The 57,671-nt window shown below is 72.0% G+C and carries 47 protein-coding genes and 1 pseudogene (1 of these 48 running past the window's edge); 25 read left to right on the forward strand and 23 right to left on the reverse strand.

What is annotated here, in order from left to right:
• Positions 1 to 40: 40 nt before the first annotated feature.
• A complete protein-coding gene (locus ACWDGI_RS32305; protein ID WP_450765103.1) occupies positions 41 to 673 on the reverse strand; it encodes a VOC family protein in 633 nt (210 codons plus the stop codon).
• Positions 674 to 771: 98 nt separating this feature from the next.
• Between ACWDGI_RS32305 and ACWDGI_RS32310 the strand changes: the two genes are divergently transcribed.
• The 4 genes from ACWDGI_RS32310 to ACWDGI_RS32325 all read left to right on the forward strand — a co-directional run bounded on the left by ACWDGI_RS32310 (position 772) and on the right by ACWDGI_RS32325 (position 3,267).
• Entirely contained in the window at positions 772 to 1,314 is a 543-nt protein-coding gene (locus ACWDGI_RS32310) for a membrane lipoprotein (protein ID WP_450765105.1), read from the forward strand.
• Between the two features lie 31 nt (positions 1,315 to 1,345).
• A complete protein-coding gene (locus tag ACWDGI_RS32315) occupies positions 1,346 to 1,996 on the forward strand; it encodes a ThuA domain-containing protein (RefSeq protein ID WP_450765107.1) in 651 nt (216 codons plus the stop codon).
• A gap of 159 nt (positions 1,997 to 2,155) precedes the next feature.
• Complete coding sequence (locus ACWDGI_RS32320) at positions 2,156 to 3,028, forward strand: isocitrate lyase/PEP mutase family protein (RefSeq protein WP_360475732.1); 873 nt, start codon at positions 2,156 to 2,158, stop codon at positions 3,026 to 3,028.
• On the forward strand, positions 3,025 to 3,267 hold the full coding sequence (locus ACWDGI_RS32325) for a hypothetical protein (RefSeq protein WP_450765109.1): 243 nt from the start codon (positions 3,025 to 3,027) through the stop codon (positions 3,265 to 3,267). Before ACWDGI_RS32320 ends, ACWDGI_RS32325 begins: the two co-directional genes overlap by 4 nt.
• A 106-nt stretch (positions 3,268 to 3,373) precedes the next feature.
• Here ACWDGI_RS32325 and ACWDGI_RS32330 read toward each other — a convergent pair whose 3' ends face one another.
• Positions 3,374 to 3,577, reverse strand: a complete 204-nt coding sequence (locus ACWDGI_RS32330) for a hypothetical protein (RefSeq protein WP_450765111.1) — start codon at positions 3,575 to 3,577, stop codon at positions 3,374 to 3,376.
• Between the two features lie 114 nt (positions 3,578 to 3,691).
• On the reverse strand, positions 3,692 to 4,237 hold the full coding sequence (locus tag ACWDGI_RS32335) for a beta-xylosidase family glycoside hydrolase (RefSeq protein WP_450765113.1): 546 nt from the start codon (positions 4,235 to 4,237) through the stop codon (positions 3,692 to 3,694).
• Between ACWDGI_RS32335 and ACWDGI_RS32340 the strand changes: the two are divergent.
• Both ACWDGI_RS32340 and ACWDGI_RS32345 read left to right on the forward strand, forming a co-directional pair.
• A pseudogene (locus ACWDGI_RS32340) lies at positions 4,151 to 4,717 on the forward strand (alginate lyase family protein); the annotation flags it as partial. The gene ACWDGI_RS32335 and the pseudogene ACWDGI_RS32340 sit on opposite strands and share 87 nt — an antisense overlap.
• A gap of 107 nt (positions 4,718 to 4,824) precedes the next feature.
• Positions 4,825 to 6,381: a carboxylesterase/lipase family protein gene (locus ACWDGI_RS32345; protein WP_450765115.1), complete on the forward strand. Its 1,557-nt coding sequence runs from the start codon at positions 4,825 to 4,827 to the stop codon at positions 6,379 to 6,381.
• Here the strand turns inward: ACWDGI_RS32345 and ACWDGI_RS32350 are convergent.
• The 4 genes from ACWDGI_RS32350 to ACWDGI_RS32365 form a co-directional block, all read right to left on the reverse strand.
• The gene (locus ACWDGI_RS32350; protein ID WP_450765117.1) at positions 6,355 to 7,413 is read right to left on the reverse strand and encodes a LacI family DNA-binding transcriptional regulator; all 1,059 of its coding nucleotides are present in this window, start codon (positions 7,411 to 7,413) and stop codon (positions 6,355 to 6,357) included. The two genes, ACWDGI_RS32345 and ACWDGI_RS32350, sit on opposite strands and share 27 nt — an antisense overlap.
• Before the next feature lie 162 nt (positions 7,414 to 7,575).
• Positions 7,576 to 8,493, reverse strand: coding sequence for a homocysteine S-methyltransferase (mmuM, locus tag ACWDGI_RS32355; protein WP_450765118.1), 918 nt, complete (start codon positions 8,491 to 8,493; stop codon positions 7,576 to 7,578).
• Positions 8,494 to 8,664: 171 nt separating this feature from the next.
• A complete protein-coding gene (locus ACWDGI_RS32360) occupies positions 8,665 to 11,403 on the reverse strand; it encodes a SpoIIE family protein phosphatase (protein WP_450765120.1) in 2,739 nt (912 codons plus the stop codon).
• Positions 11,404 to 11,726: 323 nt separating this feature from the next.
• Positions 11,727 to 13,823, reverse strand: coding sequence for an autotransporter (locus tag ACWDGI_RS32365; RefSeq protein ID WP_450765122.1), 2,097 nt, complete (start codon positions 13,821 to 13,823; stop codon positions 11,727 to 11,729).
• A 195-nt stretch (positions 13,824 to 14,018) separates the two neighbouring features.
• Between ACWDGI_RS32365 and ACWDGI_RS32370 the strand changes: the two genes are divergently transcribed.
• A complete protein-coding gene (locus tag ACWDGI_RS32370; RefSeq protein ID WP_450765124.1) occupies positions 14,019 to 15,428 on the forward strand; it encodes an RICIN domain-containing protein in 1,410 nt (469 codons plus the stop codon).
• A gap of 12 nt (positions 15,429 to 15,440) precedes the next feature.
• Here ACWDGI_RS32370 and ACWDGI_RS32375 read toward each other — a convergent pair whose 3' ends face one another.
• Positions 15,441 to 17,120: a rhamnogalacturonan lyase B N-terminal domain-containing protein gene (locus ACWDGI_RS32375; RefSeq protein WP_450765126.1), complete on the reverse strand. Its 1,680-nt coding sequence runs from the start codon at positions 17,118 to 17,120 to the stop codon at positions 15,441 to 15,443.
• A 187-nt stretch (positions 17,121 to 17,307) separates the two neighbouring features.
• Between ACWDGI_RS32375 and ACWDGI_RS32380 the strand changes: the two genes are divergently transcribed.
• The 3 genes from ACWDGI_RS32380 (at position 17,308) to ACWDGI_RS32390 (ending at position 22,193) form a co-directional block, all read left to right on the forward strand.
• Entirely contained in the window at positions 17,308 to 18,363 is a 1,056-nt protein-coding gene (locus ACWDGI_RS32380) for a rhamnogalacturonan acetylesterase (protein WP_450765128.1), read from the forward strand.
• A gap of 128 nt (positions 18,364 to 18,491) precedes the next feature.
• Positions 18,492 to 20,189 carry a DUF2264 domain-containing protein gene (locus ACWDGI_RS32385; RefSeq protein ID WP_450765130.1) on the forward strand — a complete coding sequence of 566 codons (1,698 nt, stop codon included), beginning with the start codon at positions 18,492 to 18,494 and terminating at the stop codon, positions 20,187 to 20,189.
• 24 nt (positions 20,190 to 20,213) lie between these two features.
• Positions 20,214 to 22,193, forward strand: coding sequence for a PE-PGRS family protein (locus ACWDGI_RS32390; protein WP_450765132.1), 1,980 nt, complete (start codon positions 20,214 to 20,216; stop codon positions 22,191 to 22,193).
• Here the strand turns inward: ACWDGI_RS32390 and ACWDGI_RS32395 are convergent.
• The 7 genes from ACWDGI_RS32395 to ACWDGI_RS32425 all read right to left on the reverse strand — a co-directional run bounded on the left by ACWDGI_RS32395 (position 22,183) and on the right by ACWDGI_RS32425 (position 29,233).
• On the reverse strand, positions 22,183 to 22,476 hold the full coding sequence (locus ACWDGI_RS32395) for a hypothetical protein (protein WP_450765134.1): 294 nt from the start codon (positions 22,474 to 22,476) through the stop codon (positions 22,183 to 22,185). The genes ACWDGI_RS32390 and ACWDGI_RS32395 overlap by 11 nt on opposite strands.
• A 37-nt stretch (positions 22,477 to 22,513) precedes the next feature.
• Positions 22,514 to 23,827: an MFS transporter gene (locus tag ACWDGI_RS32400; protein WP_450765136.1), complete on the reverse strand. Its 1,314-nt coding sequence runs from the start codon at positions 23,825 to 23,827 to the stop codon at positions 22,514 to 22,516.
• Between the two features lie 80 nt (positions 23,828 to 23,907).
• A complete protein-coding gene (locus tag ACWDGI_RS32405) occupies positions 23,908 to 24,708 on the reverse strand; it encodes an ABC transporter permease (protein WP_450765138.1) in 801 nt (266 codons plus the stop codon).
• A gap of 5 nt (positions 24,709 to 24,713) precedes the next feature.
• The gene (locus ACWDGI_RS32410) at positions 24,714 to 25,517 is read right to left on the reverse strand and encodes an ABC transporter permease (RefSeq protein ID WP_450765140.1); all 804 of its coding nucleotides are present in this window, start codon (positions 25,515 to 25,517) and stop codon (positions 24,714 to 24,716) included.
• A 1-nt stretch (position 25,518) separates the two neighbouring features.
• A complete protein-coding gene (locus ACWDGI_RS32415; protein WP_450765142.1) occupies positions 25,519 to 26,514 on the reverse strand; it encodes an ABC transporter ATP-binding protein in 996 nt (331 codons plus the stop codon).
• A gap of 140 nt (positions 26,515 to 26,654) precedes the next feature.
• Complete coding sequence (locus ACWDGI_RS32420; RefSeq protein ID WP_450765144.1) at positions 26,655 to 27,890, reverse strand: ROK family transcriptional regulator; 1,236 nt, start codon at positions 27,888 to 27,890, stop codon at positions 26,655 to 26,657.
• Positions 27,891 to 27,979: 89 nt separating this feature from the next.
• Complete coding sequence (locus ACWDGI_RS32425; RefSeq protein ID WP_450765146.1) at positions 27,980 to 29,233, reverse strand: FAD-binding protein; 1,254 nt, start codon at positions 29,231 to 29,233, stop codon at positions 27,980 to 27,982.
• A gap of 357 nt (positions 29,234 to 29,590) precedes the next feature.
• On the opposite strand from ACWDGI_RS32425, the gene ACWDGI_RS32430 reads away from it, so the two are divergent.
• The 4 genes from ACWDGI_RS32430 to ACWDGI_RS32445 all read left to right on the forward strand — a co-directional run bounded on the left by ACWDGI_RS32430 (position 29,591) and on the right by ACWDGI_RS32445 (position 35,254).
• Entirely contained in the window at positions 29,591 to 30,598 is a 1,008-nt protein-coding gene (locus ACWDGI_RS32430; protein ID WP_450765148.1) for a hydroxyacid dehydrogenase, read from the forward strand.
• 48 nt (positions 30,599 to 30,646) lie between these two features.
• Positions 30,647 to 31,714: a LacI family DNA-binding transcriptional regulator gene (locus ACWDGI_RS32435; protein ID WP_450765150.1), complete on the forward strand. Its 1,068-nt coding sequence runs from the start codon at positions 30,647 to 30,649 to the stop codon at positions 31,712 to 31,714.
• Between the two features lie 123 nt (positions 31,715 to 31,837).
• The gene (locus tag ACWDGI_RS32440) at positions 31,838 to 33,157 is read left to right on the forward strand and encodes a radical SAM protein (RefSeq protein ID WP_450765152.1); all 1,320 of its coding nucleotides are present in this window, start codon (positions 31,838 to 31,840) and stop codon (positions 33,155 to 33,157) included.
• Positions 33,158 to 33,736: 579 nt separating this feature from the next.
• A complete protein-coding gene (locus ACWDGI_RS32445) occupies positions 33,737 to 35,254 on the forward strand; it encodes a cellulose binding domain-containing protein (protein ID WP_450765154.1) in 1,518 nt (505 codons plus the stop codon).
• 97 nt (positions 35,255 to 35,351) lie between these two features.
• On the opposite strand, the gene ACWDGI_RS32450 is transcribed toward ACWDGI_RS32445, so the two are convergent.
• From ACWDGI_RS32450 to ACWDGI_RS32460, 3 genes are all read right to left on the reverse strand, one after another.
• A complete protein-coding gene (locus ACWDGI_RS32450; protein WP_450765156.1) occupies positions 35,352 to 36,353 on the reverse strand; it encodes an ABC transporter substrate-binding protein in 1,002 nt (333 codons plus the stop codon).
• A gap of 79 nt (positions 36,354 to 36,432) precedes the next feature.
• The gene (locus ACWDGI_RS32455) at positions 36,433 to 37,467 is read right to left on the reverse strand and encodes an ABC transporter permease (protein ID WP_362566015.1); all 1,035 of its coding nucleotides are present in this window, start codon (positions 37,465 to 37,467) and stop codon (positions 36,433 to 36,435) included.
• Entirely contained in the window at positions 37,464 to 38,258 is a 795-nt protein-coding gene (locus tag ACWDGI_RS32460) for an ATP-binding cassette domain-containing protein (RefSeq protein ID WP_450765159.1), read from the reverse strand. The genes ACWDGI_RS32455 and ACWDGI_RS32460 overlap by 4 nt, the downstream gene beginning before the upstream one ends.
• A gap of 222 nt (positions 38,259 to 38,480) precedes the next feature.
• Between ACWDGI_RS32460 and ACWDGI_RS32465 the strand changes: the two genes are divergently transcribed.
• Complete coding sequence (locus tag ACWDGI_RS32465) at positions 38,481 to 39,470, forward strand: LacI family DNA-binding transcriptional regulator (protein ID WP_450765341.1); 990 nt, start codon at positions 38,481 to 38,483, stop codon at positions 39,468 to 39,470.
• A 64-nt stretch (positions 39,471 to 39,534) separates the two neighbouring features.
• Here ACWDGI_RS32465 and ACWDGI_RS32470 read toward each other — a convergent pair whose 3' ends face one another.
• The 3 genes from ACWDGI_RS32470 to ACWDGI_RS32480 all read right to left on the reverse strand — a co-directional run bounded on the left by ACWDGI_RS32470 (position 39,535) and on the right by ACWDGI_RS32480 (position 42,889).
• On the reverse strand, positions 39,535 to 40,854 hold the full coding sequence (locus tag ACWDGI_RS32470) for an acyltransferase family protein (RefSeq protein WP_450765161.1): 1,320 nt from the start codon (positions 40,852 to 40,854) through the stop codon (positions 39,535 to 39,537).
• 223 nt (positions 40,855 to 41,077) lie between these two features.
• Positions 41,078 to 41,461, reverse strand: a complete 384-nt coding sequence (locus ACWDGI_RS32475) for a hypothetical protein (RefSeq protein WP_450765163.1) — start codon at positions 41,459 to 41,461, stop codon at positions 41,078 to 41,080.
• Between the two features lie 264 nt (positions 41,462 to 41,725).
• A complete protein-coding gene (locus ACWDGI_RS32480) occupies positions 41,726 to 42,889 on the reverse strand; it encodes an NAD-dependent formate dehydrogenase (protein WP_450765165.1) in 1,164 nt (387 codons plus the stop codon).
• Positions 42,890 to 43,276: 387 nt separating this feature from the next.
• Here ACWDGI_RS32480 and ACWDGI_RS32485 point away from each other — a divergent pair, with 387 nt between their 5' ends.
• From ACWDGI_RS32485 to ACWDGI_RS32515, 7 genes are all read left to right on the forward strand, one after another.
• Entirely contained in the window at positions 43,277 to 43,549 is a 273-nt protein-coding gene (locus ACWDGI_RS32485) for an FmdB family zinc ribbon protein (protein ID WP_450765167.1), read from the forward strand.
• 190 nt (positions 43,550 to 43,739) lie between these two features.
• Positions 43,740 to 44,378 (forward strand): AmiS/UreI family transporter, encoded by a 639-nt coding sequence (locus ACWDGI_RS32490; RefSeq protein WP_450765169.1) that lies wholly within the window; start codon positions 43,740 to 43,742, stop codon positions 44,376 to 44,378.
• A gap of 24 nt (positions 44,379 to 44,402) precedes the next feature.
• A complete protein-coding gene (fmdA, locus tag ACWDGI_RS32495; RefSeq protein ID WP_450765171.1) occupies positions 44,403 to 45,653 on the forward strand; it encodes a formamidase in 1,251 nt (416 codons plus the stop codon).
• A 361-nt stretch (positions 45,654 to 46,014) separates the two neighbouring features.
• On the forward strand, positions 46,015 to 47,112 hold the full coding sequence (gene rsgA, locus ACWDGI_RS32500; protein ID WP_450765173.1) for a ribosome small subunit-dependent GTPase A: 1,098 nt from the start codon (positions 46,015 to 46,017) through the stop codon (positions 47,110 to 47,112).
• A gap of 57 nt (positions 47,113 to 47,169) precedes the next feature.
• Positions 47,170 to 48,558, forward strand: coding sequence for a bifunctional transcriptional activator/DNA repair enzyme AdaA (locus tag ACWDGI_RS32505; RefSeq protein WP_450765343.1), 1,389 nt, complete (start codon positions 47,170 to 47,172; stop codon positions 48,556 to 48,558).
• A complete protein-coding gene (locus ACWDGI_RS32510; protein WP_450765175.1) occupies positions 48,558 to 49,052 on the forward strand; it encodes a methylated-DNA--[protein]-cysteine S-methyltransferase in 495 nt (164 codons plus the stop codon). Before ACWDGI_RS32505 ends, ACWDGI_RS32510 begins: the two co-directional genes overlap by 1 nt.
• Before the next feature lie 215 nt (positions 49,053 to 49,267).
• On the forward strand, positions 49,268 to 50,449 hold the full coding sequence (locus ACWDGI_RS32515) for an SGNH/GDSL hydrolase family protein (protein WP_450765177.1): 1,182 nt from the start codon (positions 49,268 to 49,270) through the stop codon (positions 50,447 to 50,449).
• Between the two features lie 57 nt (positions 50,450 to 50,506).
• On the opposite strand, the gene ACWDGI_RS32520 is transcribed toward ACWDGI_RS32515, so the two are convergent.
• Entirely contained in the window at positions 50,507 to 51,487 is a 981-nt protein-coding gene (locus ACWDGI_RS32520; protein WP_450765179.1) for a helix-turn-helix domain-containing protein, read from the reverse strand.
• A gap of 1,074 nt (positions 51,488 to 52,561) precedes the next feature.
• Between ACWDGI_RS32520 and ACWDGI_RS32525 the strand changes: the two genes are divergently transcribed.
• On the forward strand, positions 52,562 to 53,731 hold the full coding sequence (locus ACWDGI_RS32525) for a protein phosphatase 2C domain-containing protein (RefSeq protein ID WP_450765181.1): 1,170 nt from the start codon (positions 52,562 to 52,564) through the stop codon (positions 53,729 to 53,731).
• A 60-nt stretch (positions 53,732 to 53,791) separates the two neighbouring features.
• Entirely contained in the window at positions 53,792 to 55,534 is a 1,743-nt protein-coding gene (locus tag ACWDGI_RS32530) for a pyruvate dehydrogenase (protein WP_450765183.1), read from the forward strand.
• A gap of 1 nt (position 55,535) precedes the next feature.
• Here ACWDGI_RS32530 and ACWDGI_RS32535 read toward each other — a convergent pair whose 3' ends face one another.
• Positions 55,536 to 56,906 (reverse strand): helix-turn-helix domain-containing protein, encoded by a 1,371-nt coding sequence (locus ACWDGI_RS32535; protein ID WP_450765185.1) that lies wholly within the window; start codon positions 56,904 to 56,906, stop codon positions 55,536 to 55,538.
• 178 nt (positions 56,907 to 57,084) lie between these two features.
• Here ACWDGI_RS32535 and ACWDGI_RS32540 point away from each other — a divergent pair, with 178 nt between their 5' ends.
• Positions 57,085 to 57,671: the 5' portion of a hypothetical protein gene (locus ACWDGI_RS32540; RefSeq protein ID WP_450765187.1), read on the forward strand. The gene runs 34 nt beyond the window's last position; only the first 587 of its 621 coding nucleotides appear in the window; the start codon lies at positions 57,085 to 57,087; the stop codon falls past the right edge of the window.

Raw genomic sequence — 57,671 nt, forward strand, 5'->3', positions numbered from 1 at the left:
GGGAACGGACTCCAGGGAACGGACTCCAGGGAACGGACACTCAGGAGAAGGTCACGGCTCCCCGCGGGGTGTCGACGGTGAAGGAGAACGCCACCGGTCCCTCGGCCAGGGTCAGGTCCGTGCCCAGGGCGCTCAACAGAGCGCGGACCGCCGCGGGGTCGGGGACGGTCGCGGACACCGCGAGCAGCGGGGTGACCGGCAGCCCGGAGGCCGTCGGGTGGCGCGAGGAACCCCAGTCGATCAGGAACGGCACCAGGCCCGAGGGATGCGCGGTGGTGCTGTCGGTCAGCCGCCACTCCAGCAGCGTTCCGTCGGGGCGCCGGCGGCTCATCGGACGCGGGTCACCGGGGTCGTAGCCCCGGGCCCGCGCGGCCGCGACCGTCGCGTCCAGGTCCCGCGGCCGGATCGCCCAGGTCACCGTGCGGGCGGTGGTGAGCCCGTCGACGCCGAAGGGACGGGCGCCGGGCGGTACGGACTGCTCCGGGTCCGGGCCGATGATCTCCAGGTAGCCGGTGCCGCCCAGGGACACCAGATGGTTGCGGGTGCCGAGGTCCGGGTGGGCACCGCCGGCCGCCGGCGTCACACCGGTCCGCCGGGCGAAGTCGGCGACCGTCGCGGCGAGGTCGGGGGTCGCCAGCACCAGGTGGTCGAGGAGGGGCGGGGTGGCGTTCATCGAAGCCGAGGCTAGGCGCCGTCGGCGCCGACCGACAAGCGGCGGGGCGAGTCGGAAATCCCGGTGCCCGCGGAACGTCCGTACGGCACGATGGCCGCATGATCCGTGCCGTGCGCGCCCTGCCGCCGCTGCTCCTCGCCGCCGCCCTGCTCACCGGATGCGGTACCGAGAAGGCGGCCCCCGGAGCCTCCGCCTCGCCCGCCGACCCGGCGGAACTCGCCGCCAAGGCGAAGGCGTTGGGTATGGATCCGGAACTGGTCTACGTCACCGGGGCCCCGGGGTTCACGCTCGCCCAGCAGTCCGTCGGCGTGCAGGGCGACGACGGATTCTCCGCCGCCTACACGGACAGGACCGGCGCCGTCATCCACCTCTACACCGACCACCTGCGCCACGCCGGGACGCACAAGTACGAGGTGACGAAGAAGGACTGCGTGGTGTGGCTCGAAGGCGAGGGCGGGGTCTCCGGCGCCGTGCTGGGCAAGGCGCTGCGCGCGATCCACCGTCCCACCGCCGGTGAACTCGACACCCTGCTGCCCACGCCCGACCCGGCCTTCACCGACGACCAGCCGGTACAGCGCGGCGACCTGCCGTCCAACGGTGACGGCGCACCCGACAACAGCGTGCCGACGCCCGGCCTTTGAACCGTCGGCGGCCATGGGCGACCATGCGGCCATGGCTCCTCGACTGCTCGTCCACACCCGCACCACCGGCTACCGCCACGACTCGATCCCCGACGCCGTCGCCGCCGTAAGGGAGTTCACCGATCTCGACGTCGACGCCACCGAGGACCCGGCCGCCCTCGAACAGCCGCTGGACGGGTACGCGGCCGTCGTCTTCCTCTCCACCAGCGGCGAGATCCTGACCCCGCGGGGCCGCGCCCGGCTGGCCGCCTACGTCGACGCGGGCGGCGGCTTCGCCGGTGTCCACGCGGCGGCCTGCACCGAGTACGACTGGCCGTACTACGGCGAACTCCTCGGCGCCCGCTTCGACCGCCACCCGGAGTACCAGCCCGGCCGGGTGGTCGTCGAGGACCCCGTTCATCCGGCGACCCGGGAGCTGCCGGCCGTCTGGGACCTCACCGACGAGTGGTACGACTTCCGGGACAACCCGCGCGGCCGGGTCCGGGTGCTGCTGCGCGCCGACGAGTCGTCGTACGACGGCGGCACCATGGGCGACGACCACCCGCTGGCCTGGTGCCGTGAGCAGGGGGCCGGACGGGTGTTCTTCACGGCGCTCGGGCACGCCCGGGAGGCGTACCGGGATCCGGCCTTCCTGACCCATCTGCACGGGGGTCTCACCTGGGCCGCCCGGCTCGGCCAGTGACGTTTCTCCGGTGAACCCGATCCGCCATTGGGGTGAGTAAAGCTCGCGCACGGAGATAGTCACGTGCGTATCTAGAGATGCTCTTGTCTTGGCAAAGGGCTGTCGAGACGCGGAGGCCACCGAGCCGCCGCGCCACCCACCCACAGGAGGAGCCGGACCTTGACTTACGGGAAGAAGCTGCGCGAGCAGATCGCCGGGCCGGGGACCACCCCGTTGATCGGCGTGTACGACATGTACTCGGCGTCGATCGCGGCCAAGCACTACGACGGGATGTTCGTCTCCGGCTTCGGCTTCGCCGCGTCGTACTACGGCCTGCCGGACATCGGATTCATCGCCTGGCCCGACATGGTGGCCTTCGTCCAGCGGTTGCGGGGCGCGTTCCCGCACCACCATCTCCTCGTCGACATCGACGACGGGTACGTCGACCCCGAGGTCGCCTGCCATGTCGTCGAGGGGCTGGAGCGGATCGGCGCCTCCGGGGTGATCCTGGAGGACCAGAAGCGGCCGCGCCGCTGCGGGCACGCCGACGGCAAGCAGGTACTGCCCCTGGAGGAGTACCTGGACAAGCTGGAGAAGGTCCTGGAGACCCGTCAGGACCTGCTCGTCGTGGCCCGTACGGACGCCACCGACGAGCACGACATCCTGCACCGCGCGGAGCGGCTGGCCGCCACCGACGCCGACGTGATCCTCGTCGACGGGGTCCGCAGCGAGGAGTGGATCCGCCGCATCCGCAAGGTCGTCGGCGACAAACCGCTGCTCTTCAACCAGATCGGCGGCGGCAAGTCACCCCGGCTCTCGCTCACCGAACTGGACGAGCTCGGCGTCGACGTCGCCATCTACTCCACCCCCTGTCTGTTCGCCGCGCACGAGGCCATGGAGAGCGCGCTCGGCGAGCTCAAGGCGGCGGACGGCCGGCTGCCCGAGGTGGACGCGGCCGGCGGTGTCGGGGTCAAGGCGTCCACCACCCTGCTGGAGCGCAACATCGCACGGGAACGGCTCGACGAGCCCGAGCCCGAGGGCGTGGGCGTGTGACGCGCTTGCCGACGGCTGTGGCGGTCGCGGCGGTGCTGCTCGGCACGGCCGCGGTCCCCGCGCACGCGGCCGGGAGTCTGATCACCGTGATCGACAACTCCAACGCGGACTCCATCCTCGAGGTGGACCGCACGGCGAACGTCCAGGCCGGGCGGGGCACGGCCGGCAGCGACCACGACGGCAGCGCCGTGGACGCGATCCAGGCGCTGCTCGGTGAGCCTGTTCGAGCCGACGACTGAAGGAGACCGGCCGGTGGGGAACTGCGGGTCCGTCGTGACTGGACGCGCAGTTCCCCACCGGCCTTCGGCCGGGGGTACCCCCAGCGCCCCTGACGGGGGCTCCGCCTCAGTCCTCGTTCAGGTCCGGGCGGCCGTTCTCGTCCAGCTCCACGTCCTCCTTCGGATCGTGCTCGTCGGGCGGGGCCGCCACCGTGGCGTGGTGCTCGGCCGGGGCGACGGTACGGGTCGTGGCCTGGGCGGAGCCCAGGACCGTGGTCACGGCGGCCGCGGCCAGGGCGCAGGCCGCCGCGGTACGCAGGGTGAGATTCATGCACTGGAAACGATCTTGACGGGACCCTGGTCACCCCCGTACGGCCGGACGGGCGGCCGGGGCGGCCGTACTCGCGCGGCGGGACTTTCGAAACTTCGAACAGGGGTGGCCGGATCAGGCAGGTGTGCAGGTGACTCGGAAACCGGTGAAGTCGGCGGTGAAGGAGGCGTCGACGAGGTCTACGGCGTGGATCGCGGCCATGGCGCCGGTGAAGCGGAGGCGGGTGCCGTGGTCGTCGGAGAGGCGGGTGAAGTCGAGGGGCGGGCCGATGGGGGAGCGGTAGCCGCCGGTGAGGTGCCAGAACCGGGCGTCGGCGCCTTCGACGGTGACGCCGAGGGTGAGCGGGGCGGTCGCGTCGACCTCGGTTTCGCACACGCGGTGGCTCTCGTTCTCGTCGCGCGAGGTCAGGGCCAGCACGGTGCGGCCCGTGTGCTGCCACTGCTGGCCGTGCTGTGCTTCGCCTTCCGGTTCCGCCCAGGTGAGGTCCAGGGCGTAGTAGGCCGAGGTGTTGTACCAGAGGAGCAGGCCGGCGGACTGGGTGAAGGTGGCGGGGCTTGCCTGGAGGGTGACCCCATCCGGATCCTCAACGAGGACAAGGCCAAGTACGACCAGGCCGTCACCTACCTCAAGTCGGGCGCCGGCAACGGCTCGATCGCGCACGCCGTGCCCTACCTGTACACCGACTCCGACGGCTACGCCCTCGGTCAGTGGCAGGAGTCCGGCCGCGACCAGGGCCACACCGTCCTGGGCATGGGCCAGATGGGCGCGATCTGCGAGATGGCCTGGAACCAGGGCGACGACCTGTACTCGTACGACAGCCGTCGCTTCATGAAGGCCGCCCAGTACGTCGCGAAGTACAACTCGGGCAGCGACGTGCCCTTCACCACCTACACCTGGGGCACCGGGCAGAGCTGCGCCCAGTCGTCCCAGACGGTGATCTCCGCCGCCTCCCGCGGCCAGATCCGCCCGGTGTGGGCGATGCTCCACTTCCACTACAACCGGCGCGTCAGCCTCGACGACAAGTACATCTCCGCCATGTACTACAACCTGGTCGCCCCCGAGGGTGGCGGCGGGGACTACGGCTCCGACAGCGGCGGGTACGACCAGCTCGGCTTCGGCACCCTGATGTACGCCAAGTAGCCCCGCGCCGCCGTCCGAACGCCGTGGGTGCCGGAATACCGGGAGCCGATGTGGTGCTCTTGTCGTACCGGCGTTGAGGCACGCGCGGCGGGAGGAGCTGGTGGCGGATGACGGCAGAGCGGACGGACGTCAAGGACCCCGTGGTCGGCACCCCGTACGGGGCGGTGCGCGGCAGGTGGGAGAAGTCGGTCGCGGTGTTCCGCGGCATCCCCTACGCCGCCCCGCCCTTCGGGGCGCACCGGTTCCGTCCGCCCGTCCCGCCCGAACCCTGGGACGGCGTCAGGGACGCGGGCGCCTTCGGGCCGACGGCGCCCAAACCCCCGTACTCGGAGGCGTTCGCGGAGTACCTGTCCGACCCGGTGATCCCCGGTGACGAGTGCCTCAACCTCAACGTCTGGACCCCGGAGCCCGGCCCCGGCGCCCGGCTCCCGGTCCTGGTCTGGCTGCACGGCGGCGCCCTGACCAGGGGCTCGTCGGCCGTACCCGTGTACGACGGTCATGCGTTCGCACGGGACGGGGTGGTCTTCGTCTCGGTCAACTACCGGCTGGGGGTCGAGGGCTACGGCCTGTTCCCCGACACCCCGCACAACCCCGGTCTGCGTGACCAACTCGCCGCCCTGCGCTGGGTCCACGACACCATCGCCGGGTTCGGCGGCGACCCGGACCGCGTCACCCTCTGCGGCCAGTCGGCGGGCGCCATCAGCGCCGGCGCCCTGCTCGCCGCACCCCAAGCGCAGGGCCTGATCCGCCGGGCCGTGCTGCAGAGCGGCCCGCCCGAGGCCGCGGAGCGCGACAGGGTCCGGCGCATGGTCCGCCGGATGGCCAACCGCCTCAGGATCCCCGCCACCGCCCAGGCCTTCGCCGAGGTCGACCGTGAGCTGCTGCTGCGCACCCAGGCCGAGGTCGGCCGGCTGAGCAGCCCGGTCCTGGGCGGCCCCGCCTTCGGGATCGTCGTCGACGACGACCTGGTCCCGCGCGACCCCCTGCGGGCCCTCCTGGACGGCGAGGCGGCCCACGGCGTCGACCTCCTCATGGGCTGGACCCGCGACGAGTACCGGCTCTGGCTGGTCCCCGGCGGCCTGCTCGACCACGTCGACCGGCTCGGCCCGGTCGCCTTCGCCGGCGCCATGGCCCGCTGCCACGCCGGCCACGAGGTGCCGCGCGGCTACCGCGCCCTGCACCCCGAGGCGGGACCCGCCGAGACCGTCGGCCAGATGGTCACCGACCACCTGCTCCGCCGCCCGCTGCACCGGCTGGCCGAGGCCCGCCCGGGCTCGTCCTACCTGTACGAGTTCGCCTGGCCCTCCAACCGCCCCCGACTCGGCGCCTGCCACGCCCTGGAGCTGGGCTTCGTCTTCGACACCGGGGACGGCCCCGACGCGGCCCGGCTGGCCGGCGAGGGTGCCCCGCAGGAACTCGCCGACGAGATGCACGGAGCCTGGGTCCGCTTCGCCGCCACCGGCGACCCCGGCTGGCAGCCCTGGGACGACACCCACCCGGTCCGCGTCCTCGGCGACGGCGAGCCCCATACGGTGTCCGGCCCCCGGGACCGCGAGTTCGCCCTCTGGACGCCCGCCGCCGAGCCGCACCCCGAACGGACCGCCGAACTGGCCCTGGCCGTACGCCGGCTGCGCCGCTCAATGGCCGCCGTACGCCGCCACTGAGTCCCGTACGACCACATGCGTGCCGAGGAGCAGATGCTCGTCGGCCGACTCCCCGCCGCGCCCCAGCGCGGTCCGCACGGCGAGCCGCCCCAGTTCCTCGTAGGGCACGTGCACGGTGGTCAGGGCCGGGTGCAGGTCCCGGGCGAAGGGGATGTCGTCGTACCCGGCCACCGACACGTCCCCCGGCACGTCGAGCCCCGCCTCGCGCAGCGCGGTCAGCGCCCCCGCGGCCACCATGTCGGTGGCGGCGACCACGGCGCTGAACTCCAGCCGCCGCGCGAGCGCCTGCCGCATCAGCCGGTGCCCGGAGTCCCGGGTGAAGTCGCCGTGCAGCAGGAGCGCGGGGTCGGGCTCAAGGCCCCGGGCCCGGTGCGCGGCGAGACAGCCGCGCTCGCGCCCCATCGCCGTCGTGTGATCCGGCTTCCCGCCGAGGAACAGCACCCGCCGGTGTCCCTGCGCGAGTACATGGGCCACCAGGGCGTAGGCGCCGCCCTCGTTGTCGTACTCGATGACCGTTACCGGCGCCCCCGGTCCGAGCGGCGGCCGCCCGCACAGCACCAGCCGGGAACCGGCCGAGGCCAGCGAGTCGGCGATACGGCGCGTCCGCTCCCGGTACTCGGGCGTGTCCGCCGCCCCGCCCACGAGAATCACGGCGGCGGCCCGCTGGGCGCGCATCATCCCGATGAACTCCAGCTCACGACCCACATCGCCGTCGGTGCCGCACACCAGGCTCAGATGGCCGAGCCGGGCCGCCTCCCGCTCCACCCCGTGCGCCATCTGCGCGAACGAGGGCCCGGTGATGTCCTCCAGCACGAAGGCGAGGGTCGGCGTACCGGCCCCGGCGACGGCCTTGGCACGGGCGTCGGCGACGTAGTCCATCTCCCGGACGGCCCGCAGGACGCGCGTACGGGCGGCGGCGCTGACGGGGTAGTCGCCGGCGAGGACACGGGACACGGTGGACGCGGACACGCCGGCCCGGGCGGCGACATCACGAATGGTGCTCCGCCCGTCTTCCCCGCTCTTCTTGGTCAATTCCCCACCCTCCAGAGCCGGCAACCGGTTCCCACGGGGACATTAGTGCCCCTTCGGGGGCGCGGGACAGTATCCATGTGCGGCTCCGCCGCGTGGGCGCGACCAGCCCCCAACGGCCCGCGGCCGCCCACCGCCCGAACCCGGACGGCGAGCCGGCGACCCTCAAACCACCCGAGCGATCCCGGCGATCGCCGCCGGCCCCACCCGGCAGCACCCACCGATCAACCGAGCCCCCGCGTCCCGCCACCCCGCCACCTGCCCGGGGTCGAACAGCGAACGCCCCGTCCACGCCCGGGCCTCCGCGTCCCACACCTCCCCGCTGTTGGGATAGACGACCACCGGCTTCCCGGTCACCCGCGCCGCCACCTCGACCGCCCCGGGCACCTCCTCGGGCGCACAGCAGTTCACCCCCACGGCGATCACCTCGTCCACCTCGGCGGCCAGGGCGAACGCCTCCTCCAGCGGCTGCCCAGCCCGAGTCCGCCCACCCGCCACGCTGTACGACAGCCAGGCCGGCACGCCAAGCCCCCGCACCGCCCGCAGCAACGCCGCCGCCTCCTCCGCGTCCGGCACGGTCTCCAGCGCGAGCACGTCCGGCCCCGCCCCGGCCAGCGCCTCGAGGCGCGGCCGGTGGAACCGCTCCAGTTCCCCGACGCTCAGCCCGTACCGCCCCCGGTACTCGGAGCCGTCCGCGAGCATCGCCCCGTACGGCCCGACCGAGGCGGCCACCCACAACGGTCGTACGATCCCCTCCGCCCGGGCCCGCCGTACCGCGTCCCGCCCCAGCTCCACGCTCAGCGCGAGCAGCCGAGCGGCCTCCTCGTGCGGGATCCCGCGCCTGGCGAAGCCCTCGAACGTGGCCTGGTAGCTGGCGGTGATCGCGACGTCCGCGCCCGCCCTGAAGTACGCGAGGTGCGCGTCGCCGACCGCGTCGGGCCGGTCGGCCAGCAGCCGTGCCGACCACAGCGCGTCGCTGAGGTCATGTCCGGCGGAGGCCAGCTGGTTGGACATACCGCCGTCGAGCACGACCGTCCCGGCGGCGATGGCGTCGGCGAGGCTGGGGGAGTTGTCGCTGGTCATGCCCCGACGCTAGTCGACCCGGGTCTCGACCGGCCGACCGTGTCCATGGCAGGACCGGATCGCGGTCAGGGCGGGGGTGGGGGGCTGTCGTGGTGGACCCGGGGGCGTCCGGGGAGCAGGGAAGCCGGGTGATCGAAGGTCCGGAGTCCGCGGGACGGGCCGCGCCGCGGTCTACCGGGGCGTGCCGTTCCTGTTCGCGGGCATCGCGGTGTACGTGTGGCTGCGGGGCCGGCCGCCGCGGGAGGCCACCGGGGACGTCTGACACACCGCTGCCTCCGGTCGGTGTCCGGCCCTCGTGCCGCCCCGTGCCGTGGCCGGCCTCCTGAGGGTGCCGATGATCGCTTCGACCCACTGCCGCCCCCGGGCGATCCTGCCGAGGCGGAGCCTGTCGAGCCGGTCCGGGCCGGTGGCCGTCGGTCCGTCGCCCGTCGCGTGCGGCAGGCTGGTCGAGGACTCCTGCGTCCGAGGCGTGGCGAGGTCCTGTTCGGACCAGACGACCTTGCCGCCCGGTACCGGGCGGGAGTCCCATCTGCGGGACAGCTGGGCGACCAGGAAGAGGCCGCGGCCGTTCTCGTCGGTGGTGTGTGCGCGGCGCAGACGCGGCAGGCAGTCGGTGGTGTCGAACACCTCGCAGGTCAGGACCTGGTCCCGGATCAGCCGCAGACCGATCGGGCCGGTGCTGTGGCGGACGGCGTTGGTGACCAGTTCGCTGACGATCAGTTCCGTGGAGTCCTCGAGACCGTCCAGATCCCATTCGGCCAGCTGACCGGCTGCCAGCCGGCGGGCGCTGCGGACGGCGGTCTCGTCACCCGGCAGCGTCCAGGAGGCGACCTGGGCCGGGCCGAGCGAGAGGGTGCGCACGAGGAGCAGGGTGACGTCGTCGGACGGCGCCTGGCCCGGGACGGTCTCCATCGCGCGGGTGCAGAGGTCCTCCAGGGAGCGCCCCGGCTCTGCCAGGGCCGCGCCCAGGCGGTGCATTCCCGCGTCGATGTCGTGGTCGCGGGTCTCGATCAGGCCGTCGGTGTACAGGGCGAGGAGGCTTCCCTCGGGCAGTTCCAGCTCCACGGCCTCGAAAGGGGTCCCCAGCCCGACGCCGAGCGGGGTTCCGGTGGGCAGGTCGGGGAAGGTGACCCGGCCCCGCGGGTCGACGATCGCGGGCGGGGGGTGCCCGGCCCGTGCCATGGCGCACTTCCGGGTGGCCGGGTCGTAGACGGCGTACAGGCAGGTGGCGCCCGTCACGGCGGTCAGCTGGTCCCGGGTGTCGGGGACTCCCTCGGTCAGCCGCTCGAGCATGTCGTCGAGGCGGGCCAGCAGTTCGTCGGGGGGCAGTTCCAGCTCGGCGAGCATATGCACGGCGGTACGGAGCCGGCCCATGGCCGCGGTGGCGTTGATGCCGTGGCCGACCACATCGCCGACGACGAGGGCGACCCGGGCGCCGGACAGCGGGATCACGTCGAACCAGTCGCCCCCGACACCGATGTCCAGGTCGGCGGGGCGATAGCGCGAGGCCGCCTCGACCGCCGTGCCGCCCCTGAGACGCTGGGGGAGCAGGTTGCACTGGAGCGCGAGGGCCGTGGCGCGTTCGCGGGCGTACAGGCGAGCGTTGTCCAGGGACAGCGCGGCGCGGCTGACGAGTTCCTCGGCGAGGAGCAGGTCGTCCTCCTGGAACGGCACCGGGTCCTCGGTGCGGACGAACAACGCCACCCCCAGCAGGACACCCCTCGTGCGAATGGGTACGACCATCAGGGAGTGCATGCCGTTCTCCTGGATCTTCCGGGCCCGTACCGGGTCGTGGTCGACCCAGGTGCCCGGCGTCGCGTCCAGGACCGGCTCCAGATGGGAGCGGCCGGTGCGCAGAACGTCGGTGAAGGGCGCGGCGGGCGGCACGGGGACCGGCTCGCCGCGATCCCACGGGGATTCCGGCACCCCAGGGCGGATCGAGGCCAGACCGGCCCGCCGGAAGACGGGGAGGCGCTCGCCCACCGGACCGATGTGGACGGCGGGCCCTTCGCCGGTCGGGACCGAATGCTCCAGGTCGACGACGGCGTAGTCGGCGAACAGGGGCACGGCGAGGTCGGCCAGTTCCTGGCTGGTCCGCATCACGTCCAGGGTGCTGCCCAGACGTGTACCGGCCTCACTGAGGATCGCGAGGCGCTCCTGCGCCCGCCGGCTCTCGGTGACGTCGACGCTGATGGCGCACACCCCCAGCGCCTGCCCTTCGGCGTCCTGGAGGCGGAAGAACGAGGTCGCGAGGATGTGTTCCTGGTGGGGATCCGTCGGCAGCCGCCTGCGGAACTCGTGGACGCTGCTGGTGCCGGTGCGGAGGGTCTGCCGCATCACCGCCTCGCATGCTTCGGCCTTGACGCGGGGCAGAGCATCGGTGGACCGGCGTCCGAACCGTTGGTCACGGGAGACGCCGTCGTGGCTCTCCATCGTGTCGTTCACCCAGGTGCACCGCAGTTGCGGGTCGCGAACGACGATGCCGATCGGCGCGCGGGTGAGAAGCGATTCCCGCACCGATCCGCTCGTCGCTTCCCGGGAGAGCGTGCGGAGGTCGGTCACGGACACCAGCCACCGGACTGTCCCGTCCTGCCCCCACAGCATCGAGATCCGCAGGCTCACGGTCAGCAACCGGCCGTCCCGGTGGCGTACTGCCGTGGTGCCCGACCAGCCCTTCCGGACGCGGCAGCGTTCGACGAACGCGGATATCGTCGGGGCTTCCTCGAAGGAGGGCAGCACGAGCGCGGCGGACCGTCCGACCACGTCTCCGGCGGGGTATCCGACCAGCCGTTCGGCGGCCTCCGTCCAGCCGAGCACCGTCCCCCGCTCGTCGAGCATCCCGATCGCCGAGTCGGAGATCGCCTGCGTGTTCATCTGCTTGCCGATGGTCGCCTGGTCAGTGCTGGGCATCGCGCTCTTGTCCTTAGGTAAGCGACGGGGAGGTGGTGGGGCCCGTCCCCGTCCCGAATCCATACGCAATAGGGACGCCGATATGGCGTTATGTGCGTTTTGGGTGATTGACCGGACAGTGCGCTGATATGTGACAGCTCCGTGGCTGTGCCGAGCCCTCGGACTTCCAGCTGGACGACCCGGACGTGGCGGTGGCCGACGCCGTCGCCCTGGGCGTGCCACCGGCGCCGGACCAGCCGCAGGACGGCGGGCGCGTCCTGTTCGATCCCGCCGGTGACCCGTTCCGTCCGCGCCGTGACGAGGGGTGGCCGGCGAGTCGATCGTCAGGCCGCGTGCCGGCCGCCCCTGGGGCGGGCCTTCTTCCGGGTGCGCAGGCCCGCCGGGACCATCAGGCCGCCGAGGAGGCCGAGGGCCAGGGCGTACGGCCACCAGCCGAAGGCCTGCGAGGTGTCGGCGGCGGTGCGGGCGGTCACCGTCGGGGGAGCGGTGGCCGGGGAGCCGGCGCTGTCGGTCTTCGGGGCGGCCTTCGTCGGCCTCGGGTCCAGGACCACGTCGTTGCCGTCACCGCCCCGGTAGCTGATCCGGTAGACGGTGTCGGCCAGCTCGACCTCGGCCCCCTCGCGCAGCCCCTCGAAGGAGCCGGTGGTGGGGGCGGTCCCGGTGTGGTCGATCACCGTGATGCGGCCGGCCGGGGCCGCGCCCGCGGCGGACATGTCGAACGCGCTGGCCAGGGCGAGCCGGCCAGTCACCTTCAACGGCTTATCCCGCAGGACCAGTTCGCCCCGCCTGTGCTGGGTGTAGTCGCCCCGCACCGTCAACCCGCTCGTCACCAGGCTGTCGTTGGTCACCGCACCCCACACCGTGCCCTTGCCGGAGAGGGCGGTGGTGACCCGCAGACCGGCCCCGCCCACGTCCAGCCGGGCGGTCGCCGACGTGAGCCGGATCGCCTTGCTGTGCCCGAGCGTCGCTCCGGAACGCAGTGCCAGCGTGCCCCTGTTCACGGTCGTCGTCCCGGTGTACGTCACCGCGCTCCCGCTCAGCGTGGTCGTCGCCGTGCCCGACTGGACCAGTGACCCGGTGCCGCTCACCTGCCCGAGGGTCACGGGAGTCGAGGTGTTGCGGACGTACAGCGTGCCGTCGTTCACGATCCGGCGCCGCTCCGTGCCGGTCAGCAGGGAACCGTCACCGCCCGTGACGCCCGAACCCAGCCGCAGTACCGCGCCCTTCTCGACGGTGGTCGAACCGTCGTAGTCCTGGGCGGCCGCGAAGGTCACGTCGTTGCCGCGCGTCCCCGCGATCACGACGTCCCCGGCGCCGGGCGCGGCCAGCGTGTCGTGGTAGCGGCCGCCGCCGATCGGGGCGCCGAGCGTCACCGGGCCGTCGTAGTCGAAGGTGAGCCGCGATCGACGCCCGCCGGCCGCGTGCAGATTGATGTACACGGTGTCCTTCGTTCCCGGCATGAAGATGCGATGGGTGGTGCCGTCGCCCCACCGCACGTCGGCCCCCTCGATGTTGGTGCCCCGCTTGTTCAACTGGTGCGCGATCGGCTGCCAGTTGAGGGCAGGGTCGCTCAGCGACGGGTGGGTGTCGCCGCCCCGGTCGCTATAGCCGTACTGGCCGGTGAGGACCACCTCGCTGCCCGGCCGCGAGTGCACGTTGACGTCACTGCCGTACTCCCGCTGGTAGAAGTCCTGCCGCAGGGTGATCGTCTGGTTCAGCGGGGTGTCGATGATCCAGGAGCCCTGGTTGAGGATCGCGCGGGCGTGGGGGAGCGCCACCGGGTATTCGGGGCGGCCGACGGCCATGCCGGTGCCGTTGTCGATGACCCCGGTGAAGGGGTGGGTGCCGGCCAGGTCGAGGGTGCCCCACATGTCGCGGGGCTGGGTGACCAGGCCCGATCCGCTGATCGTGCCGATGTTGAAGGTGCGGGTGAGGGACAGGCGCAGGGTGCCGTCGACCCGGACGTTGAGCTGGTTCAGCTGGTAGCCGGGGGTGTTGTACGGGAAATGGCCGAGCAGGCCGGTGCCGCCGCCCGTGCCGTACTGGAGGGTGGTGCCGCGCTCGACCGTGATCGCGGGCGGGTCGGGGTGGGTGACCGTCGTGTACGGGTGGTTGCCGCCCTGGGTGCGCACCACCTGCCGTTGCCGGGACTTCGGCAGCGTGAAGTCGCTGTCCCTGGTGAGGACCAGCGTGCCGCCGCCGCGCACGGTGAGCGTGCCCTCGCCGTGCAGGACGCCGTCGTAGGTCGTCGTCCCGGCGGGCACGGTGACGACCGTGTCGCCGTTGAGGGTCACGTCCCGGTCGGCGAGTACGTCGGCGGTGACGTCCCGGGGGCCGGCGGCGGACGCCGGGGGAGCGGAGGCCAGGAGGGCGGCGAGGGCGCCGACGGCCGCTGCGGTGGTGTGGAGGTGGCTGCGCACGTCATCGGAGACGCGGTGGAAGGCGCCGGATAACAGAAAAACGCGGCCGGGCGGCGATCGGTCAGAAATCGCTTTCCCCCTTGTCTCGTCAGACCCGTTGACCTGCCCGTAACACACCCTTACCTTTTCGGCGATCACAACGTTCGCGATGGCAACCGCCGTTCGTGATCTCGAACCTGAAGGGGTGTGTGTGAGATGAGACGTGCGTACGCGATCCTGCTCTCCCTCTGTCTGGCGGTGATCGGCGCCCTGGCCACGGCGGCCCCGGCCGCGGCGGCCGCCCAGACCGTCACCAACGGCACACAGTTCACCGACACCTCGGGGAACATCGTCCACGCCCACGGCGGCGGGGTCATCAAGGTCGGCTCGTACTACTACTGGTTCGGCGAGGACCGCAACGCCGACAACACCTTCGAGTACGTGGACGCCTACCGCTCCACCGACCTGAAGACCTGGGAGTTCCGCAACCACGTCCTCACCCGGTCCTCCGCCTCCGAACTCGGCACCGCCTACATCGAGCGCCCGAAGGTCATCTACAACGCCGCCACCGGCAAGTTCGTCATGTGGATGCACAAGGAGAACGGCGTCGACTACAGCGAGGCCAGGGCCGCCGTCGCCGTCTCCGACACCGTCGACGGGTCCTACACCTACCAGGGCAGCTTCCGGCCGCTCGGACAGTACATGTCCCGGGACATCACGACGTTCGTCGACACCGACGGCACCGCCTACGTGGTCTCGGCCGCCAACGAGAACTACGACCTGCAGATCTACAAGCTCACCGCCGACTACACCGCCATCGCGAGCCTGGTCGCCAACCCCTGGGCGGGCGGCCACCGCGAGGCGCCGGCGCTCTTCAAGCGCAACGGCGTGTACTTCATGCTGACGTCCGGTGCGACCGGCTGGAGCGCCAACCAGCAGCAGTACGCCACCGCGACCTCGCTCTCCGGCCCCTGGACGGCGTTCACCAACGTCGGCGACTCCACCGCCTACAACTCCCAGACCGCGTACGTCCTCCCGGTCACCGGCACGGCCGGCACCTCGTACCTCTACCTGGGCGACCGCTGGGGGAACTCCTTCGGCGGCACCGTCGACGACTCCCGTTACGTCTGGCTGCCGTTGACCTTCCCGACCACCACCACGATGTCGATGTCCTGGTACCCGGAGGTGTCCGTCGACACGGCCGCCGGGACGGTCTCCGGCACCGGCGCCACCTACAACACGCTGATCGCCCGGCACAGCGCCAAGTGTGCCGACGTCCCGAACCAGTCCCTCTGGGAGGGCGTCGCGATCAGCCAGTACACCTGCAACAGCGGTACCAACCAGAAGTGGTGGTTCAAGGACCTGGGCACCGGCTACTACGAGCTGATGGGCCGGGGCAGTTCGCTCTGCCTCCAGGAGAACTCCACCGATGTCACGCAGGAGGACTGCGCGGGTGCCACGGCCCAGCAGTGGTCGGTCGTCACCTCCGGCTCCTACGTCACCATCAAGGCCCGGACCAGCGGTGAGTGCCTGGACGTGAACGGCGCGTCCACCGCCGACTCGGCCGCCCTCATCACGTACACGTGCAACGGCGGCACGAACCAGCAGTGGACACGCGGTACCTGATGCCGGATCGGATCAGGCCAGCAGGTCGATCGCGTCGATCGAGGTGCCGGCGCTGAGAAAGGACGTCGTTCCCGAGCCGCTCGCCACATAGATCTTCAGCGTGTTGTAGGCGCTGGTGTCCGTCAGCCAGGCGGACGCCGGGACGCTGTAGGTGAAGGTGTAGTTGTTGCCCCGGTAGGAGCCCACGGTCAGCGACCGGGTGCTCGCCTGGGCGGGCGGCGAGGGGACGGCGGAGGTCCAGGTGTCGTTGACGACGACCTGGGGCCTGCCGTTCGCGTAGGCCGTCGTCACACCGATCCGCAGGGTGTGCGCGGCGGCGGCCTGCGCGGCCGTCAGCCTGAAGTACACGATGATCCCGCTGTTGACGTCCTTCCACAGATAGCAGGGGAAGGCCGAGGTCTCCGTGCCGCTGCCGACGACCACGTTCCCGGTCCAGGACGCGGCCCGCACGTCCGACGGATGCGCGTACGTCATCAGGTCGGCGTTCTTGAACCCGCCCGGCGTGCCGTCCCAGTTGTTGATCCGCCAGATCGCGGAGGCGTTGCCGGGGTCGTTGGAGGACGGGATCGTGAGGGTGTTGAGGGTGGTCGTGGCACCCGCGGTCACCGTCACCGACGTGGTGTACACCGCCAGTTCGCCCTTGAAGACGGTCAGCGTGTACGTCCCCGGGAGCACGCTCCCGATGGAGAAGTAGCCGTCCGAAGAGCGTGCCGAACCCCAGTACTGGGCCGCGGAGTTGGCGAGCCCCACCGTGTACGCGTACGCCGTGTCCCGGCCGCTGATCCCGACGCCCGCGACCTTGCCCCGGCCGCTCGCCGCGACGTATCCGGAGATGCCGAGCGAGTCCGCCCAGGACGTGGTGAGGGTGCCCGGGTAGAGGGCGGAGGAGGGCGCGCCGCCGTCCGTGAGGGCGATGACGTACGGGCCCTGGAGGCCGTAGCGCTCCGGCTCGGTCTGGTTCTCGCCGTAGTACAGGATCTCGTACAGTCCGCCGCCGTCCGCGCTCTGGTGGCGCAGCAGCGAGCGGTAGAACGGGCCGCCGGAGGCCTTCTCGTGGTTGCTGCGCACGATCCACAGGCCGACGCTGCCGGTGGTCCAGCCGATGTAGTTGTAGTCCATCACCCGCAGCCTCGAGTAGTGCTTCGCGCGGGTCTGGCCGTCGGACTTCTCGAAGACGTCCGCGGACTCGATGACGGTGGGCGCGTAGGTGTAGGAATCCGGCTCGTCGTTGAGGAACAGGCCGGCCTTGACGCGCACGATGTAACGGGTCGCGGTGACGGACGCGTCGGCCTTGTTGGTCCACAGATAGACGTTGTTCTCGCCGCTGCGGGCCGCGTAGTAGTGCTTCAGCGTGCCGTACGTGACCGAGACCAGGATCGTGGTGCCGGACTGCGCGATGGTCACCGTGGAGGTGCCGAGGCCCGACTCGACGTGCGAGTTCCTGCCGCCGTAGCCCTGGTACTCGGTGTCCTTGTAGACCAGCGAGGTCAGGTCGCCGTTGGTCTTGCCGACCTTGAAGACCAGGCCGGCGCCGGTGTCGACGACGTAGTCGGAGCCGTCGTCGGACCAGCCGAAGCTCGCGGCCGAGGCGGTGGTGGCGAGTGGGCCGGTGAGAGCTGCGGTGCCGGCGGCGGCCGCGCCGCCGAGGACGAGGGTACGGCGTCCGAGGGGTCTCCCGTTGACTCCGGACATGGGGGTGCCTCCTTCGGAGGGGGGGGTTGCGGGTGTCTGTGAGAGTGGCAGTTGAATCGATTTCGCGAAAGGCCTTTCGTTCTCTTGGGGTTGGCAGTGTTGTGAAAACGGTCCAAGGTCTAGAAAGCGCTTGTGAGTGGCGGTACGGTCCCCGCCAGGCCCTGTCGCCGTGACGGAGGAGTCCCGAGTGAGACGTTTCAACGGTGTCCGTACCGCCGTGGCCGCGGTCGTCCTGGGCGCGGCCACCTGCCTGGCGGGCACTCCCGCCCAGGCGCACGACCGGCACCCGCCGGTCTCCCTCGCGCACTGCACCGCCGACGCCTGCCACTTCGACGTCCCGCCGGGCGACTACGACGTGACGGTCCGGCTCGGCGGCGCGGCCGCGTCCAGCACGAGCATCAGCGGGGAGACCCGGCGCTCGCTGCTCCCCGAGACGGCCGCCGCGGCGGGGCGGCACGTCACCCGCGGCTTCACCGTGAACGTCCGGACGCCCGAGGGCGAGCCGACCGGACCCGACGGAACGCCCGGCCTCGACCTGGCGGTCGGCGGCTCGGCGCCCGCGCTCGCCGGCATCCGGGTGACCCCGGCCCGGCACGCCCGGCAGCTCTTCCTGGTCGGCGACTCCACCGTCTGCGACCAGCCCGCCGCCCCGTACTCCGGCTGGGGCCAGCAGCTCCCGCGGTTCCTGCGCCGCGGCGTCTCCGTCGCCGACTACGCGGACTCCGGCGAAAGTACGGTGACCTATCTCCAGAACCCCCGACTCTGGGGTACCGTCCAGCCGTTGATCGGCCGGGGCGACCTGGTCCTGATCCAGCTGGCGCACAACGACAAGACGACGGACGAGACGACCTACCGCGCGAATCTGGAGGCGCTGGTGGCGGGCGTCCGGGAGAAGGGCGGGCGGCCGGTGCTGGTGACACCGATCGTGCGCCGCTGGTTCAATTCCGACGGCACGCTGAACAACGACATCGCGCTTCTGGTCAACGGGCTCGGCGTCAATCATCCTGAGGTGATCCGCTCGGTCGCCGCCGCCGAGGACGTTCCGCTGATCGACCTCACGGCGAAGACCAAGGCGCTGGTGGAGTCCCTCGGCGTCGAGGGCTCCAAGGCGCTGTACCTGTACAACGAGGAGAGGGACAACACGCACACCTCCGCGTACGGAGCCACCGTCTACGCGGGCCTGGTGCGTGACGAACTGCTCGCCCGGCACCTGGTGCCCCGGGGCACCGTGCGGGTGGGCTGAGCCCCTGGGGCGTCCCGACCGGAACCGGGGCGCCCCAGGTTCCAACGGCACGAGTTCGGTACGAAATCCGGCACGCGGTCGGGCACGGGGTCCGGTACGAGGTCCGGTACGAGCGAGAAAGAGCACCGATGCAGCTGCCCGCCGAGGACCGCGGCCCCAGCCCGCGCACCGGCTACACCCGCGCCCACTGGGAGGCCGCGGCCGACGCCCTGCTCGCCGCCGTGGAGCCCTACGCCACCCCGGACCGTGCCCTCTACCACCTCCCCGGCGACCACCAGAGCTGGTCGGGGCGCCTCTCCGACGGCCTGGAGGGCTACGCCCGCACCCTGCTCCTCGCGGCCTTCCGCCGGGACGAGACGGTGCTCCAGCGGTACGCGGACGGGCTCGCGGCCGGTGTGTCGGGCGGCTGGCCGCGCGTCGAGGACCGCAGCCAGCCGCTCGTCGAGGCGGCCTCCGTCGCCCTCGCCCTGCGCCTGACCCGCCCCCTGCTGTGGGACCGCCTCGACGACGGGGTGCGGCAGCGCGCCGCGGCCTGGCTCGCCGACGCGCTCACCGCCGAACCCTGGCCCTGCAACTGGGAGTTGTTCCCGGTGACGGTCGGCGGTTTCCTCGCCGAGGTCGGCCACGAGCCGGAGGCCGCGCGCAAGGCTGTCGACCACGGCCTGGCCCGCATCGAGGAGTGGTATCTCGGCGACGGCTGGTACACCGACGGCGACGGCCGCAAGTTCGACTACTACAACGGCTGGGCGATGCACCTCTACCCGGTGCTGCACGCCTGGCTGGCCGGCGACGAGAAACTGCTCGACCTGTACGGCGGCCGTCTGGAACGCCACCTCGCCCACTACGCCCGGCTGTTCGGCGGCGACGGCGCCCCGATGCACCAGGGCCGCTCCCTGACGTACCGCTTCGCGACCACGGCCCCGCTCTGGCTGGGCGCGCTCACCGGACGCACGCCCCTGTCCCCCGGGGAGACCCGGCGGCTGGCCTCCGGAGCGCTGAAGTACTTCCTGGACCGGGGCGCGGTGGACGCCCACGGACTCCTGACCCTCGGCTGGCACGGGCCCGACGCGGCGGTGCTGCAAGGCTATTCGGGGCCGGCGTCCCCGTACTGGGCGAGCAAGGGCTTCCTCGGCCTGCTGCTCCCCGCGGAGCACGACGTGTGGACGGCGACGGAGGAACCGGGCCCGGTGGAGCGCGCCGACGCGGTCACGCCGATCGCCCCCGCCAACTGGCTCCTCCAGTCGACGAGTTCGGACGGGATCGTCCGCCTCCACAACCACGGCAGCGAGGACGTCCGCTACGACCCGTACTACACCCGGCTCGGCTACTCGACCGTCACACGGCCTTCGGCGTCGTACGACAACAGCGTGCTCGTCGGCGGCGATCCGAGCCGGACGGACATCGAGCCGCTGGGCGTCGGGCAGGGCTGGGCGGCCTCCCGGCACACGGCCGCGTCGGGGGCTCGCGTGACGAGTGCCGTGCTGGCGCGCGGGGCCGTGGAGGTGCGGGCCTTCCTGGTGGCCGGGGCGGAACCGGGCACGCCGGTGCGGGTGACCGGCTGGGCCGCACCGGAGGGGCTACGGGCCGAACTGCTGCCCGTCGTGGGCCTCGACGCCGAGCTGGCCGGGGTCACGGGGGAGGACGAGACCCTGTTCGTCGCGCTCGGCCGGCTCACCGGCGCGACGGACGCCGAGCCGCTGGCGGGGACGGTGACCGTGCGCGCCGCGGGGACCCGGGAGCTGGCCGTTCTGTGGAGCGACGGTCCCGGACTGCGGGTCCGGTGGCATGACTCCGGAGTGGATGTGGAGCACATCGCGCGGGGCTGAGCCGCGTCGGGCATGATGCGGATCATGGGGTGGAAGGACGAACTGACCGGACTGCTGGGGCGGGCCGGGCTGGAGCTGGTGGCGGACCCGTGTGTCGAGGAGGTGGTGCCGCCGCCGGTGGCGTGGCGCCATGTCATCAAGGGGGACGCGGAGCCGACCGCGGAGGTCGCGCTGGATCATCCCGATCTCGTCGCCGAACTCAATGCGCGTTGGCACCGGTTGGCGTCCGAGGCGGGACTGCTCGACGGGGACGGGGTGTTCCTCGTCGACTTCCACGGCAACCGCAGAGGCTGGATACGGGTCCGGCTCACCGACGCCTGGGACCTCGCGGGAGTCTTCGGCGAGCGGCCCGGACAGCCCGAGTTCGTGACGCTCTCCCTGGACGGGGAGGCCCTGGTCGGAGCCACGACGGAGGAGTACGCGGTCTGGCTTGTAGCCGTCGACCGGATCCGGGAGCGGCAGGAGGCGATCGCGCAGGCCGCCGCCGCGGAGACCGAGGAGGACCGGGCGGCCGCCTGGGAGGCGCTGTTCCGGGCGCCCGGGCCCACGCGGAAGGTGCTGGACTCCTGGGCGAGCGGCCTCTCGCTCAACCCGTCCCTCCCGGAGGACCTACGGCCTCTGCTGCTGAAGAAGACCTCCTTCGCCATGTACCGCGCCATGCCGGCGGCTGTCGTGGACGCGTTGCTGGCCGACCCGGACTGGAAGGTCCGGATGAGCGCGGCCGAGCATCAGCCGAACATCACGCCCGGACAGTGGGCGCGCCTGATCGCGGCCGAGCGGGAGGAACGGCACCGGTGGCTCCTCGCCACGGTGGCTGCCGAGCGCGGGGCCGAGCTGTCCGAGGAAACCCGCCGCGAGCTGGCCGCAGATCCGTCCGCACGCGTGCGCTGCGAGGCAGCACGTCTCAAGGGCCTGCCCGCCGACCTGGCGGTCGCCCTGGCCTCCACCGACCCGGACGGCGGGGTACGGGCGGTGGCCTGCGCGACCGCCTGGCCGCACCTCGACGCCACGGCCCGGGCGGCGCTCCTGGCCGACCCGTCCGGTACGGTGCGCGAGCGGACGCTGCCGTTGCACCACCGGGACCACCCGATGCCCCGGTCGGTGTACGCGTCCGGGGACGTCAAGCGCGAGGCGCTGGAGAGCTGCCTGCTGGAGCGCGAACTCGCCGAGCACCTGGCCCGCCACGGCGACTCGGACGAGCGTCGCTCCCTCGCGCACAACCCCTGGCTGGACCCCGACCTGGTCGCCCTGCTCGCAGGGGATCCCGACGCCCGCGTCCGCTGGTCGGTGTCCATCCGGGCGGACCTCACCGAGGAACAACGCGCGGACATCCCCGTCGACTTCGATCCGAGCGGCCACTACTTCCCGCTCGACTGGGTCACGGAGCTGCACGACGACCCCGAGGCCATGCGCCGCCTGGCCGCCTCCGCCCACCCCCTCGTCCGCAGAAGCGTCGCCCGCGCCCGGCAGCTGCCGCCGGACGCGGTCGCCGGCCTGGCCGACGACGAGGACCGGGTCGTCCAGCTCTTCCTCGCGGAATCCTGCGACGACGCGCCCGCCGAGATGCTGCTGCGGGTGTGGAAGTGGTGGACCGGCAGCCTCTCCAGCCCCGACCGTCCGCGCGGCCACCCGAACTTCCCGCGCCACGGCCTGCTGCGCTACGCGGACGACCCGAGCCCGCGGATGCGCCGACTGGCAATGGACGACCCCGAGTCCACGCCCGGCCTGGTGGAACGGCTCAGCCGCGACCCCAGCGACGAGGTGCGCTATCGCGCCGCGACCGACCCCCGGCTGTCCCCCGTCGCCGCCGCCCGGTTGCTGGCCGACCCCCACGAGCACGTACGGCACGCGGCCGCCCTTCATCCCCGCCTGCCGGTAGTGCTCCTGACGCAGCTGCTGCGGGGCGGCGGCGTCGAGACGGCCGCCCGCAACCCGGCGCTGCCCGTCGAGGTCATGCGCCGGATGGTCGAGGCGCTCGGTGGGGCGGCACCCGTCACGGCGTGAGACGGGCGATCCGCAGCGTCGTCGTGGTCGGGGACGCCCCGGTGAGCGGAGTGCCGTAGGTGGGGGTGACCGGCGCGTGGGCCCAGGTGAGTGCGGAGTCCTTGAGGACCGCGACGTCACCGGTGATCCGCGCGCTCACCACCTTGTCGGCGCTGACGCACCTGCCGCTCCGGTCGACCAGCCGCAGACGCGTGCCGGTGCAGGTGCCGGCCGAGCACTTGGCGTTCTTCAGGGACTCCCAGGAGAGCAGGAACCGGTCCTTGCCGTAGGGGGCGAGGTGCACGTCGACGTTCTGTGACCTGTGGTGCGTGGTGCGGAAGTCATGCCTCCTGGTCGTCGCCGGCGCGGGGAAGCCTGCCGTGTTCCGGCGCGGCCGCCGCGGGCACCGGCGCCGCCCTTCTGATCGGGGTGCCGAGGGCGGCGAGGCCGGTCAGCGTGCAGCAGACACCGGCTACGGCGGCCACGGCGGCGGTGCCGTACCGCTCGGCCGCCCAGGTGAGGACGGCGGCGCCGGCCGGGGCCAGCGCGTACTGGAGGGTCCAGTGCGCGGAGGTGACCCGGCCCAGCAGGGGTTCCGGGGTGATCTCCTGGCGCAGGGACATGGAACAGGTGCCCGCCACCCCCACGCAGGCCAGGTAGACCGCGCACAGGACCGCCACCACGGGCACCGAGCCCACCCGGCCGAGCCCGGCGAAGGCCAGTCCGCACACCGTCATCGACGCGATCCAGGTCGGCCCGAAGCCCAGCCGCCGCCGCAGCCGGGCGACCAGCAGCGCCCCGGTGATCGTGCCGACCGCGCCGACCGCCAGCACCGTGCCCACCGTGCCGTCGTCGTGGCCGAGGTCGTGCTTGAGGTGGTAGATGACCAGGTCGTTGATGCCGAGGCTGAGGAAGCTGAAGACGGCGAGCAGTCCGGTGACCGACCGCAGGACGGGGTGCCGGACCAGATAGCCGATCCCGGTGCGCAGGTCACGCCACACCCCCCGCTTCCCGGCCGGCTGGTCGTCCCCGGCGCGCTCCCGGACCCGGACCAGCAACAGCAGGGCGGCCGACACGGCATAGCTCGCCGCGTCCACGGCCACCGCGTCGGCCGGCCCCGTCCAGGCGGCCAGCAGACCCGCGCCCAGGGGACCGAGGACACCGGCCGCCGCCGCGGTGGCGTTGACCCTCCCGTTGGCCTCGGTGAGCCGCGTGACGTCGACAAGTCCCCGTACGACGGTGACGTACCCGACGGCGAAGAGCATGCCGACGGCCTCGCACAGCGGCAGGACCACGTACAGCAGCCAGAGCCGCGGCCCGGCGAGCCAGACGACCGGGACCAGGCCGTAGAGGACCATACGGACCAGGTCGCAGGCGATGAGCAGCTTCCGCCGGTCGACCCGGTCCACGACCACCCCGGCGAAGACCGCCGCCAGCACCATCGCGACCCCACCGACGGCGGTGAGCAGGCCCATCCGCGCCACCGAGCCGGTCGCCTGGAGGACCAGCAGGGGCAGCGCGACCAGACTGAAGGAGTCGCCGAGCACGGACAGCGTCTGGGCGAGCCAGAAGAAGCCGAAGTCCCGTTGCCTCCACAGCGGTTGCCCGACCGCTGTCCGCTGCGTGCGCTCCGCCCGCCGCGCCTCGTACGTCACGGCTCCCCTTCCGTGTCCCGCGAACCCTACGCCGACCGCCCACCGGCGAACCGACGCCCTCCGGGGTCTTCCTCGGCCGGTCAGCCGTTCACCCCCGTGTAGTGGCCCAGCGCCCACCGCCACAGCCGGCGCGACGCCAGGTAGGCGAGCAGGCCGAGGAGCGGGGATCCGGCCGCCAGCCAGTAGGGGGCGCCCGTCGAGTGACCGTGGCCGGTGAGGACCGCGGCCGGGAAGTAGGCGACGAAGGCGAGGGGCAGGCCGTAGGTGAGGAGGCCGCCGACCGCGCGGGGGAGGACGTTCAGCGGGTAGCTCCCGAAGGTGCCGAGAAGTTCCTCCAGCCAGCGGCCCCAGTAGTCGGCGGCCGGGTAACGCAGCGAGGCGCAGGCCACCACCGTGAAGAGGGCCGCCTCCAGGAGCATCCCGCCGAGGACGGCCGCGACCAGGTAGCCGATGCGGCCCGCCGTCCAGTCCAGCTCGCTGCGGCCCAGCGCGCCCGCCATCAGACCGGCCGCCACCGTCAGGTCGCCGATCGCGTTGGTGGGGAAGAACTCCAGCTGGACCTGGCGGTAGACGGGCAGCGGGCGCAGGAGGTAGGCGTCGATCCTGCCCTCCTGGATGCTCCGGCCCAGACCGTGCACCCGGCCCAGGAGGAGCACGAACAGGCCGTGCGCCAGCATGCGGGTCGCCGGGATCAGCAGGACGTCGCCGCTGTCCCAGCCGCCCATCCCGGCGAACCGGGTGAGCAGCACCGTCGCGAACACGATCACCGACACCTGCCAGACCGCGCCGATCGCGATCATCATCAGGAACTCGGTGCGGTACTCCAGCTGGGCGCGGAAGTTGAGGCGCGTGATGCGCCACATGATCCGTACGGCGTTCATCGGTCTCAGCCTCCTTGCGAGATCACGCGGCGGGCGGCCCGCCGCCACACGAACCGGGTGAACAGGTAGAGGGCCACGACCCACGCGGCCTGGACGCCGAGCTGGAAGGGGGCGTCCGACAGCGGGACGCGGCCCACGTACAGCGAGAGCGGCACACTCAGGGTCGCCTGGAAGGGCAGGAAGGAACTCAGCGTGATGAACCAGTGCGGGAAGTACCACAGCGGCGCGTACACCCCGGACAGCAGGTTCTGCGCGAAGACCAGGATCAGCATCGCGGCCGTGTTCCGCAGCGTCCAGAAACACAGCTGGTCGATGAGGAGCATGACGTGGTACAGGACCAACTGGCCCAGCGCGAGGCTGAGGACGAACACGCCCGCCACCGCCGCCGAACCCGGCGGCTGCACGACCCCGACCGCCAGACAGACCGCGTATCCGGCCAACGCCCAGGTCAGACCGTACAGTTGCTCGCCGATCGCGCGCAGGGCGTGGTAGCGCCTGGGTGGCATCGGTCGCAGGTACCAGTAGACGATCGTGCCGAAGTGCACATGCTGCATGACCGTGTCCCGGCCCGCGTACTGGTCCAGCTCCCGCAGCCGGGATGCCAGTACGGCCATCACCGCGTAGGTCACCGCCTGGCCGCGGTCCAGACCCGCGGTCGTACCGGACTGGGCGTACAGGCCGCGCCAGAGCGAGGCCACCAGCACCACCTGCACGGTCAGCCGCAGCAGCACCCCGGTGATCCGGGGCGGGGTGTACAGCTCGCCGAGCGGGGTGACCCGGGCGGCGCGCCAGCCGTGGGACAGGGCCATCTCAGACCGCCTCGGCCTGCACGTAGGCCGCCCGCATGACGTCCTCCAGGTCCGCCTCGTCCACCGCCACGCCCGTCACCTCGTACCGCTCGATGACCAGCTTCAGCGCCTGGTGGACCGTGGGCGCGGCCGGGCCGTCCGGGCCGAACACCACCTGGGGGCCGTCCCGGCTCACCAGTGTGACGCCCGGCAGGGGGCCGACCGGGGTGTGCGGGTCGGCGAGGGTGGCCCGCACCTGCCAGGTCGAGCCGAAGGTACGGCGGATCTCCTCCAGGGAGCCGTCGAGCACCAGCCGCCCGTGGTTGACCAGCACCACCCGCTCGGCGAGCCGCTCGACCTCGGTCATGTCGTGCGTGGTCAGCAGCACGGTACGGCCGCGCTCGGCCACCTGGTACCGCAGGAACTCGCGGACCTGCTCCTTCACCACCACGTCCATGCCGATCGTCGGCTCGTCCAGGAACACCACCGGCGGGTCGTGCAGCAGGGCGGCCGCCAGGTCGCAGCGGACCCGCTGGCCGAGCGAGAGGTGCCGGACCCGGGTGTCCCAGAAGGCGGACAGGTCGAGGAGCTGGTCGAACTCCCGCAGCCGCGCCGCGTGTTCGGCCCTCGGCACCTCGTAGATGTCCCGCAGGATGGCGAACGACTCCCGCACCGGCAGGTCCCACCACAGCTGGGTGCGCTGCCCGAACACCGCCCCGATGTTACGGGCGTTGCGCTCCCGCTCCTGGTACGGCACCACGCCGGCGACCCGGGCGTGGCCGGAGCTCGGGGTGAGGATGCCGGTGAGCATCTTGATGGTGGTCGACTTGCCCGCGCCGTTCGGGCCGAGCAGGGCGAGGAGTTCGCCGGGGGCGACGTCGAAGGTGATGTCGGAGACCGCGTGCTTCTCGACGCGCTCGGGGTTGACCAGGGATCGCAGGGCGCCGGAGAGACCCGGGCGCCGGACGGTGGTGTGGAAGGTGCGGGACAGACCGCGGACCTCGATGCTTCCGGCCACGCTGGGGGACTCCCTCGTTCCGTACACGACGTACGGCCGGCCGGTTTGGGAGGCCGACCGGCCGCGGATACGCAACGACCGTCGCAGAGCGCCGAGGGGCCCGGCAATGGACTAAAGGACTCGAGAGTTGGACTGATCGATCACCGCGAGGCGGACGCGGTACGGCCCGGGCGCACCCCGTTGCGCTGCCCCACGGACCGCAGCGCCCCCTCCAGCGCGAAGGTGGCCGCGCCGAGGCAGACCGGGTCGGTGGGGATGGGGGAGAGCATGATCTCGGTGGCGGCGAACGGCCGCCCGAGCGCGTGCCGACGGACGGCCTCGCGGACCTCGTGGAGCAGCGGTTCACCGAGCCTGCGGGCGACCCAGCTGCTGAGCACCACCAGTTCGGGGTTGAGCAGGTTGACCAGGTTGGCGACCCCGGCGCCGATGTACCGGGCCGTGTCCCGCACCACCTTGACCGCCACCGGGTCACCGTCCGCCACCCCGCGGGCCAGCGCCTCGATCGTGGCCGTCTGGTCCTCCGGGTGCAGCAGCGGGCTGTCCGGGCTCGACTCGCGCAGGTTGAGCATGATGCCGGGAGCGCCGACGTAGGTCTCGACACAGCCGTGGTTGCCGCAGTGGCACGGCCGCCCGTCCAGGACGAGCGTGGTGTGCCCCCACTCCCCGGCGCTGTTGCTGACGCCCCGGTGCAGTCCGCCGCCGAGGGCGAGCCCGGCGCCGACCCCGGTGCCGAGGTTCACCACCACCGTGTCACCGCGCCCGCGCGCCGCCCCGAACCACTGCTCGGCCACCGCGCAGGCACGCAGCGGGTTGTCCAGGTGGAGGGGGTAGGCGACGTGTTCGGACAGCAGGTCGAGCAACGGCACGTCGTGCCAGTCCCAGTTGGGCGCGTACTCGGCGATACCGGTGTCCCGGTCCACCTGCCCGGGCGCGCTCACCCCGACGCCCAGCACCCGCGCGCCCTCCACCCCGGCCTGCGCCACCACCGAGCCGACGGCGGCGGCGACATGGCTCACCACCTGCTCGGGCCGGTGCTCGCCGGGGCGCATGTCCTCCTCGGCGCGGGCCAGCACGTTCAGCGCCAGGTCGAACAGCTCGACATGGACGTACGTCTCCGCGATGTCCACGCCGATCAGCGCGCCCCCCGAGGCGTTGACCGCCACGAGCCCCCGGGGCCGGCCGCCCGCCGAGTCCTCGAAGCCGACCTCCGTGATCATCCGCAGTTCGAGCAGTTCGCCGACGAGCGTGGCGACCGTGGCCAGACTCAGCCCGGTGACGGACGCCAGCTCCTGCCGTGAGGTGGGAGACTCGGCGATGATGTGCCGCAGCACCTCGTAGCGGTTCGCGGTGCGGATGTCACGTGATGTGTGCTTCACACGGCGCAAGGCTATGGGCTGCGGCGGGCTTTCGACAAGGGATTAGGAAAAGGGCTTTATTAAGCCGCTCGAAGGGCTCCGCGAGCTCGTCATCCGCCCAGTACGTCCTGGACGAAGGGATTGGCGAACTTCCCCTCGGGGTCCAGGGTCCGGGCCAGCGCACGGAAGTCGGCCAGCCGGGGGTAGCGGCCGCGGAGCACCTCGCCGGGGACACTGTGCACCTTGCCCCAGTGCGGACGCGGCTCGAACGGCGCCAGCACCTCCTCCAGCCGGCCCACCGCGGGCAGTACGGCCGCCAGGTCGTCGACCCAGGTGAAGTGCAGGGCCACGGAGTCCCGGCCGTGGGCGGGGCTGAGCCACTGCGGATCGGCGGCGATGGTCCGCACCTCGCAGGTCAGCAGCGCGGGCGAGACCGCCTGCCGGACGGCGTCGACCGCGTGCAGCGCCTCGACGGCCGTCGACCTCGGCAGCAGGTACTCCGACTGGAGCTCGTCCCCGCTGCTCGGCGTGAACTCCGCCCGGAAGTGCGGCAGCCGTTCGTGCCAGGGCCCCGGCACCCCGAACTGCTCGGTGCAGTTGCGCGCCGGCATGCCCGGCACCGGGTGCATCGCCTCGGTCGCGGGCGCGGCCCAGCCGAAGTCCACGGCGGGGCGGTCGGTGCGCCGCTTCACCCACACCTGCCGGAAGCCCGGCTCCCGCCAGTCGGTGAACAGGCTCACGCTGTACCCGGCGCCGGACACGGCCGCGAAGTCCAGCCCCGTCAGCGGCAGTTCGACGTACACCGTCTGCGCGACCTCGTAGGCCGGTTCCAGGTCGAGGGTGAGCGCGGTGACGACCCCGAGCGCGCCCAGCGAGGTCACGGCACCCTCGAACCGGGCGTCGCCGCGCGCGATCGTCTCCGTCGAACCGTCGGCGAGGACCAGCTCCACCTCCCGGACGGGCGCCGCCAGCGACCCGTTGGCCACGCCCGAGCCATGCGTTCCGGTGGCCACCGAACCGGCCACCGAGATGTGCGGCAGCGAGGCCATGTTGGGCAGCGCCAGGCCGTACGCATGGACCGCGCGGGCCAGTTCGGCGTACCGCACCCCGCCCGCGACCCGGACCGTGCGGGCCGCCGTGTCCACCTCGATCACCGGCGGCAGCCCGGCGACCGAGACCAGCAGGCCCTGCGGACCCGGGTCGGCGATGCGGTTGAAGGAGTGCCCGCTGCCCAGTACCCGGACCCGCGCGGCGCCCGCCACCAGCGACCGGAGCGCGTCGAGCGAGTCCGGGCGGCGGAACTCCTTGGCCGTGTACGTGATGTTGCGCGCCCAGTTGGTGACCGTCTGCGCCGGATCCGTCATCGTGTCGTCCCATCCCTGTCGTGCCGTGCCGGTTGTGCCGTGCGAGTTGTGCCGTGCGTGTTGTGCCGCGCCGTGCCGGTCGTGCCCTGTCGTGCCTGTCGTGCCGTGCCGTGCCTGTCGTGCCTGTCGTGCCGTGCCGTGCCGGTCGTGCCCCGCCGTGCCGTGCCGTGCCTGTCGTGCCGTGCCGGTCGTGCCGGTCGTGCCGTGCCGGTCGTGCCGTGCTGTGCCCTGCCGTGCCTGTCGTACTCCGCGCTCTCGTCCGCCGGAGAGTGCGTGTGCATTGACCCTCTCATTCGCCGAGACCTACGGTAGAGACCGGTTGCTATCCGCGCGTCACCGAGCCGGAAGGTCACTTCCTTGCCCGAGCGTCCCCAGGCAGTGTTCGCCATGACAGCCCAGAACGTGCCGCACATCTTCCCGCCGGAGGTGCTCGCACGGCTGCGCGCGTGCGTAGAAATCGATCCCACTGTGGTGGTGGACGACTTCACCGATCCCCGGGTCCGGGAGACGCTCGCCCGCGCCGAGGTCCTCGTCACCGGCTGGGGCTGCCCGACCCTGGACGCGGCCGCGCTGGACGCGGTGCCCGCACTGCGCGCGGTGCTGCACGCGGCCGGCTCGGTCAAGGGCTTCACCACGTCCGAGGTCTGGAAGCGCGGCATCCTCGTCTCCTCGGCGGCCGCCGCCAACGCGCTGCCCGTCGCCGAGTACACCCTCGCGATGGTCCTCCTCGCCGGAAAGGACGTCTTCGCCTTCCGTGACCTGCTGCGCACCCGGCGCACCTACCCCTACGGCGGCATCGTCCCCGGCATCGGCAACTTCCACCGCCGGGTCGGCGTCGTCGGCGCCTCCCGCATCGGCCGCCGCCTCATCGAGCTCCTGCGCCCCCACGACCTGGTGGTGAGCCTGGCCGACCCGTACGTCGACGAGGCGGAGGCCGCGCGGCTCGGTGTGCCGCTGCTGCCGCTGGACGAGCTGCTGCGCACCTCGGACATCGTCACCGTGCACGCCCCGCAGACCCCCGAGACCCGCCGTCTCGTCGGCGCCCGCGAACTCGCCCTGATGCCGGACGGATCGGTACTGATCAACACCGCGCGCGGCTCGCTGGTCGACCACGACGCCCTGGCCGAGGAGCTGCGCACCGGCCGCCTGACCGCGATCCTCGATGTCACCGACCCCGAGCCGCTGCCCGCCGACTCCCCGCTGTTCGACCTCCCCAACGCCTTCGTCACCCCGCACCTCGCCGGCTCGCAGGGCAACGAGCTGGCCAGGCTCGGGCTCACCGTCGTCACGGAGGCCGAACGGCTGCTGGCCGGCGACGGCCTGCGGTACGCGGTCGACCACTCGGTCCTCGAACGGGCCGCGTGACGGCGTCTCGTAGGGTGACCTGAACACATGACGAAGGGGAGCCGAGCGGTGGCGAAGCGGACACAGCCGGCGCCGAACGGGGACGCCTCGACCGTACGGGACGTGGCCGCACGGGCCGGGGTCTCCGCGTCGACCGTCTCCCGGGTGCTGGGCGGCACCTACCCGGTGGCCGCCACCACCCGCGCCAAGGTCCTGAAGGCGATGCGCGAGCTGGACTACGTGGTCAACGCGCACGCCCGCGCGCTCGGCGGCGCCACCAACAAGACGGTCGCCTTCGTCGTCGACGACGTCACCGGCCCCTTCTACGCGCACATCGCCCGCGGGGTCGAGGAGCAGGCCTCGGCGGAGGGCCGGCTGTGCATGCTCTGCACCACGCACGGCGACCCGCGGCGCATCCTCGCCGTGGTGGAGACGATGCGCGAGCAGCGGGCGGACGCGGTGATCGTGGTGGGCGGGGCCCTGGCGGACAAGGCCTACCACGACCGGATGACCCACTTCGCCCACGCCCTGGACCGGGCCGGCTCCCGGCTCGTCCTGGTCGGCCGGCCGCCGCTCGGCCCCGGCGTCCCGGCCACGGTCGTGGACTACGACAACGAGGGCGGCGCCTTCGCCCTCACCAGCCACCTGCTCTCCGGCGGCCACCGGCGCATCGCCTACCTGGGCCGTGTGCCCGGCCTCTCCACCAGCGCCCAGCGCATCGCCGGCTTCACCCGCGCCCATGAACTCCTCGGCCTCACCCCGGACCCCGGCCTGATCGCCGACGGCGTCTTCTCCCGCTCCTACGGCTACCAGGCGACCCGCGAACTCCTCAGCTCAGGAAAGGAGTTCACGGCGGTCTTCGCCGCCACCGACATGATCGCCGCGGGCGTCATCCAGGCGCTGCGCGAATCCGGCCGCCGTATCCCCGACGACATCGCGGTGGCCGGGTACGACGACATCCCGGTCGCCCGGGACGTCCACCCGACGCTCACCACGGTCCACGTGCCCCAGGAGGAGCTGGGGCGCGCGGCCGTCCGCCTCGCCCTGCACCGCGACGACCTGCCGGACGGCCAGCACCTGGTCCTGGGCACGCATGTGGTGCTGCGCGAGTCGACCCGACGGGCCGGCGGCAGCTGAACAGAGGGGTGAAACATCCCGAACATGGACGAATCGCACGGCGTGAGGGGACCCGGCACGGCCGGCGAACGAGCGGGGGCATACCGTGAGGAGTCGAACGCCTGAGTCGGAAGGAGACACGGGATGGGCAGCCGTACCGCGCTGGTCGAGGATCTGATGGAGAGGTTCCCGCACGTACCGAGGGAAGCCGTCTTCAAGGAGGACCTGCTCCGGGGCGGTGTCGCCTTCGATCCCTCCGCCCTGAGCGACAACGAGAGCGGCGAGGTCAAGCCGAAGTCGTACTTCATCTTCTCCTTCGACCACGGAACCCTGCCGGAGCTGGGCGAGGCCGCGCTGCGCCGGCCGCCGGAGGAGATCATCCTCACGGGCGGTCCGTACGACCTGCGCCGGACCGTCGTCTCCGTACGCGTGAACCCCGCCTCGCCGTACCGGGTGGCCGCCGACGAGGAGGGGCTGCTCGGGCTCTACCTGGACGGCAAGCGGATCGCCGACGTCGGGGTGCCGCCGATGCCGGAGTACTACCGGCACAAGCTCGCCAACGGGAAGTCCGTGATGGAGGTCGCCCCGACCATCCAGTGGGGCTACCTGATCTACCTCACGGTCTTCCGGGTCTGCCAGTACTTCGGCGCCAAGGAAGAGTGCCAGTACTGCGACATCAACCACAACTGGCGCCAGCACAAGGCCGCCGGCCGGCCCTACACGGGAGTGAAGGACGTCGACGAGGTCCTGGAGGCCCTGGAGATCATCGACCGGTACGACACGGCGAAGACCTCCACCGCCTACACCCTCACCGGCGGTGCCATCACCTCCAGGCTCCAGGGCCGTGACGAGGCCGACTTCTACGGCATGTACGCCAAGGCCATCGAGGAGCACTTCCCGAACCGCTGGATCGGCAAGGTCGTCGCCCAGGCGCTGCCCAAGGACGACGTCCAGCGGTTCAAGGACTACGGCGTGCAGATCTACCACCCCAACTACGAGGTGTGGGACGAGTACCTGTTCAAGATGTACTGCCCGGGCAAGGAGCGGTACGTCGGCCGGGACGAGTGGCACAAGCGGATCCTGGACTCGGCCGAGATCTTCGGCGCGCGCAATGTGATCCCCAACTTCGTGGCCGGTGTGGAGATGGCCGAGCCCTTCGGCTTCACCACGGTCGACGAGGCGATCAAGTCCACCACCGAGGGCCTGCGCTTCTTCATGTCGCACGGCATCACGCCCCGCTTCACCACCTGGTGCCCGGAGCCGACGACCCCGCTCGGCAAGGCCAACCCGCAGGGCGCCCCGCTGGAGTACCACATCCGCCTGCTCCAGGCCTACCGTCAGACGATGGAGGACTTCGGCCTGTCGTCGCCCCCCGGCTACGGCCCGCCCGGCCCCGGCAACGCCGTCTTCTCCGTCAGCTCCTTCATGGACAGCCTCCCCGCGGAGGAACCGACGAAGGTGTGACTCCCGGGTCACGGGACACAGGAGGGCGTCAGGCGGTCTGCCTGGCGCCCTCCTGGGCATTCCGGAGGGCGCGGGCCGGGCTCCCGGCTCCTCCCGCGGTGACCGCGCTCACCTCCCGGGCCTCGATGTCCGAGGGATCGGGGAGGACGGTGAGTCGGAATGCGGTTGCGGTGCGTATAGGAGGGCGGAGTTGTGGGCCACGGCGGACACGAACGCGTTCTCCGGCCGGACCGCGATCCACGGCCATGTTCCGCCATCGGCCGTCGGCGTACCTTTCGCCCGGTACGGTGACCGCGAGGATTCCACGCGGTCGGCGTACCCGGCGTGGGCGCGCGGCGGGCGGCGGCGGGTGGTGACCGGGGCGCGGTCAGGGCGGCTGAGCACGGCGGTTGGCGTGACGCCGGGGACCGGTGGTACGGGTGACGGGGAGGATCCGTGACACGACCACCGGTAACCGGTTTTGAATATGCCGCTTGTCAGTTGTGCAGGAGACGTGAAAAGCTCGGGTCCTGCCGCGAGGTTCCCCCCAACTCCATTGCCGATGTGGTGAGTTGACCTCGCTTTCGATGCAGGAGACCCATGCCCGACCTGCCGATCCCCCAGGACGCCGCCGAGGCAGCGCTGTTCTCCGAATGCTGGGACGCGGTGCTCTCCTACGCCGACCTGTGCACGTCCGGCGCTCTGACGGCCAATCAACTGGCCACCGAGGCCTTCGCCCTCGGTATGCGCGAGGCCCGTGACACGGACTCCACCCCGGTCCGCAGTGTCGGACGACGTGCCGCCCGGCTGCCGACGATCCCGCTGTTGCTCACGGCCGTCCGCAACACGGCCGCCGGCTGGGAGGCCGAGGGACTGGGCCACAAACTCGACCCGGACCTCAGACTGTGGCTCAACTCCGAGAAGGCCACACGATATACGGGCCCGCCCTTGCAGCGGCCCGTCGCCCTGCGCGGCCTGCGTGACATGCAGGAGGCGGACGCCGCACTGCTGTGGCTGGCCGAAGTGGAGGCGCTGCCGCTGCCCTCGGTGGCACGCCGGCTCGGCCTCGACCCGGTCGTCGCCGCCCAGGAACTGGAGCAGGTGCGCGGCCTGTTCCGGGACCGCTGCCATCGCGCGCACCTCGACACGCCGATGGCCGCCGAATGCCGCAGCTACGCCCGGCTCCTGGACGCGGTCACCCGGTCCGCCGCGGCCGACACGCCCGACGACCTCTCCCGGCACCTCGCCACCTGCGTGCAGTGCGCCGAGGCCGCCGCATGTCTGCGGCTGCACGGCGGCGGACTGCCCGCGGCGCTCGCCGGCGGGGTCATCGGCTGGGGTGGCCTCGCCTACCTGGAACGCCGCCGCCGCGCCGCCGAGGTACGGCTCGGCGCGGGCCGCCCGGGCGCCGGCGACCACGACGGCGGCGACCCCAAGGAGGGCACCGGCCGGGGGCGGGTGCTGCGTCACGGGCTGCTCGGCGCGGCGGTCATGATCTCGCTGGTGGCGCTCGGCGTGTCGATGATGCCGATGGGCAGCGGGTCCGGCGACGACACCGCCACCGCCTCCCACGACGACCGCCAGCCGGTCGCCGACCCCACCTCCGTGCCCCCGTCGAGCGAGCCGCCCGCCACCCACACGGCCACCGCGGGCCCGTCCTCGTCGGCCACCGCCGGCAAGCCGGCCGACCGGAACCCCGACCCGGAGCCCCAGGGCACCTCCACCGCCACGGCGGGTACCGGCGGCAAGGCCACCGGCTCCGCAGCCCCCGCTCCCGCTCACTCGCCCACGGAATCCGCGGCGGCCACCTGCCGGGTCTCCTACGACCTGGTCAACCAGTGGACCGACGGCTTCCAGGCCACCGTCACCGTCACCACCACCCAGGCGCTGTCCGGCTGGCGGGTCCAGTGGTCCTTCCGGGACGGCCAGAAGGTCACCCAGATGTGGGACGCGAGCGTCAGCCAGAGCGGCGGCCGGGTCACCGCGGACTCGGCCGACTACAACCAGTCGGTCTCCCCGAACGGCACCCTGTCCTTCGGCTTCCTCGGCACCTGGAGCGGCAAGAACTCCTCGCCGTACGGCTTCACATTGAACGGCGGCTCCTGCTCGTCGAGTTGAGCCGGACCGGCAGTACGACCGGCGGCCGGGCGGACCCAAGAGGGCGGGTCCACCCGGCCGCTGACCGTCTGTCAGGAGTGCCTGTCGGGCGGTCCGGTCAGCACTGCGACTTGTAGAAGTACTTGCTGACCGACGGGTCGTTCATGTTGTCCTTCGTGATCGCCACCATGTTGGTGCCGATCGTCTTGCTCACCGACTTGCCCTCGAAGGAGTCGGCGAGCTGGTCCACCGCCTGCCGGCCGATCGCAGCCGGGTCCTGGGCGACCAGCACCTGGAGGGTGCCCGCCTTCAGCGCCGCGACCTCGTCGGGCTCGGCGTCGAACGCGGCCACCTTCACCGTGCCCTGCTTGCCGGCCTGCTTCAGTCCGGTGGCGATGCCCGTACCGGTGTTGGTGTTGCCGGCGAACGCCCCGCCCAGGTCCGGGTGGGCGGCGAGCGTCGACTGGATCTGGGAGGCCGCGGTGGCCGGCAGGTCGTTGTCGTAGAGCGTCGGCAGCACCTTGATGTCCGGGTACTTGCCCATCTCCTCGGTGAAGCCCTTGATCCGGGCGTCCGTCGTCGACACACCGGGCTTGACGCTGATGACGATGACCGAGCCCTTCTCGTTCATCAGCTTGGCCAGCGCGTCGGCGGCGACCCGGCCGCCCTTCTCGTTGTCCGACGAGATCCGGGTGATCCCGACGGAGTCGTCGCTCACCGTCGTGTCCACCAGCGCCACCTTGGTGCCCGACGACTGGATCTGCTTGAGCGAGGGCGTCAGCGCGCTGGTGTCCACCGGCGAGATCAGCAGCCCGTCGGGCCGGGCCGCCGCCACCGAGTCCAGGAGCGGGCGCTGCACCGACACGTCCCACTGCGCGGAACCGTCGGCCGTGAAGTCCATCCCCTTGGCCTTGGCCTCCTGCTGCGCGGCGCAGGTCATGGTGATGTAGAACGGGTCGCTCTTCACCCCCGTGATCAGCCGGACCTTCTTGCCCTTGGCGCCGCCCGAACTCCCCGAGCCGCCACCGCCGTCCGACGAACCGCACGCCGAGGCCGCGCCGAGGGCCAGCACCGTGCCCACCGCGACCAGCAACCCGCGCCTGCTGCGAATGCTCCCCATCACAGAGTTCTCCTTGTCCTGCGCGATCGAGTAGTCCCGTGCCCTTGCGTCCCGCGTGGTCGAACCACGGGTGTGCGCGTCATGCGCGCTCCCGGGTCTTCCTGCGCATCTGGTCGATGTAGACGGCCACGACCAGTACCACGCCCACCGCCACGTCCTGCCAGTACTGCTGGACGCCGATCACGATCAGCCCGGTGGTCAGCACCGCCGGAATGAACACACCGATCACCGTGCCCAGCACCGAACCCCGCCCGCCGAACAGGCTGGTACCGCCCAGCACCACCGCGGTGATCACCTTGAGGTTGTCGGTGGAGTGCCCGGCGATCGACGTCGTGCCGTACGAGGCCAGCCACATCACCGCGCCCAGCCCGGCCAGCAGCCCCATCAGGCCGTACACCTTCACCAGGTGCCGGCCCACCGGAATGCCCGCCCGCCGTACCGCGGTCGGGTTCGACCCGATCGCGAGGGTGTGGTCGCCGAACCGGGTGGCGGCCAGCACCGCGCCGAAGATCGCGGTCACCACGGCGGCCAGGATCACCATCCAGGGGATCCCGAGCAGCTTGCCGAAGCCGAGGCTGTTCTGCAGATGGGTGGAGGCCGCGCCGGCCGGGTCCTGGCCGCCGGTGGCGAGTTCGGCGATCCCCAGCGCCGCGCCGAGCCCGCCCAGCGTCACGATCAGCGGCGGCACCTTGCCGCTGGCCACCACCACACCCTGCAGCGCGCCCCAGGCCGTGCCCACGGCCAGCGCGATGACGACGCAGATCGCGACCGTGCCCCAGCCCGACGCCGGGCCGCCGTGATGGAGGTTGTACTCGCCCGCCGCCACCGCGGCCAGCACCAGCACCGACCCGATCGACAGGTCGATGCCCGCCGTGATGATCACGAACGTCATGCCGACGCCGAGCACCAGGTAGATGGCCGCGTTCACGGCGATCTGGGTGATGTCGTACGTGGTGAAGAACTTGCCCGGGGCCGCGATGGTGAAGAACACCACCAGCGCCAGGAGGATCACAAAGGTCCACAGTTCGTTGAGCGTTGCCGCGCGCCGGAGCCAGTCCGGCACCCCGGCACGGCTGCCGACGGCCACGGGGGCCTTCTCGCTCTCGGCCGTCATCGTGCGCCCTCCGCTTCCTTGCCCCCGCCCGGCCCGTCCAGGGATCCGGTCATCGCCCCGACGAGCTCCTCGATCGTGGTGTCCGCCGCGGTGTACGACGCGACGCGCCGGCCCAGCCGCAGCACCTCCACCCGGTCCGCGACCGACAGCACCTCGGGCATGTTGTGACTGATCAGCACCACACAGATGCCTCGGTCGGCGACCCGGCGGACGGTCTCCAGGACCCGGGCGCGCTGGACCACCCCCAGGGCGGCGGTCGGCTCGTCCATGAAGATGACCTTGTTGGCGAAGGCGACGGCCCGGGCCACCGCGACGGACTGCCGCTGGCCGCCGGACAACGTTGTCACAGCAGCTGTCACATCCTTCAGTTCCACGCCGAGTTCGGCGAAGGCCTTGACCGCCTCCCGGCGCATCGCGGGCCGGTCGAGGACGCCGACCCGTCCGAGCAGGCCTCCGCGCACGATCTCCCGGCCGAGATAGAGATTGGCCGCCGCGTCGAGATCCGGCGCGAGCGACAGGTCCTGGTAGACCGTCTCGACGCCGTGCCGCTGTGCGTCCATCGGCCCGGAGAACCGCACCGGTGCGCCGTCCAGGCGGACTTCGCCGGCGTCGGGGGCGAGGACGCCCGACAGGACGTTCACCAGAGTGGACTTGCCGGCGCCGTTGTCGCCGATGAGGGCGACGACCTCGCCGGGGTATGCCGTGAAATCGGCGCCCTGGAGCGCCTGGACGTGACCGAAACGCTTGACCACGCCATGTGCGGTGAGCAGTGGTTCCCTTGCAGAGGCCATGTTGTGCCTTCTGGTTGGTATCGTTAACAGCTTGGCTGATTCTTGGGGCGCTCACAGCGGGGTGTCAAGGGTGGTGCAGCCGATCCCGGACCGGGTCGTCCGGCTCCTCAACTCTTGCTATTTGCACGTCTGTTGATATGCCATCGAGTTGGTAACGTTAACGAGTCGACGCTCAAACGTGACGCAGGTGGAGGACGTGGCGTGGCAGCCACCCGGCCGACCATGAAGGACGTTGCCGCGGAAGCGGGCGTCAGCGCGATGACGGTGTCCCGGGTCGTCAACGGCGATGCGGCCGTCGCCCCGCGCACCGCCGCGCGGGTGGAGGCCGCGGTCCGCAAACTGGGCTACCAACGCGACGACGTGGCCCGCCAGTTACGTCGCACCCACGAACTGAGCCAGACCATAGGGCTGTTGGTCGACGATGTGGCCGACCCCTTCATGGCCGCCGTGGCCTCCGCGGCCGAGGACGTCGCCCGGCAGCGCGGCAGCGTCATGCTCATCGGCTCCAGCCGCGCCGACCTGCGCCGGGAGCGCGAGGTGATCGCCGCGTTCACCGCCCGCCGCGTCGACGGCCTGATCCTCACCCCGGCCGCCGGCAGCCACCGCTTCCTGCGCCCGGCCCAGGCGCAGGGCACGAAGATCGTCTGCGTGGACCGGGCGGCACCCGGGCTGAACGTGGACGCCGTGGTGGTCGACAACTTCGGCGCGGTGCGGGAGGCGGTGGGGCGGCTGGCGGCACACGGCCACCGCAGGATCGGGTACATCGGTGACACCCCCCGGATCTGGACGTTCGGCGAACGCCGGCGGGGCTATCTGGCGGCGCTGGCGGCGGCCGGCCTCGCCGCCGACCCGGCACTGGTCAGGGACGGTCTGCGGCCGGGCCCGGAGGCGGCCGGGGCCGTCACCGAGATGCTGGCCCTGCCCGACCCGCCGACCGCCCTGCTGGCCGGCAACGAGATCCTCGCCTTCAGCGCCCTGACCGTCCTCCCCGCCGGCCTGGCGTTCGTCGCCTTCGACGACTTCGCGCTCGCCGACCGGCTGACCCCGCCCGTCACGGTGATCGCCCAGGACCCGGTGGCCCTCGCGACCAGCGCGGCACACCTGCTGTTCGCCCGCATCCACGGCGACGTCTCACCACCGCGCACGGTGGTCATGCCGACCCGCCTGATCGAGCGGGGGTCGGGGGAACTGCCGGGGCCCTTCGCGGCGTAGGAGGGGCCGTGGGGCGGGCGGGGAAGGGCGGGGGCGACCGGCGAAGGTCGGTCGGCCGCTGCTCTCACACCCGCCCCGGAACCCGGGCCACCGTGGGCCGGTCGAGCCGGCGTGCCGTCGTCCAGCGCGTCAGCATCACCAGCGCGGTGCCCAGCGCCAGGCCCATGGTGGGCAGTACGGGGAGCCGGCCGTCGGGCGCGAAGCCCCGCACGGCGAAGCGGGCCAGGGCGGCGATGTCCATGGCCAGGCCGAGCCACAGCGGCCAGGCATGCCGCAGGCCGACGTCCGGAGTGGTCCGTTCGTACAGCACGGCCAGCCCGCGTTCCAGGGGCCGGTGCGCGGACACGACGCCGGCCAGGACGAGGCCGAGCACCAGCAGCCACGGGATCCGCAGCCCCCACCAGGCGGTGGACCCGAGGGCCGGCTGGGGCGCGAGGCCGGTCAGGTAGAACGCGGCGGCGACGACCAGGACCGGCAGCATGTGCCACAGATACAGGGTCATGCTGGTCGCCCCCACGGGGCGCACCAGGCGCCACACCCGCTCTCGGTCCAGCAGCCGCCGCACCGCCGGTGCGGCGAGGAGGCACAGCCCGACCTGGGTCACCACCCACGCCAGCATCGCGGCCGACGGCGGATCGGTATTGCTGGGGTGCTGGCCGGTCACCAGGATCAGGCTGACCGGGAACGGCCCGAGGGCCACGAGCGCGGCGAAGGCCACCGCGCCGCCCGCCGCCATCATGACCGGCACGAGCCGGCGCCCGGTCAGCAGGCCGTCCCGCCAGCAGAAGCCCAGCTGATAGGCGACCCCCCACACGAGCACGTAGTTCAGCAGACCCGCGTACGGCGCGTGCACCGTCATCACGAGCACGTCGGCCGCCAGCGCAACCGCCGCCATCGCCGACGGGACCAGGAGTCCCCAGCGCCGGTGTGCCGCGTACATCGGTGGCGTCAGGGCGCTGAGCAGCAGATACACCGGAAGGAACCAGAACTGCATCGCCATCGCCCATCCCACCAGCGAGAGCGTGCCCGGGTCCACGCCGACCGCCGAGCAGACACCGACGGCGAGCAGCACCAGACCGCTGTAGAGGCCCGCCGGCAGCAGCAGCCGCAGCGCCCGTCGCCCCAGCCACCCGGCGGCCGTCCCCCCGGCCGCCTGGGTACGCGGCCAGGAACCGCCCGCGGCGTGGCCCCCGGCCAGGAAGAACAGCGGCATGATCTGGAACCCGAGCGTCAGCCACTGGGTCCAGGGAACGGTCGCCAACAGCTCCGGGGCGGTGATCCGTCCACCGGGCTCCCGGACCAGGGCTGTGATCAGCCAGTGGCCGAGCACCACCAGCACGATGGCCCACGCGCGCAGGAAGTCGACGTAGCGGTCTCTGCTCATGGGCGGTCATGCTGCCGCAGCCCCGGCGCGGTCGTGCCGGGAAGCCCATGCCGCAACCATTCCGTGCCCGGTACGACACCGTCCCCCGGTCCGCTACGGGCGCGGGGTCACCGACCGCCGGGACGACCGTCGGCGCCCGGGTGCGTGCGCCTGCTGGGGGAGAGCGCAGCGGTGGGGTCGGACGGCCTCTGAACGCGGCTCGGCCGCGGGGCTCAGGAGCTCGTCAGAGCTTCCCGCCGATCTCACAGGCCTGGCACGGCGGCCGGCCGCAGGTGCACTGCATGAGGGCCTCGAGGACCTCGCGGTCGTGGTAAAGGCACTCGTCCTTGCAGGTGTGGCGCGGGATGAATCCTGCGGGGATCTCGCCGGGCCACGGCTCGTGGCCGTCCCGGCAGCGGATGAACCGCTCGGGGTCGGCGGAGTGCAGTTCGTGCATGCTCGACCGCGCCTCGTCCTCCAGTTCACGCACTCGCTCCACCAGAGCCCTGAGCTCGGCGGCGATGCCGGAGTACCGGTCGGCGCCGGTCCTCACGTGCGCGGCCCGCAGTGCCATCGCTGCGTTGCCCAAAAACCTGCCGGCATCCTGAAGGTCGGTCACGTGATGCATCTGAATTCCGGTCACGCCCCGAACCCACACTGCGTCCGTGCTCACAGATCCACCTTCCCGGCGTTCGCCTGGTTTTCTTACGAGAGATTACCCGCGGCGCCGGTATCCCTACATAATGAAAAACAATCTATTTATGGACGCTAAAGGGTTCACCCGGGCCCGTCCAGTAAATCGGTGGTGAAGCGGCTCACAGCCGGGTCGGTGGATCTTCTATTGAATCCGCAGCTGATTTCTCGGACCTCGGACATCACTCCGGCCGTGCGGTCATCCGGCGACCGTGTAGGAACTCGCTCCCGTCCCGGCGAGCCCACCGCCTTCGACGATCAGGTACTCCGCGCGAATGGGGCGGCCGTCGAGCCAGCATTCCAGGATCTCCCGCGCACCGGCCGCGTAGCGTGCCTGCGCCGAGAGGGTCGACCCGGACACGTGCGGCGTCATCGCCTCGTAGGGCATGGTGCGCCAGGGGTGGTCGGGCGGTGGCGGCTGCGGGTACCAGACGTCACCGGCGTAACCGGCCAGTTGTCCGCTGTCGAGGGCCCGCACCACGGAATCCCGGTCGACGATGAGCGCCCGTGCGGTGTTGACGATGTACGAACCGCGCTTCATGGCCCCGATCAGCTCGTCGTCGAAGAGGTTCTGTGTCTGTGGATGCAGCGGAGTGTGGATCGAGAGCACATCGACGGCGGGGGCCAGCGAACGGGCGTCGGGATGCCAGGTCAGCTCCAGCTCCTCCTCGACGTCCTTGTCCAGCCGGTGCACGTCGCAGTAGTGCAGCGTGACGTCGAACGGCTTGAGGCGGCGCAGTACCGCCTGGCCGATCCGCCCGGAGCCGAGGACGCCGACGGCCATGCCTTCGAGGTCGTAGGCGCGCGAGACGCTGTCGGCGATGTTCCAGCCCTTCTTGGTGGTCACCCACTCGTGCGCCGGCATGTAGTTGTGCACCAGGGTGAGAATCTGCATCACGGCGTGCTCCGACACACTGATGCTGTTGCTGAAGGTCACCTCGGCCACGGTCATGTCGTGGGCGATGGCGCTCGGCAGGTCGACGTGGTCCGACCCGATCCCCGCGGTGATCGCGAGTCTGAGCCGGGAGGCCGCGGCGATGCGTTCCGGGGTCAGATAGGCGGGCCAGAACGGCTGCGAGATCACCACGTCGGTGTCGGGAAGCTCGCGGTCCAGGGTGGAGTCCGCCCCTTCCTTGTCGCTCGTGACGACGAGGGTGTGACCCCGGTCCTCCAGGAACCGGCGCAGCCCCAGTTCTCCTGAGACGCAGCCGAGGAGGTGCCCCGGGGTGAAATCGATGGCCTGGGGGGTCGGCGCGGTCTGACCGCCCGGATAGCCGCTGATGGTGGGAATCTCGTCGCGGGCGTAGTCGGGGGGATAACCGCCCACGGGATCCGGATAGAGCACCGCAAGAATTTTTGCCATGGCCGTCCTCCATCGGTGGAGCCACTGCTCCTGGGAACAGGTAGGGCGTCGGCAAGCCGGTCGAACACCGATGATCTTGAATTTTAGTCGCGTGCGTGTCGGCACTGCAATCCCCTGGGACAGCCGGGAGGTTTTCCGGTGGCCAGGGACGCGGCAGGGACGTTTTCCCGCACGGCACCTGGCTGATCAACATGATCGGCTCGTTCGTGCCGCGCGGCTGACGGGTCTCGGTGTACGGCACGCGCTGCCGGAACAGGTCGGTACTTGACACCGGGATTTACGAGACGTCTCCTTGAAGGTAGGAAATGTCCTGTGGCGTGCGCCAGTCGGGGTGTTCACAGCACGCACTCGGGTCTGGCAGCGTCCACCGGCATCCGGAGGCTGCTGATGGCAACCTATGAATATCTGTGCGGCCGATGCGGGCCCTTCGACGTGAAGTTGGCGATCGGGACGGCGCCCCAGGCATATGGCTGCCCCGTCTGCGCACGCGCTGCGAGGCGTGTGTACTCCTCGCCCGGCCTTGCGCTGACCTCGCACCCGGTCGCCGCCCTCCATGTCCTGGAGGAGCAGGCGCGTGAGGCTCCGGCAGTGGTCTCCTCATTGCCGCCACGCAGAAGGGTGCCCCCGCACCCCGCGCTCTCGCGGCTGCCGCGTTCCTGAAGGCGGTGGTCGGCAAGGCGAACGTCTCATGCGGGTCTCGGCATCGGAACACGACGTCGTCCCCGCAGCGGTGTGCGGAATGCGGAATCACGCAACGCGGGCCGGGAGCAAAGCCGTTTCATCGGCGTCCCATTCGGCCTCTGGCGGCACGCGATTCCACTCCCCACGCGGACTTAGGAGGTGCGTCCCCGTGGGAAACGTGGGACTGCTCTTCGTCGGTGCGGTGCTCTTCATGAACGGATTGCTGCTGCTCGGGAAGGTCGATGCCCGAGCGGGAGCGGTGTTCAACCTCTTCGTGGGCGCACTGCAGGTACTGACGCCGACTTACCTCATCTTCACCGCCAACAACGACCCCATGAAGATCCTGGCGGCATCCGGCATCTACCTCTTCGGCTTCACCTACCTCTATGTGGGTATCGGCCTGCTCGTCGGTCTCGACAGCACCGGCGTCGGCTACTACTCGCTGTTCGTGGCAATTGTCGCCCTGGGGTACTCGTACGCCAACTTCCGGCTGCTCAAGGACTACCCCTTCGGGGTCATCTGGCTCTACTGGGCCTACCTGTGGTTCCTGTTCTTCCTGCTGCTCGGTCTCAAGAGGGACGACCTCACGATCTATACCGGCTGGGTCACGGCGATCGAAGGCTGGGTCACCGGTGTGATTCCCGCCGGGCTGCTGCTCTCCGGCTACTGGAAACACCCCACCGAGATCGCCATCGCACTGGCGGCCTTCGGCGTCGTGGTGTTCGCGGGTCTGTGGCCGCGCACCCATAGAAAGCCCCGGCCGACCTCGGCTGCCCCGCGGGCCGGAGGCGTGGGCGCACCGACGTGACCGGATCAGAAACGAGGAGTTCTCATGCCTGAGATTGTCTTCAGTGTGGACCACAGCAAGTCGATGCGTGACCAGACCGTGCCCGGTCACAACAGGTGGCACCCGGACATCCCCACCGTCGCCATGGTGAAGCCGGGAGCGGAGTTCCGCATGGAGTGCCGCGACTGGACCGACTGCCAGGTCGGCAACAACGACACCGCCAACGACGTACGGGACATCGACCTGACCATCCCTCACATGCTCAGCGGCCCGATAGGCGTGGAGGGCGCCGAACCCGGCGACCTGCTCGTCGTCGACATCCTCGACCTCGGCCCCGTGCCGCAGCAGACCGGGGACGCGGCAGGGCAGGGCTGGGGCTACACCGGCATCTTCGCCAAGGCCAACGGCGGAGGCTTCCTGACCGACTACTTCCCGGACGCCTACAAAGCGGTCTGGGATTTCCACGGACAGCAGGCCGTCTCCCGTCACCTTCCCGGGATCCGCTTCACCGGGATCACCCACCCCGGGCTGTTCGGAACCGCCCCGTCCACCGAGATGCTCGCCCGTTGGAACGCCCGCGAGCAGGCGCTGATCGACACGGACCCCAACCGGGTCCCGCCGCTCGCCGTACCTCCGGACAGCACCAACGCACTCGCCGGTACGGCCACCGGAGACCTGGCACGCCACATCGGTGAGGAAGGCGCACGCACGGTGCCGGCCCGCGAGAACGGTGGCAACCACGACATCAAGAACTTCACCCGAGGATCGAGAGTCTTCTACCCCGTACACGTCAAGGACGCGAAGCTGTCCGGAGGTGACCTGCACTTCAGTCAGGGCGACGGAGAGATCACCTTCTGCGGCGCCATCGAGATGGGCGGGTTCATCGACTTCCACGTCGACCTGATCAAGGGCGGCATGGAGACGTACGGCATCTCCACCAACCCCGTGTTCATTCCGGGCAACGTCGAGCCCAGGTACACGGAGTTCCTCACCTTCATCGGGATCTCCGTCGACCACGACACGGACACGAACTACTACCTCGACGCGACGCTGGCCTACCGCCGGGCCTGCCTCAACGCCGTCGAGTACTTCAAGAAGTTCGGCTACAGCGGAGAGCAGGCCTACCTGCTGCTCGGCTCCTCGCCCATAGAGGGACGTATCAGCGGCATCGTCGACATCCCCAACGCCTGCTGCTCGTTGTACGTACCCACCGCCATGTTCGACTTCGAGGTCCGTCCGAGCGCCGCCGGACCGACGAAGGCCGACCGAGGCCAATGCGCGTTGGCCACCGCGTGACGGGTCCCCGGCTGCGGCTCCGCGGTCCCGGCTGCGACTCGGCGCCGCAGGTCAGCGCCGTGTGGCGGATCCGGGACGGCGGGCCGCGGCCGGGCCTACGTCCGCGCGTCGAACCGCCCGTCCGCGCTCGCCGTGACCGCGCCGAAATTCGGTGGCGTCACGGCTCGCGCATCTTCTAGGGTCGGTGGTGTTCGAGCGGCAACCCCTGAGGTGCCGTGGGTGACTTGGCTTGCACAGGAGGTGTGACCGATGGCTGTCGTTGCGATGGGCGCTGCCCGCGACCAGAAGTTCGTCCATTCCACCTCCGCGGCCACCGGCTGACCTACCAGCTTTCCCGGGGCCGCCCTGTGAAGGGTCACCCTTGACTTCCAGCTCTGCTGCTGTTTTCTCCGCGCTCGCTCCCTACGGCTGGGACGAGACCTGGGCGAAGGAGTTCGCCCCCTACGCCGCCGAAGGCCTGCTGGCCGGGCGTGTCGTCCGTGTCGACCGCGGGCAGTGCGACATCGTCAGCGCCGGCGGCCCGCTGCGCGCCGACACCGCGTTCGTCACCCCGCACGATCCGATGCGCGTCGTGTGCACCGGCGACTGGGTCGCCGTGGAACCCGGCGGCCATCCCCGTTACGTACGCGCGTACCTGCCGCGCCGTACCGCCTTCGTGCGCTCCACCTCCTCCAAGCGGTCCGAGGGCCAGATCCTCGCGGCCAACGTCGACCACGCGATCGTCGCCGTGTCCCTCGCCGTCGAGCTCGACCTCGGCCGCGTCGAACGGTTCCTGGCGCTGGCCTGGGAGTCCGGGGCCCAGCCGGTCGTGGTCCTCACCAAGGCGGACCTGGTCCCGGACCCGGTGACCCTCGCGCATCTGGTCCAGGACGTCGAGACCAGCGCCCCCGGCGTGCCGGTCCTCACCGTCAGCGCGATGGCGGGGGACGGCCTCGACGTCCTCGTCTCGCTCGTCCACTCCGGTACGTCCGTCCTGCTCGGCCAGTCCGGCGCGGGCAAGTCCACCCTCGCCAACGCGCTGGTCGGCGAGGACGTGATGGACGTCCGGGCCGCCCGGGACGTCGACGGCAAGGGCCGGCACACCACGACCACCCGCAACCTGCTGGCGTTGCCGGGCGGGGGAGTGCTGATCGACACCCCCGGGCTGCGCGGCGTGGGCCTGTTCGACGCCGGGACCGGGGTCGGGCAGGTGTTCTCCGAGATCGAGGAACTGGCCGAGGGGTGCCGGTTCTCCGACTGCGGGCATGAGAGCGAGCCGGGCTGTGCGGTGCGCTTCGCGGTGGAGACCGGGGAACTGCCCGTGCGCCGGCTGGAGAGCTACCGCAAGCTGATGCGGGAGAACCAGTGGATCGTCGCGAAGACGGACGCACGCCTGCGGTCCGAGATGAAGAAGGACTGGAAGAAGAGGGGTGCGGAGGGGAAGGCGGCGATGGAGGCGAAGCAGGGGCGGTGGCGCTAGCACCACGTCCGATTCCCGCCAGACCCACCCTCGCCCATCGCCCACACTTGAAGGGTGATGGACGAAGAGACCAGGTATGAGGCGGTGCGCAGCCGGGACGGGCGGTTCGACGGCGCGTTCTTCTTCGCCGTGCGGACCACCGGCATCTACTGCCGTCCCAGCTGCCCCGCCGTCACCCCGAAGCGGCACAACGTCCGCTTCTTCCGCACCGCCGCCGCGGCGCAGGGCTCCGGCTTCCGGGCCTGCCGCCGGTGCCGCCCGGACGCCGTGCCCGGGTCCGCCGAGTGGAACGCCCGTGCCGACGTCGTCGGCCGGGCCATGCGGCTGATCGGCGACGGCGTCGTGGACCGGGAGGGCGTCGGCGGCCTCGCCGACCGGCTCGGCTACAGCGCCCGGCAGGTGCAGCGGCAGCTCACCGCCGAAGTCGGCGCCGGCCCGGTCGCTCTCGCCCGGGCCCAGCGCGCCCACACCGCACGCGTGCTGCTCCAGACCACCGAGCTGCCGGTCACGGAGATCGCCTTCGCGAGCGGATTCGCCAGCGTGCGGCAGTTCAACGACACCGTCCGCGCCGTGTACGCCACGACCCCGAGCCGGCTGCGCGAGGCGGCGCCCGGCGGCCGGGGCGCCCGGCGCGGCTCGCCGGCGGCCGGGATCCCGCTGCGGCTCGCCCACCGCGGCCCGTACCAGGCCGGTCCCGTCTTCGACCTGCTGGAACGCGAGGCCGTACCCGGTGTGGAGGAGGTCACCGGCGTCCCCGGCGCCCGCACCTACCGCCGCACCCTGCGACTGCCGTACGGCCATGGCGTCGTCGCCGTCGAGGAGCGGACCGGTGCCGTGGCCGGCGGTGCCCGTCCCGGCGGCTGGCTCGACGCCGGGCTGCGGCTCACCGACCCGCGCGACCTGACCACCGCCGTACAGCGGCTGCGGCGGCTGTTCGACCTCGACGCCGACCCGTACGCCGTCGACGAGCGGCTCGCCGAGGACCCACGGCTCGCTCCGCTGGTCGCCGCGCGGCCGGGGCTGCGCTCACCCGGGACCGCGGATCCGGCCGAGGCCGCGGTACGGGCCCTGGTCGGCACCGACGGCGCCGAGCGACTGGTCCAGCGGTACGGCAAGGCGCTGGACGCGCCCGCCGGCAGCCTCACCCACCTCTTCCCGGAGGCCGCCGTGCTCGCCGGGGCCGAGCCGGACGGCACCCTCGGCGCGCTCGCCGCCGCGCTCGCGGACGGCACCGTACGGCTGGGCCCGGGCGCCGACCGGGACGACGCGGAGGCGGCCCTGCGGGCCGTGCCCGGGCTGGAGCCGTCGGTCGTCGCCGCGATCCGGGTCCGTGCGCTCGGCGACCCCGACGTGGCCGCGCCCGAACTGGACATACCGGACGACTGGCGGCCCTGGCGGTCGTACGCCGTCCGGCACCTGCTGGTGGAAGGAGAGCTGAGGAACTGATGGATGTCACGTACTGGACGCGGATCGTCTCGCCGGTCGGGGAGTTGCTCCTGACCGCGGATGCGGACGGGGCGCTGACCTCCCTGTCCGTCCCCGGGCAGAAGGGCGGTCGGAGCGTCGAGACGGGGTGGCTCGCGGACGCGGGCCCCTTCCGGGCGGCCGAGGAGCAGCTCGCCGCGTACTTCGCCGGTGAACTGAAGGAGTTCCGGCTGGAGTTGAGCGCACACGGGACCGAGTTCCGGGAGCGGGTGTGGGGTGCGCTGGACGGCGTGCCGTACGGGGGGACGACGACGTACGGGGAGATCGCCGCGCGGATCGGGGCGTCCAGGATGGCGGTGCGCGCGGTCGGCGGGGCGATCGGGGCCAACCCGCTGCTGATCGTGCGGCCTTGTCACCGGGTGATCGGCGCGGACGGTTCGATGACCGGCTACGCGGGGGGACTTGAGCGAAAGGTACGGCTGCTGACGCTGGAGGGAGCGGTGGTGGCGGGTTAGCGGCGGCTGCGCGCAGCCGTGCAGCAGGCGTGGCCACAGCGCCCCGTAAGGGGCGCGGGGAACTGCGCGACCAGCCCCCACCCACCCGCTGCCGCACCACTACGGTCACCGCCCCCCACTCCGCCGACCGGGTGGTCCCCCGGTCGAGTTGCCGCCCCGCTCGGCATCCGTATGCCACCTTCCCCTCGAGTGGGCCTCAGGAAGGGCGGGTGTGGATGGGCAAGGTCGGGCGGGTCCTCGGCGCGGCGCTGCTGATCGCGGTGGGTACGACGGGGCGGGCCGGTGCCGAATCCGGCCCCTCGCTCTGGGCGGGGAGCTGGGAGACCGCGCCTTCCGGTACCGTCCGCGCGGTGCCCGGCGCCGCCTACCGCAACGTCGTTCATCTCAGCGTCGGAGGCAGTGCGGTACGGGTCCGGATCAGCAACCGGCTCGGCAGCGCACCCCTCCGGCTCGGCGCGGTCACCGTCGCGCTGCGCCGGGGCTCCGGCGCGGACGCCGTACCCGGGTCCATGCGCGGCGCCACCTTCGACGGCGCCGGCACCGCGGTCGTACCGGCAGGACAGGACCTGGTCAGTGACCCGGTGCCGCTCGCCGTCCCGGCCGCCGCCGATCTGCTGGTCACCGTCGAGACCCCGGGCGACTCCGGTCCCGCCACCTATCACCGCGTCGCGCTCCAGACCAGCTACCTCGCCAGGCACGGCGCCGGCCGGGCCGCCGACGAACACGGGACCGCGTACACCGGGACCACCGGGAACTGGTACTACGTAGCCGGTGTCGACGTACGCAGCGTGACCCTCGGCACCGTGGTCGCCTTCGGCGACTCCCTCACCGACGGCAACGGCTCCAGCTTCGGCACCAACCACCGCTGGCCCGACCGTCTCGCGGAACGGCTGCGCCCCTTCCGGATCGGCGTCCTCAACGCCGGGATCTCCGGCAACCGGCTGCTGCTCGACAGCACCGGAGGACCGGGCGCCCTGAACCGGCTGGACGCCGACGGGCTGACCCGGGCGGGTGTCCGGACCCTGGTCCTCCTCGAAGGCATCAACGACATCAAGGGCGACCCGGAGGCCACGGACCCCGCCGACTTCGTACGGGCGTACCGGGCGATCGTGGCCCGCGCCCACGCGCGCGGAATCCGGGTCGTGGGCGCGACACTCACGCCCTACGAGGGGTTCAGCGGCTACACCGACGCCCGGGAGGCCGTACGGCAGCGGGTCAACGAGCTGATCCGCACCCGGCACGTCTTCGACGCGTACGTGGACTTCGACGCCGTCGTCCGCGATCCGGAGCAGCCGACGCGCATCCGGCCCGGCTACGATCCCGGCGACCATCTGCACTTCAACGACGCCGGCATGCGCGCCCTGGCCGCCGCCGTCCGGCTCGTCGACCTGCTCTGAGCCCCCATGACACCGGGCGCGCGTCGTACAGCGTCTCCGCCCGGCGTGCCGCGCGGGTCAGTCCCGGGCCACCCAGCCCCGCTCGTAGGAGTGCCAGCCCAGCTGCAGCCGGGTCGTCACCCCGGCCAGTTCCATCAGCCGTCTCACCCGGCGCTGCACGGTCCTGAGGCCCAGGTCGAGCTGTTTGGCCACGCTCACGTCGGTCAGCCCGGCCAGCAGCAGCGACAGCACCTCCAGATCGGTGGCGTCGGGGGCGTCCGGCCGTTCCTCGGTCACCCCCGAGGCGCCGAGGCGGAGCGGCAGCGCGGACCGCCACACCGACTCGAACAGTTCGGACAGCAGCTCCAGCAGGCCGCTGGCGTGCACCACCACCGCGGCGGGCTCCGAGGTGTGCGAGGTGAGCGGGACCATCGCGAGGGAGCGGTCCGCCACGACCAGCTTGGTCGGGACCCGGTCCACCACCCGCACCTGCTCGTCGCGGCCCAGTGCCGCCGTCAACTCCGTGATCCCGTGTGGCAGATCGAGCACCGCGCGCTCCACCACCACCCGGTAGCGCACCCCCCGGCCGGCCGCCTGTTCCTCCGCCTCGTTCTCCGTCCCGGAGACCACCATCGGGTTGCCGGTGACCAGCGCGCACACCTCGTCGGCGGCCCCCAGCTGGAGCTGGAGGAACCGCTGGGCGACGGCCGGGGCGCCGGTCACCACCTCGACCAGGTCGTGCACCGCCGGCTCGGCGGCCGCCGCCCGGTACTCCTCGGCCAGCAGTGCCGCCGCCAGCTCCGCCTTCTCCAGCTCGTGCCGCTGCTGGGTGAGCAGCGCCCCCAGTGCCACCCCGGGCGGCGCCGCCACCCAGCGGCCCGGCCGGCCCGAGGACTGGGCCGCCAGGCCGTGCCGCTCCAGCCGGCGCAGCGCGCGCTCGGTGTCCGGCTCGGCCAGCGTCAGGCGCCGCGCCAGGTCGGGCACCTCGGCGGCGCCCACGGAGACCAGCGTCCGGTACGCCGACTCGTCCCTCTCGTCCAGACCGAGCGCTGCCAGCATCGACCCGCGTCCCTCCCTCGAAGTCGGGCGCCATGGCGGGAACCGGCCACGGCGCAAACCCGCCGCAGCACATCATCGCCGTACCGGCGGTCACTCTGCCAAGATCACGTCAGCGCAGCACCTTCACCGGGGATCCGGATCCGCAATGCACAGCTGGTCGCAAGGATTGCCCGTCACAATCTGGCCTCCGGCCGACGCGGCCGCGTCCGGCCGTGCGAACGGTGGCCCGGGCCCATGACGCGCGCACGCGTAGGGGATCTGGGGCCGGGTCACTCAGGTGTCGCCGGGTGGTTCTCCCGTGGGGGGTGGGACCACCCGGCGACTCACACGTGTCACGGGCACCATGCCCCTCACGCGTGTCGTCGACTCTCTTTGCTCGCACGGGTGTTCAGCGCGTCACTCGCCACGCCGTTCGACACCGGTTCGGGTGCGGGATTTTCCCGATGCCCCGTTTTCATCCGGCCCGTGCGGTGGACAATTAGGGGCATGAGTCAGCCAGGGGGTAGGCCCACCCGTCATGAGGACGACTGGTGGGGGCAGTTGTACGACGACTCCACCGAGGACACCGGCCCCACGGCCGCACCCGATTCCCTGGACGACCGCTTCGCCTCGGCGAAGAACACGGTGGCGGGACGGGGACGGGGACGGGGACGGCGGGGCGCCGCGGAGGAACCGGGCACCGAGCAGCCCGTCCCACCGGCCGCATCGGTTCCACCGACCGCATCGGTTCCACCGACCGCGCCGGTTCCACCGACCGCGCCGGTTCCATCGACCGCGCCGGTTCCATCGACCGCGCCGGTTCCACCGACCGCGCCGGTTCCGCCGGCACCGCCCGTCCCATCGGCACCGCCGGTTCCCTCGGCACCGCCCGTCCCACCGGCCGTGCCGGTGCAGCCGGGACCGTCCGGGCTCCCGGCCGCGCAGGTCCCGTCGGCTGCTCGGGTGCCGCCGCGCGGCCCGACGGCCCCGCCGGCCCCGCCGGCCGTGCCGGTGCAGCCAGCCGCGCCGGGCCCGCCTTCCCCGCCGGTCCCGCAGGGCCCGCCTTCCCCGCCGGTCCCGCCGGTCCCGCCGACCGTGCCCGCGCAACGCGCGCCGGCCGGCCCCACCGACGCACCGGGCGAGAAGGCCGCCACCGTCCGCAAGCCCTGGCCGTGGGACGAGGAGGACCCGGAGTTCCCGGAGGCGGACGACGACGCCTGGGCGGACTCCCACCCCGCCACCCGCCGCGACCTGGCCACGCTCCCGCCGCACTCGGCCCCGGCAGCCGCCCCGGTCTCCTCCGTGGACTACGTCGGCTCCGGCCCGCCCACCTACGACGCCGAACCCACCGCCCTGCCCGCCGCCGACCCCGACGAACTCGACGACCTGGTCGCCGACACCGTGCTGGACGGCGCCCGTTACGGCACCTGCACCCTGCGCGCCGTCTCCCAGCGCGGCGACTCCGCCCGGTACCGGGGCGAACCGCGCCGCGACGCCCTGCTCACCGCCCGGTTCGGCTCCGGCGACCAGGCTCTGCTCCTGGTCGCGATGGCCACCGGCGCCCGGGCCACCCCCGGTGCCCACCGGGCCGCCGCCGAGGTCTGCGAGTGGATCGCCCGGGCGGTGGGCCGCAGTCACCAGCGGCTCACCGAGGACATCCAGGCCGCCCGCCGCGGCGACCTCAAGTCCGGGCTGCACCGGCTCACCGACCGCAGCCTCGGCAAACTCCGCGCCAGCGCCGCCGAACAGGGCGTCGCCGCTGAGGAGTACGCGGCCAGCCTGCGCTGCCTGCTCATCCCCGCCCACCCCCAGTGCCGTACCCGGGTCTTCTTCGGGGTCGGGGAGGGCGGGCTGTTCCGGCTCCGGGACGGCGAGTGGCAGGACATCGAACCGCACGTCGACACCGACACCGTCGGCGAGGCCGTGGTCGGCTACGGTTCGCCGCCCGCCGAGACCCCGCAGGGCGACCGGCTCACCATGGACCTCGGCATCCCGACCCCGCCGAGCCCCTACGAACCGGCCCCCGAACCGCCCCGCGACCCCTTCCTCTTCCGGGCCTCGGTAGCCCGCCCGGGTGACGCTCTGGTGATGTGCAGCGGCGGGCTCGCCGACCCGCTGCGCGGCGAGCCCGCCCTCTGCGCGTACCTGGCCCGACGCTGGTCCGGCCGTACCCCGCCGGGCCTCGCCGCGTTCCTCGCGGACACCCAGGTACGGGTGAAGGGCTACGCCGACGACCGTACGGCGGCGGTCGTCTGGGAGGCGTGACGCCGGTCCCTGTGCGTGGATGGGAGGTATCCGCCCACAGGGAAGGGGCACCCGTCCGCCATGGCCAAGCAGAACGTCGCCGAGCAGTTCGTCGACATCCTCGTCCGCGCCGGAGTGCGCCGCCTCTACGGCGTCGTCGGCGACAGCCTCAACCCGGTGGTCGACGCTGTCCGCCGCAACTCCGCCATCGACTGGATCCACGTCCGCCACGAGGAGACCGCCGCCTTCGCGGCCGGCGCGGAGGCCCAGGTCACCGGGAAGCTGGCGGCCTGCGCCGGCTCCTGCGGGCCGGGCAACCTGCACCTCATCAACGGCCTGTACGACGCCCACCGTTCGATGGCCCCGGTGCTCGCCCTCGCCTCGCAGATCCCCTCCAGCGAGATCGGCCTGGGCTACTTCCAGGAGACCCACCCCGACCGGCTCTTCCAGGAGTGCAGCCACTACAGCGAGCTGATCTCCAGCCCCAAGCAGATGCCCCGGCTGCTTCAGACCGCCATCCAGCACGCGGTCGGCCGCAGCGGGGTGAGCGTGGTGAGCCTGCCGGGCGACATCGCCGACGAACCCGCCCCGGACGAGCCCGTCGAGAGCGCGATCGTCACCTCCCGGCCCACCGTCCGCCCCGGGGACGAGGAACTCGACAAGCTGGTCGCGATGATCGACGCGGCGGACAAGGTGACGCTGTTCTGCGGCAGCGGCACGGCCGGCGCGCACACGGAGGTCATGGAACTCGCCGGGAAGATCAAGTCCCCGGTGGGGCACGCCCTGCGCGGCAAGGAGCACATCCAGTACGACAACCCGTACGACGTCGGCATGAGCGGACTGCTCGGCTACGGCGCCGCCTACGAGGCCACCCACGAGTGCGACCTGCTGATCCTGCTCGGCACCGACTTCCCGTACAGCGCCTTCCTCCCCGACGACGTACAGATCGTCCAGGTCGACGTGCGCCCCGAGGTGCTGGGCCGCCGGTCCCGTCTCGACCTCGCCGTGTGGGGCGATGTGCGCGAGACGCTGCGCTGTCTGGTGCCGAGGCTGCGGACCAAGGAGAACCGGCGGTTCCTGGACCGGATGCTCAAGAAGCACGCGGACGCGCTGGAGGGGGTGGTGAAGGCGTACACCCGGAAGGTGGAGAAGCACGTCCCGATCCACCCCGAGTACGTGGCCTCGGTACTGGACGAACTCGCCGACGAGGACGCGGTGTTCACGGTCGACACCGGCATGTGCAACGTCTGGGCGGCCCGGTACATCTCGCCCAACGGCCGCCGCCGGGTGATCGGTTCCTTCTCGCACGGCTCGATGGCCAACGCGCTGCCGATGGCGATCGGCGCGCAGTTCACCGACCGGCGACGGCAGGTCGTGTCGATGTCCGGGGACGGCGGCTTCGCCATGCTGATGGGCGACTTCCTGACCCTCGTGCAGTACGACCTGCCGGTGAAGGTCGTGCTGTTCAACAACTCGGCGCTCAGCATGGTCGAGTTGGAGATGCTGGTGGCGGGCCTGCCCTCGTACGGCACCACCAACGTCAACCCCGACTTCGCCGCCGTCGCCCAGGCCTGCGGTGCCTACGGAGTGCGGGTCGAGAAGCCCCGGCAGCTCGCCGGTGCGCTGAAGGACGCCTTCAAGCACAAGGGCCCGGCCCTGGTCGACGTCGTCACCGACCCCAACGCGCTGTCCATCCCGCCGAAGATCAAGGCCGACATGGTCACCGGCTTCGCGCTCTCCGCGTCCAAGATGGTCCTCGACGGCGGCGTGGGCCGGATGGTCCAGATGGCCCGCTCCAACCTGCGCAACATGCCGAGGCCGTAGCTCACCCCTCGACCGGCACCCACTGGCGGACGCCGTTCACGAAGCCGTACCAGTACTCCGGCAGGCCCTTGATGGAGCTGGTGCGGAACGGCCGGCCGTGGTCGTCGATCCGGACCGTGCCGGAGCGGCCCTGTGAGGACCAGTCCAGTTCGAGGTACCAGCGGCAGTCGCAGCCCTCGGTACGTGCGTTGACGCGGAGCACCTCCGGGTCCGTGGACGAGACCCGGTAGGGCAGCCGCATGGTCGAGACGGTCTGCCCGTCCGGGCCCTCACCGGCCACCGGGCGGGCGAGGGGGCGGTCCTTGTCCAGGTCGACGTCGAAGTAGCGCGGGGTGAGCCCGCCGCCGCAGCCGTCGGCCATGGAGTAGGCGATACCGGGTGCGGGCGCGCTACGGCCGACGACCCGCACCCGCAGGTCCTCCAGGACTACGGCCGTGGGCGAGCGGCCCTGCACCGAGATCTGGACGATCGTGTCGCGGCCGTGCACCGCGTTCTGGGTGGCCGCCCAGGTGCCGGCGTCCTGCGGGACGGGCGGCGGCGGAACCTGAGCCGGCTGCTTGTCGATGACGTAGTCGTGGTCGCAGCCCAGCTCCCACACCTGGGAGCTGGCGGTCCAGGCGAGCGGGACGCCGGTCGGGGCGGGACCGGTGGGCGTGCCCGGGGCGGAGGACGAGGCGGTCTTGGTGCCGTCCGGCGCCGCGGACGGCGAGCGGTGGACGGGCGAGCCGGAGTCGTCCGGTGTCGGGCCGGTGGGTGCGGGGTCGTGGCGCCGGGCGTCGCCGGCGGCGGTCGTGGGGGAGGAACCGGGGCCCCGGGCGGAGGTGCCGGCGGGCGGCCGGTCGTTCGAGGGGGCGATCAGACTGCCCAGCGTCACCAGGAGAACGACGGCCACGGCCGAGCCGGCCAGGGTGCGGCGCCGGCGGTACCAGGGGCGGGGCGTGGGACCGGGCCGCGGTACCGGGTCCTCCCCGTTCTCGGCCGCGGCCTCCGAGGCTGCCGGGGCCTCCGGTTCCGCCGGGGTCTGCTGCGAGGCCTCCGCGGTCGTGGGTTCGGGGACCTGGCGGGTGTCCTCCGCCGTCCGGGGCCGCTGCCGTGCCGCCACCGCCCGTAACCAGCGCTCGTGGAGTTCGAGCCGTTCCGCCGGGCTCGCCCCGCAGAACGCGGCCAGGCGCTCGACCGGAGCGAAGTCCAGCGGCACCGCCTCGCCCGCGCAGTAGCGATGCAGGGTGGAGGTGTTCATGTTCAGGCGGCGGGCCAGCGAGCCGTAGCTCCGGTCCGTACGGTCCTTCAACTGCCGCAGCAGCGCCGCGAACTCCTCGACGTCCTCGCGCACGGGCACCTTCCCCCGGTCGTCCGTATCCCAGGCACTCATATACCTGCACGTCAACAGGGCTGGGATGGTTCCAGGCCGGCGGAACGGGCGGTGGCCGTTGCGGTTGCCGCAGCCGGCAGCCGATGCTTCTGGTGTCGCACCGACCAGGGCCGGACCGACCAGCCGGCGCCGTCCGCGGCATCCCACACCCATGCACCGATCCAACGGGGGACCATCCATGCCCAAGCGCACCCGAGCAGGCGCGCTCACCGTACTCGCCGGCGCCGCACTGGCCGTAGGCACCACGCTCGCCGTCCCGGCGGCGGCCGCCCCGAAGCCGCCCGGCTTCCTCGCGGCGGCCGACCTGCCGCCGCACCCGAGTTCGTCCTGGACGGCCGGCAAGGTCACCGCGGGTGTGCCGGAGGCGGTCAGGCAGGACACCTGCCTGGGCATCGCCCTCGGCGGCGGCCAGAACACCTGGTACCGGGAGTTCCGGACCGATCTCGACACCGGCGCCCGCCAGGTCAGCGTCGAACTGGCCGACGTCCGCGCGGCGAAGGGCCGGGTCGCGAAGCTGGACGAGGACATCGTGTCCTGCGCGGACCGGATCGAGATGGAGGACCCGGAGACCCGGGCGGACTTCCAGGACCACGGAGACCTGTCCGTCGGCGACGGCGCCCACGTCTACGCCCTGCACACCGAGACCTCCTGGGGCGCCAGTGACATCCGGCTGCTGTCGCTCGGCCGGGAGGGGAGCACCGTGACGGTCGTGGACTGGGGGCAGCTGGGCGGCTTCCAGGACGCGCCGGTGAAGGCGTTCAAGAA

Source organism: Streptomyces sp. NPDC001220, assembly GCF_053597895.1.

Bases quoted from the DNA above. Each gene is read 5' to 3' on its own strand.
- ACWDGI_RS32345 (WP_450765115.1), top strand. From the start codon at position 4,825: ATGACGGCAGAGCGGACGGACGTCAAGGACCCCGTGGTCGGCACCCCG.
- ACWDGI_RS32505 (WP_450765343.1), top strand. From the start codon at position 47,170: ATGGACGAAGAGACCAGGTATGAGGCGGTGCGCAGCCGGGACGGGCGG.
- ACWDGI_RS32375 (WP_450765126.1), bottom strand. From the start codon at position 17,120: ATGTCCGGAGTCAACGGGAGACCCCTCGGACGCCGTACCCTCGTCCTC.
- ACWDGI_RS32450 (WP_450765156.1), bottom strand. From the start codon at position 36,353: ATGGGGAGCATTCGCAGCAGGCGCGGGTTGCTGGTCGCGGTGGGCACG.
- ACWDGI_RS32455 (WP_362566015.1), bottom strand. From the start codon at position 37,467: ATGACGGCCGAGAGCGAGAAGGCCCCCGTGGCCGTCGGCAGCCGTGCC.
- ACWDGI_RS32485 (WP_450765167.1), top strand. From the start codon at position 43,277: ATGGCAACCTATGAATATCTGTGCGGCCGATGCGGGCCCTTCGACGTG.
- ACWDGI_RS32305 (WP_450765103.1), bottom strand. From the start codon at position 673: ATGAACGCCACCCCGCCCCTCCTCGACCACCTGGTGCTGGCGACCCCC.
- ACWDGI_RS32310 (WP_450765105.1), top strand. From the start codon at position 772: ATGATCCGTGCCGTGCGCGCCCTGCCGCCGCTGCTCCTCGCCGCCGCC.
- fmdA (WP_450765171.1), top strand. From the start codon at position 44,403: ATGCCTGAGATTGTCTTCAGTGTGGACCACAGCAAGTCGATGCGTGAC.
- ACWDGI_RS32515 (WP_450765177.1), top strand. From the start codon at position 49,268: ATGGGCAAGGTCGGGCGGGTCCTCGGCGCGGCGCTGCTGATCGCGGTG.
- ACWDGI_RS32535 (WP_450765185.1), bottom strand. From the start codon at position 56,906: ATGAGTGCCTGGGATACGGACGACCGGGGGAAGGTGCCCGTGCGCGAG.
- ACWDGI_RS32460 (WP_450765159.1), bottom strand. From the start codon at position 38,258: ATGGCCTCTGCAAGGGAACCACTGCTCACCGCACATGGCGTGGTCAAG.
- mmuM (WP_450765118.1), bottom strand. From the start codon at position 8,493: ATGACCAGCGACAACTCCCCCAGCCTCGCCGACGCCATCGCCGCCGGG.
- ACWDGI_RS32470 (WP_450765161.1), bottom strand. From the start codon at position 40,854: ATGAGCAGAGACCGCTACGTCGACTTCCTGCGCGCGTGGGCCATCGTG.
- ACWDGI_RS32425 (WP_450765146.1), bottom strand. From the start codon at position 29,233: ATGACGGATCCGGCGCAGACGGTCACCAACTGGGCGCGCAACATCACG.
- ACWDGI_RS32520 (WP_450765179.1), bottom strand. From the start codon at position 51,487: ATGCTGGCAGCGCTCGGTCTGGACGAGAGGGACGAGTCGGCGTACCGG.
- ACWDGI_RS32440 (WP_450765152.1), top strand. From the start codon at position 31,838: ATGGGCAGCCGTACCGCGCTGGTCGAGGATCTGATGGAGAGGTTCCCG.
- ACWDGI_RS32480 (WP_450765165.1), bottom strand. From the start codon at position 42,889: ATGGCAAAAATTCTTGCGGTGCTCTATCCGGATCCCGTGGGCGGTTAT.
- ACWDGI_RS32330 (WP_450765111.1), bottom strand. From the start codon at position 3,577: ATGAATCTCACCCTGCGTACCGCGGCGGCCTGCGCCCTGGCCGCGGCC.
- ACWDGI_RS32370 (WP_450765124.1), top strand. From the start codon at position 14,019: ATGAGACGTGCGTACGCGATCCTGCTCTCCCTCTGTCTGGCGGTGATC.
- ACWDGI_RS32390 (WP_450765132.1), top strand. From the start codon at position 20,214: ATGGGGTGGAAGGACGAACTGACCGGACTGCTGGGGCGGGCCGGGCTG.
- ACWDGI_RS32465 (WP_450765341.1), top strand. From the start codon at position 38,481: ATGAAGGACGTTGCCGCGGAAGCGGGCGTCAGCGCGATGACGGTGTCC.
- ACWDGI_RS32360 (WP_450765120.1), bottom strand. From the start codon at position 11,403: ATGCCCAGCACTGACCAGGCGACCATCGGCAAGCAGATGAACACGCAG.
- ACWDGI_RS32475 (WP_450765163.1), bottom strand. From the start codon at position 41,461: ATGCATCACGTGACCGACCTTCAGGATGCCGGCAGGTTTTTGGGCAAC.
- ACWDGI_RS32410 (WP_450765140.1), bottom strand. From the start codon at position 25,517: ATGGCCCTGTCCCACGGCTGGCGCGCCGCCCGGGTCACCCCGCTCGGC.
- ACWDGI_RS32405 (WP_450765138.1), bottom strand. From the start codon at position 24,708: ATGAACGCCGTACGGATCATGTGGCGCATCACGCGCCTCAACTTCCGC.
- ACWDGI_RS32510 (WP_450765175.1), top strand. From the start codon at position 48,558: ATGGATGTCACGTACTGGACGCGGATCGTCTCGCCGGTCGGGGAGTTG.
- ACWDGI_RS32530 (WP_450765183.1), top strand. From the start codon at position 53,792: ATGGCCAAGCAGAACGTCGCCGAGCAGTTCGTCGACATCCTCGTCCGC.
- ACWDGI_RS32315 (WP_450765107.1), top strand. From the start codon at position 1,346: ATGGCTCCTCGACTGCTCGTCCACACCCGCACCACCGGCTACCGCCAC.
- ACWDGI_RS32445 (WP_450765154.1), top strand. From the start codon at position 33,737: ATGCCCGACCTGCCGATCCCCCAGGACGCCGCCGAGGCAGCGCTGTTC.
- ACWDGI_RS32385 (WP_450765130.1), top strand. From the start codon at position 18,492: ATGCAGCTGCCCGCCGAGGACCGCGGCCCCAGCCCGCGCACCGGCTAC.